This is a genomic window from Pseudoduganella sp. GW821-FHT12E03, from assembly GCF_058807115.1.
This window is the reverse complement of record NZ_JBXAQJ010000010.1, coordinates 283,114-330,020: the sequence shown is the minus strand read 5'-3', so window position 1 is coordinate 330,020 and position 46,907 is coordinate 283,114. Positions and strand designations below refer to the sequence as shown.

Genomic DNA, 46,907 nt, shown 5'->3' with positions numbered 1-46,907 from the left:
AGTTGACGAAGCGTTTTGTTCGTCAGCAGCAGAGAAGCGAGATTATCTAGTGTTTCGTGATTCTCGTCAACCCCTTGATTCGCTTCGCTGTTTTGCTTGAGGCATCTCAGCGCTGCGGGGACAGAACTATAGCAAAGCCTGCCCTCCCCCGCAAGCCCTGCCGGATTACAGTCCTTCGAAGTTCGGCGCGCGCTTTTCCAGGAACGCATGCATGCCTTCGCGCTGGGCCGGCGTGCCGAATCCCGCCTGGAACAGGCGGCGCTCATAATTCACCCCTTCGGTCAGCGTAGTTTCAAAGGCGCGGTTCACGGCATCCTTGATTTGCATGGCCACCGACACCGACATCGATGCGATTTGCGTCGCCACCGCCAGGGTTTCTTCAATCAGCTTGTCGGCCGGCACCACGCGCGACACCAGGCCAATGCGCTCGGCCTCCGCCGAATCGATCATGCGCGCCGTCAGCAGCAAGTCCATGGCTTTCGATTTGCCGATCGCGCGCGGCAGGCGCTGCGTGCCGCCGGCGCCCGGGGTCACGCCGACCTTGATTTCCGGCTGGCCGAATTTCGCGCTGTCCGCCGCAATCAGGAAGTCGCACATCATGGCCAGTTCGCAGCCGCCACCCAGTGCAAAGCCCGCCACCGCGCCGATCACCGGCTTGCGCACTTTCAGGATGTGTTCCCAGTTGCGGGTGATGTAGTTGTCGCGGTAGGTGTCCTGGTACGTGTAATTCGCCATGGCGGCAATATCCGCCCCTGCCGCAAACGCTTTTTCACTGCCCGTCAGGATGAAGCAGCCAATCGCCGGGTCAGCGTCCAGCTTGGCAAAGGCATCGCCCAGTTCATTCATCATGCGGTCATTCAGCGCATTCATCGCCTTCGGACGGTTCAGTCGGATCAGGGCCACACGGCCGTGGGTTTCTACGATCAGGTCTTCATATTGCATGGACGACTCCTCTATATGTGGAAAGCGATACCGGGCGATTTTAGCGGTTCTTGAAGTTGCACTGTTATTATTCCCGTCTAAATGATTACTGTTATACAACGCTACCTTGCCGCCACGTTGCGCGCCGATCCCCTACTGCGCAACGCCGCCTTCCTGCGCTACTGGTTCTCCAGCGCCCTCAACAGTTTCGGCGCGCAAGTCAGTTCGCTGGCCATCCCGCTGTGCTCGGCCATCCTGCTGGACGCCACCCCGGGCCAAATGAGCCTCGTCGCCACCTGCCAGGCCTTGCCCGCCCTGCTGTTCGCGCTGCCGGCCGGCGTCTGGCTGGACCGCCGCCGCAAATTGCCCATCTTGCTGACGTGCGAAATCGTGCAGGGGCTGACCTTGGCCAGCATTCCCCTGGCCTGGTGGCTGGGCCTCCTGTCGATGCCATGGCTGTATGCGACCACGCTGATCTTTCATACCTGCAGCGTGATTGGCGGCGGCGCCGAACAGATTTTTGTCTTGCTGATTGTCGGCCGCGACCGGCTGATTGATGCGCAATCGAAATTCACGATGACCGATTCCGCATCGCGCCTGATCGCACCGGGCCTGGCCGGCTTACTGATCCAGTGGCTGACGGCGCCGTACGCGATCCTGGCCAATGCCGCCAGCTTCCTGCTGTCCGCCTGGAACTTGCGCCAGACAAAGCTGGAAGAACCGGCGCCACAGCCTTCGGAAAAACACCCGCTGCGCGAACTGCGCGAAGGCTTTGCCTTTATCTGGAACACGCCGCTGCTGCGGACCTTTGCCTGGGGCGTCGGCATCTGGCACATGCTGTTTTACGGTTTTTCATCGCTGCAAATCCTGCTGGCCACCCGCGAACTGGGCATGACACCAGGCTGGCTCGGTATTACGCAAATGCTGGGCGGACTGGGCATGCTGGCCAGTTCCGTCCTGGTCAAACCCATGACGCGCCGCATCGGTCCCGGCAAGACCATGCTGGCGGGCATTTGCCTGACGGTGCTGGCAGGCTTCGTGCTCATCCCCGTCATTCCCGCCAACTGGTTCGGCACGCCGCTGGCCAGCGCCGCCGCGTTTGCCGGACTGGTGTTTATCTATGACTGCGGCGTGATGCTGTTCTTTATTTCCTATTCGACCATGCGCGCGCATGCGACGCCGGATGCCTATATGGGCCGCATCATTTCCACCATGCGCTTCTTGACGATCGCCACCGCGCCGCTGGGTGCGCTGGCGGCTGGCGCCATTGCCGACCAGTATGGCGTGCGCGCCGGCATCGGCAGCGTCGGCGCGGCCGGCGTTGCCCTGGCGATGGCACTGATTGCTTCGCCGCACATCCGTAGCGTGCGCCCGGCGTAAAAGCTTCGCGCCTACACTGGGGCCAGGTACGTGTCCCAGGAGTTGGCCATGTTTAACAACATTTTATTTCCCACTGATGGCTCGGACTTGTCCGATAAAGCCACCGCCACCGTCATCGAACTGGCCCGCAAGCATGGCGGCAAGATTGTCGCTGTCAGCGTGTTGCAGCCGTATCCCTTCATCCCGCTGGGCGATAGCGGGATCGCCGTGCCGGACATGGGGACCTATGAAACCCGCATGATGGACATCACCCGGGACAACGTGGACAAAGTCGCGGTGGCGGCCCGCGCGGCCGGCGTGGCGTGCGAGACGGTGACGTCGATGGCGGCCAGCCCGTATGAAGCCATCGTCGAGACAGCGGAGAAGCACGGCTGCGACGCCATTGTGATGGCGTCGCATGGGCGGAAGGGGTTGAACAAATTATTCCTGGGTAGCGAGACCCAGAAGGTGCTGGCGCATACGACGCTGCCGGTGCTGGTGCTGCGCTAGCCGCGGTGCCTTATTGACCAGGAACTTCTTTCGGCATCAGCACCCATACATTGCCTTTTTGCTTCATCCGGCCCGCGTTTTCCGCCGCTTCGGTGCCGAAGCCAAAGAAGTAATCCACCCGGATCGCGCCACGGATCGCGCCGCCCGTATCTTGCGCCATGACCAGGCGCTGCAACGGAATATCACTGTTGGCATGCGTCGTCGACAGGAACACCGGCGCGCCCAGCGGTAATTGCGTGGCATCGATGGCGACCGAGCGCTGCGGCGTCAGCGGCACGCCCAGCGAACCTTTCGGACCGATTTTCGGGTCCGGCAGCTTTTCTTCGCGGAAGAACACATACGACGGGTTCGCGTTGAACAGTTCCGCCATGCGCGTCGGGTGGCCGGCAATCCACGCCTTGATGCCCTGCGCGGAAGCCTGGTCCGCCGTGAGTTCGCCTTTTTCCACCAGGTAGCGGCCTATCGACTTGTACGGATGGCCATTCTGGTCGGCATACGCCACCCGCACGGTTTCATCGCCCAGCTGCACCCTTCCCGAACCCTGCACCTGCAGGAAGAACGCTTCAACCGGATCATCCACCCACAGCAACTCCTTGCCCGTGAAATCCGCACGCTCGATCTGCTCGCGGGTGGCATACGGCACCAGTTTCTTGCCCTGCAGGCGGCCACGCAGGCGCATGCCCTTCAATTCCGGATAGACGCTGGCCAGGTCCACGGTAATCATATCGTCCGGTACTTTATAAAGCGCCGTCTGGAATGGGCCACCTTTCTTGCGCGAGCCACGCAGCAGCGGTTCGTAGTACCCCGTGACCAGCCCCGTGTCGGCGCCGTCCGGCGCGATCACCTGGCGCGGCTCGAAGAAGCTTTCAAAGAACAGGCGGATCGCCTTGTCGTCATTGCCGTTGACCTGGCGCGCGATGGAGCACGGTTCCTTCCATTCCGCGCGCTTGACCAGTACCGAACACGACGACATGAACGCCGGCCACGCGGCGCGCACATCGTCCCGCTCCCAGCCGGGCAGCGCGGCAAACGTGGCCGGCACGAACTGGATCGCGCCCGGCTTGGCGGGCTCCGCCGGCTTTTGTGGCGGCTGCTGCACGGGCGGTTGCTGGACAGGAGGCTGCGGCTGGGCTGGCTGTGCGGGCGGTTGCGGCGCCTGCGTTACGCAACCGGCCAGGGCCAGCGCGACGGCAGTGAGGGAAATGGTTAAACTACGGCGTGTCGAAAACATGGAGTCGGTATGTGGGTCTTGTATCTGGAAGCATTCGTGGCGCTGTTCCTGCTGGTATTCATCGTCTGGTGGACCTTGCCATCCAAGAAAAAACCGGCGGCAAAGCCATTGCCACCAAAGCAGGAACTGGGTGAACAGCGCAGCGAGGAGCGCGGCAAAGACGAAGTTTAATATGAAGGCGCCCGGCCTGAAGGCCCGGCACCGTTGACTTAATGTAGCGTGCGCGGCAGCGACAACACGAACTCGGGGATCTTGGCTTCGAACTGGTGACCGTCTTCCGCCACGCAGAAGTATTCGCCCAGCATCGAGCCTTGCGGCGTGGCCAGCTGGGTGCCGCTGGTATATTCAAATTGCTCGCCCGGCTGCAGCAGCGGCTGGTGCCCGACAACGCCAAGGCCGCGCACTTCCTGCGTGTGGTTGTTGGCGTCCGTGATCACCCAATGCCGTGAAATCAGCTGCGCAGCCACTGTTCCCGTATTTTTTATCGTGATCGAGTAGGTGAACACGAAATTGGTGCGTTCGGGATCGGACTGTTCCGGCAGGTATTGCGTCCTGACCGTCACAGTGAATTCATAAGAAGCCATGGAATTTCCTTGTTCATGTTTCCTCGCCAGCAAGGATGGCGAATTGTTATCGTGTATCTGCCATTGCACCCCAAATCGGACGCACATGCAAGGCTCAGCGTAAAATACCGCATCTTTATTTCAACCTGGGTGCCGGGCCTTCAGGCCGGGCATCCCACATATCAGCCCATTCAGCCATGACCACCTTCCGCATCGCTCCCAGCATCCTGTCCGCCGATTTCGCCCGCCTGGGTGAAGAAGTGCGCAACGTTGTCGCTTCCGGCGCCGACATTATCCACTTCGACGTGATGGATAACCATTACGTGCCCAACCTGACCATCGGCCCACTGGTATGCCAGGCGATCCGCCCGCACGTGCAAGTGCCGATCGACGTGCACCTGATGGTCAAGCCAGTTGACCGCATCATTCCCGACTTCGCCAAAGCCGGCGCCAATATCATCACCTTCCACCCGGAAGCGTCCGACCACATCGACCGTTCGCTGCAACTGATCCGCGATCACGGCTGCAAAGCCGGCCTGGTCTTCAACCCGGCCACCCCGCTGAGCTACCTGGACCACGTGATGGACAAGATCGACATGATCCTGATTATGTCGGTCAACCCGGGCTTCGGCGGCCAGTCGTTCATCCCGCGCGCGCTGGAAAAAATTGCAGACGCCCGCCGCCGCATCGATGAATCCGGCCGCGACATCTTGCTGGAAGTCGATGGCGGTATCAAGATCGACAACATCGCCGCGGCCGCCAAAGCCGGCGCCGACACCTTCGTGGCCGGCTCCGCCATCTTTGGCCAGCCCGACTACAAGGCCGTGATCGACGCCATGCGCGAACAGCTGAAAGGCGTATAACACTATGGCGGTCCTTACTCCCCTGCGCGGCGTAAAGGCCGCCATCGTTGACTTGGACGGCACCATGCTCGACACGGTGCTCGACATCCACGCCGCCATCAACATGATGCGCGCCGACCTGGAACTGGGCCCCATGCCCGTCATGCAGATCCGCGACATGATCGGCAAGGGTTCTGAAAAGCTGGTGCGCGACGTGCTGGCCATCGACTACGACGACGCCGGCGTGGAACAGCGCTTCCAGGCGGCTTTCGACGCTTATCAGCGTCACTATGAAACCATCAACGGCAACCACTCCACGCACTACCCGGACGTGGCGAACGGCCTGCAGGCCTTGCAGGACGATGGTTTACGCTTGGCGTGCGTGACCAACAAACCGATCGGCCTGGCCCGTCCGCTGCTGGAACAAAAGGGCCTGGCGCGGTTTTTTGATGTGATTTATGGCGGCGATTCGCTGCCGAAGAAAAAGCCCCACCCGATGCCACTGTTGCAAGTGTGTGAAGATTTCGCGCTGGCGCCGCGCGAAGTGGTGGCGATCGGCGATTCGTCCAACGATGCGCAGGCGGCCCGCGCCGCCGGTTGCCCCGTGCTGACGGTCCCGTACGGCTATAACCATGGCGAGTCTATACACGAAACGGATTCCGATGGTATAGTTGACACGCTGCTGCATGCGGCAAAGTTGATTCGCTTGCATAATCCCGTCGCAAACTGAACACCGATCTGTATCAAAAACACAGCATGTTTCTCAACAAAAGACACAATGTTACCCACCGGGGCTCGATTGAGGCCTGGCTGTGGCGACGCTGGCAATCCTGGGCAAACTGACCCGTACCGATTGCTGTCCCTGCACACCCCTACGCAGTGCGACAGGTTTTTTGAACCAATACCGCCATACCCATATCTATGTCCATAGTGGACCCGGGGCGGCCTGGAGAGAAGCATGACTGAACTCGAATTCAAATCGCTGGCCACGCAAGGCTACAACCGTATTCCATTGATCGCCGAAGCCTTCGCCGATCTCGAAACCCCGCTGACCCTGTACCTGAAGCTGGCCCAGAGCCAGAACAATGGCAAGAACACGTTCTTGCTGGAGTCGGTGGTCGGCGGCGAACGCTTTGGCCGCTATTCGTTCATCGGCCTGCCGGCCACCACCTTGCTGCGCAACCGCGGCAAGCTGACCGAAGTGCTGAAAAACGGCCAGGTGATCGAGTCCCACGAAGGCAATCCGCTTGAATTCATCGAGCAATACCAGGCCCGCTTCAAGGTCGCGCTGCGTCCCGGCATGCCCCGCTTCTGCGGAGGCCTGGCTGGCTACTTCGGCTACGACACGGTGCGCCACATTGAAAAAACGCTGGCCGACACCACGCCCAAGGATGACCTGAACCTGCCGGACATCCAGCTGATGGTGACGGAAGAGCTGGCGGTGATCGACAACATCACGGGCAAGCTGTACCTGATCGTGTATGCCGACACCACGCAGCCGGAAGCATATTCGAAAGCGCGCCAGCGCCTGAAAGACTTGCGCGCGCTGCTGCGCCGCGGCGTCGACGCGCCAGTGACGTCCGCGTCGGTGCGCACGGAAACCATCCGCGACTTCGCGAAGGAAGATTACCTGAAGGCCGTCAAGGTCGCGCACGAATACGTGCTGGCGGGCGACCTGATGCAAGTGCAGATCGGCCAGCGGCTGCGCAAGCCGTATGTCGATGCGCCGCTGTCGCTGTACCGCGCGCTGCGTTCACTGAATCCGTCGCCGTACATGTACTTCTATAACTTCGGCGACATGCAGATTGTCGGCGCGTCGCCGGAAATCCTGGTGCGCAACGAAACCAATCCGGATGGCGGCAAGACCGTCACCCTGCGCCCGATCGCCGGCACCCGCCCGCGCGGCGCCACACCGGAACGCGATACGGAACTGGCCAAGGAATTGCTGGCCGATCCGAAAGAAATCGCCGAACACGTGATGCTGATCGACCTGGCGCGCAATGACCTGGGCCGCATTTCCGAAATCGGCTCCGTCAAGGTCACCGACAAGATGGTGATTGAAAAGTATTCGCACGTGCAGCACATCGTGTCGAACGTCGAAGGCCAGCTGAAAGACGGCATGTCCAACCTGGACGTACTGCGCGCCACCTTCCCGGCCGGCACCCTGACCGGTGCACCAAAGGTGCGGGCGATGGAAATCATCGATGAACTGGAAATTTCCAAGCGCGGCATTTATGGCGGCGCCTGCGGCTACCTGTCGTTCGGCGGTGAAATGGACGTGGCGATCGCGATCCGCACCGGTGTGATCAAGGATGGCATGCTGTATGTGCAGGCCGCCGCCGGCATCGTGGCCGACTCGATACCGGAAATGGAATGGCTGGAAACCGAACACAAGGCGCGCGCCGTGCTGCGCGCCGCCGAGCAAGTGCAAGATGGCCTGGATGGGGAGTTCTGAGATGCTGCTGATGATCGACAACTATGACTCCTTCACCTACAACATCGTGCAGTATTTTGGCGAGTTGGGCGAAGAGGTGCGTACGCACCGCAACGACGAAATCACCATCGCGGAAATCGAAGCGATGAATCCGGACCGCATCTGCATTTCGCCCGGTCCGAAGGATCCGGCGCAGGCCGGTATTTCCATCGAAGTGCTGAAACACTTCGCCGGCAAGAAACCCATCCTGGGCGTTTGCCTTGGCCACCAGGCCATCGGCGAAGCCTTTGGCGGGAAAGTCATCCGCGCCAAGCAAGTCATGCATGGCAAGACTTCGGTCATTGCGCATACGGGTGTGGGCGTGTTCAAGGATTTGCCCAGCCCCTTCACGGTCATCCGCTACCACTCGCTGGCCATCGAGCGTTCGTCGCTGCCTTCCTGCCTGGAAGTCACGGCGTGGACCGATGATGGCGAGATCATGGGTGTGCGTCACAAGGACTACGATATCGAGGGTGTGCAATTCCACCCTGAATCGATCCTGTCCGAACATGGACACGCCCTGTTGAAGAACTTCCTGGACCGGGTTTGATGCCCCGCGCGTTCACATGACGCGCGCCTACAAACCAGACCCCGATCCGCTTTCATCATACGAATGACGAAGGAATAGCCATGCCTGCGACCCAGAAAACCACGCATCAAATCACGCCACAGGAAGCCCTGCTGCGCTGCATCGAACACCGTGAAATTTTCCACGACGAGATGCTGCACCTGTTCCGCCAGATCATGTCCGGCGAAATGTCACCCGTGATGATCTCCGCCCTGATCATGGGCTTGCGCGTGAAAAAGGAAACCATCGGTGAAATCGCCGCCGCCGCCACGGTGATGCGCGAATTCGCCACCAAAGTGCCGATGGCCGACACCACCAACCTGCTCGACATCGTCGGCACCGGCGGCGACGGCGCGCACACGTTCAATATCTCGACCACCGCCATGTTCGTGGCCGCAGCCGCCGGCGCGCGCGTGGCGAAACACGGCGGCCGCAGCGTGTCGTCATCGTCCGGCTCGGCCGACGTGATCGAATCGCTGGGCGCCTCCATCAGCCTGAAGCCGGAACAGATCGCGCAATCGATCGCGCAAACCGGCATCGGCTTCATGTTTGCACCGAACCACCATACGGCCATGAAACATGTGGCGCCGGTGCGCCGCGAACTGGGCGTGCGTTCGATCTTCAATATCCTGGGACCGCTGACCAATCCGGCCGGCGCGCCCAATATCCTGATGGGCGTGTTCCACCAGGATCTGGTCGGCATCCAGGTGCGCGTGCTGCAGCGCCTCGGCGCGCAACACGCGGTGGTGGTGTACGGCAAGGACAACATGGATGAAGTATCGCTGGGCGCCGCCACCATGGTCGGCGAACTGGTGAACGGTGAAATCCGCGAATATGAAATCCACCCGGAAGACTTCGGCCTGCCGATGATCGCCAGCCGCAACCTGAAGGTGGCTGACGCCGCCGAATCGAAGGCGAAAATGTTCGAAGCGCTGCGCGGCGAACCGGGTCCGGCCTACGATATCGTGGCGCTGAACGCGGGCACGGCGCTGTATGCGGCTGGCGTGGCTTCCTCGATCGAAGACGGCCTGGTCCAAGCCCGCGCCGCCATCACGTCGGGCGCGGCGCTGGCCAAGGTTGAGCAATTCGTCACCATCACGCAAAAGCTGGCCGCGGAAGCGGCATAAAGGAGCGGCATCATGTACGGCATCCATGACCTGACCTTGTTTATCGTTTCAGGCCTGCTGCTGAACATCATGCCGGGCCCGGATTCGCTGCTGATCATGGCGCGCAGCGCGACGCAGGGCTGGCGCGCCGGATGCGCGGCAGCCCTCGGTGTTGGCGCCGGCACCATGGTGCACGTGACGGCGGCTGCGGTCGGCATTTCCGCGCTGCTGGCGGCGTCCAGCACCGCGTTCCATGCCGTCAAATGGATCGGCGCCGCGTACATTGTCTGGATGGGCATCGGCATGTTGCGCGCGAAGCTGAAAGGCGAACCGGCCCCGCTGGCTCCGGCTGCCGCGCCGGCGCCATACCGCCGCATCTTTGCGCAGGGCTTTCTCACCAATGTGCTGAACCCGAAGGTGGCGCTGTTTTTCCTGGCCTTTGTGCCGCAATTCATTTCGGCGGACTCCCCCAACAAGGCGGCCGCGTTTTTCATCCTGGGCTGCATCTTCAACTTCAACGGCATGTTGTGGTGTAACGGCCTGGCCCTGTTCACGGCATTTGCCAGCGCGCGCCTGAAGGTCAAGCCGCTGGCGGCGCTGTGGCTGAACCGTATTACGGGCGGCCTGTTCCTCGCGCTGGGCGCGCGGCTGGCTTTGTCCGAACAACACTGAGCATGCAATAACTATGTCCGATATCCTCAATAAAATCCTGGCCACCAAGGCCGATGAAGTTGCCGCCGCCAAGAAATACCGCAGCTACGCCAGCCTGCGCGCCGACGTGGAAAGCAATGCGGAATTGCGCGCCGGCCTGCGTGGCTTCGAAGCGTCGATGCGCGGCAAGATCGCGGCGGGCCAGCCTGCCGTGATCGCGGAAGTCAAGAAAGCATCGCCATCGAAAGGCGTGATCCGCGCCGATTTCCGTCCTGCGGAGATTGCCGCCAGCTATGCCAGCCATGGCGCGGCCTGCCTGTCGGTGCTGACCGACGCCCAGTATTTCCAGGGTTCCGAAGACTACCTGAAACAAGCCCGCGCCGCCTGCGACATCCCGGTGCTGCGCAAGGATTTCATGGTCGACCTGTACCAGATCTATGAAGCGCGCGCGATGGGCGCCGACTGCATCTTGCTGATCGTGGCCGCGCTGGACCATGGCTTGATGGCGGAAATGGAAGCCTGCGCGCAGGAACTGGGCATGGATGTGCTGATTGAATCGCACGATGGCGAAGAACTCGATGCGGCATTGAAGCTCAAGAGCAACCTGATCGGCATTAACAACCGCAACTTGCGCACGTTTGAAGTCACGCTGGACACGACTTTGAACCTGCTGCCGCGCATTCCATCGAACCGCATGGTGATTACGGAATCGGCAATCCTGGCGCCGGCGGATGTGCAACGCATGCGCGATGCCGACGTGCACAGTTTCCTGGTCGGTGAAGCGTTTATGCGCGCCGCCGATCCGGGGGCGGAGCTGCAGCGGCTGTTTGCCTGAGATGTCAACGCCGTGGCCGCTCGCATGCGCCGCATTGGCGCATGCATGGCGGCCTCGCAGAGTCCGCCCTACGGAATCAAGCCGCCAATTCTATGCGGTCGCGGCCATTTTGCTTGGCGCGGTATAAGGCCGCATCGGTCCTGGCCAGCAGTGCATCGAGCGACTCTTCATCCGATGCATGGCAGCCAATGCCGATGCTGACCGTCACCAGCGGCAACTGCATATCGGCAAACCGCCGCAAGGTGTCGCGGATCCGTTCCGCCGCCAGTACCGCCTGGTGTTCATCCGCATCCGGCAGCAGCACAATAAATTCTTCACCGCCGAAGCGCGCCACATCATCGGTTTCGCGCAATGCCTGGCCGATGGCGCGCGCCACGTGCACCAGCACTTTATCCCCCACCATATGGCCATAGCGGTCGTTGACAGACTTGAACAGGTCGAGGTCGATCGCCATCAAGGTCATGCGCTTGCCCGCGCGGCGCATTTGCAGGCGCTGGTGTTCATAAAACAGCGCAAAGCCGCGCCGGTTCAATACCCCGGTCAGCGGGTCGTGGGTGGAACGCTGTTCCAGGATGGTTTGCAGGCGGCGCGTGGCCATCGTCATGAACGCGACGGTCAGCATCAGGGCCATAAAGTTGGCCACGCCAAGGTAAATGTTGGCCATCGCATTGTCGCGGGTCAGGTCGATATCGGTCACCACCGCGCGCAACGCCATGCCGCCGCGCACCAGCACCACCAGCGACTGGATCGTGATCAGGACGCCAAAGAACCGCGTGGAAAAATGCGGCGCACCATGGCGCCAAACCAGCCGCGCCTGTTCCCCGTAAAAACAAAACACGAGGAAAGAAAAAATCGTCACGCGGGTTTCAAAGTCCGGGTCGATCACCAGGAACCAGCTGACCAGGGCAAAGCCGCCACCCACGATGGTCCAGAACAGGCGCCATGACGGCGCCTTGCCGAAGAATTCCTGGGTACCGATCATCGACAGGCCGATGCCGGTAAACAGGCAGGCATTGGTGGCCAGCAGCAGTGGCGTCGGCGGCAAATGTTCGCGCAACATGAAGGCCACGCCGCCGCCCACCAGCGCCAGCAATCCCATGGCCCAGCGGTCCAGCCCTTTGACGTCCTTGCCAAAGTTGCCGTGCGCGGAGTGCATCACGATGGACATGGCGACGCTCATCAAGGTCGTCATGAACAGCACGGTCTTCGGGTCGAGCGCTATCACCTTGTACTACAGCTCCCGCTCAGCGCTTAACGGTCGGCGCTGGGGCGCAGCGGACCGGTGGATTTCTTGCCGGCCGGGTCCAGCGACAAGGTCACGGCAGGAATGCGCTCGCCTTGCAACGTCACGCTGAAGACCTGCAACTCATCGCGGCGGAAAGCATGCACTTCCAGCGTGTCCCCGACCGCATACCGCGACAGCAAGCCATCGACATTGCCCGGCGTCGCCCTCAATCCATCGATGGCGACCAGCAGGTCGCCCGCCGACAGGCCGGCCAGGTGCGCCGCGCCGCCCTCGTGCACGGCAGACAGCTTGCAATCGGCGCCATCGCGGCCCAGGTTGGCGTCCAGGCTGGGCTTGTCCGCCTTGCGCTGGTCGCTAACCTTGACGCCGAACGGCGCCAGCAATTTCGCCAGCGGCAAGTCTTCGGTACCGCGCACATAGCGGTCAAAGAACGGTTTCAGCTTGGCGCCGCTGATGTCGTCGGCCAGCGCTTCCACCTCCGCCGGCGTCACGCCCCGTCCTGCTGCCGCGCCTTCATAGAAATCGCGGCCATAGCGCTGCCACAGCGCCTGCATCATGTGGTCCAGCGATTTCTTGCCATTGGTCTTGGCGCGGATCGTCAAATCCAGCGCCATGCACACCAGCGAACCCTTGGTGTAATAGCTGACGATGGAATTCGGCGCATTTTCATCCTGGCGGTAGTACTTGCCCCAGGCATCGAAGCTGGAATCGGCCACGCTTTGCTTCAAGCGGCCCGCGCCGCGCAGCACGCCGCCCACGGTCTTGCCCAGCATCTTGAAGTACGCCGCTTCCGTGATGATGCCGGCGCGGACCAGCATCAAATCGTCGTAATAACTGGTGCCGCCTTCGAACAGCCACAGCAGCGGCGTGTAATTTTCCACGTTGAGGTCATACGGCGCGAACACCGCCGGCTTGATGCGCTTGACGTTCCACGTGTGGAAGTACTCATGGCTGCACAGGCCGAGGAACTTGATGTAGCCCTCGCTGAGTTCTTTTTCCTTGCCACCCGCTTTCGCGCTGGTGGTCGGCAAATCCGCGCGCGCGCACACCAGCGCGGTCGAGGCCCGGTGTTCCAGGCCGCCATAGCCATCGCCCACCACCATGGTCATGAATACATAGCGGTCCATCGGCGCTTTTTTGGTCTTCGGCTCGAAGAACGTGATCTGCGTTTCGCAAATGGCTTTCAAGTCAGTGCACAGCCGGGCCAGGTCCAGGTTTGGTACTTTGCCGGTGAACACGATATCGTGCGGCACGCCGTGCGCCTTGAACGTGGCCAGTTGGAAGTCGCCCATCTCCACCGGGTGGTCGACCAGGTCATCGTAATTGGCCGCGACGTACGTGCCGAAGCCGTAGCGCTTGGCCTTCAGTTCCGGCAGGGAGGTCGCCACGCGCCAGGTTTTTGCCGCTGCATCCTGCGGGCGCAAGATATCGACAATGTGCGGCGCATCTTCCTGTCCCGCCACGCGCAGGAACACGCTGGTGCCGTTATAAAACGCATGCGTGCGGTCCATGTGCGCGGCGCGCACCGACAAGTCCCACGCATAGACTTCGTACTCGACCACCAGCTCGCCCTTGACGGGTGCGGCGCGCCACGTGTGCTTGTCGACCTTGGCCAGCTTGACGGCCTGGCCGCCCGACTGGGCGCGGATTTGCACGATGTTGCGCGAAAATTCGCGGATCATGTAACTGCCGGGTATCCAGGCCGGCAGCGCCAGCACCTGCCCTTGCGGGTCGGGTTCCTGCACGGTCAACGTCACCTGGAAAATGTGGCCCGGCAAATCCTTGCCGACGATGGCGTAGCTGACGCCTGGTTTGAGTACGGTCTTCTTCATGGTTGTCCTTGTTGGTGCAAGTCTGCCGGGGTGTCGATATCTTGCAGGATGCCCGCATCGTCCACCGCCACTTCGTGCACCGGATATTGCTTGAGGATGCCGCGCGCGCCCTGGTCGCCTTGCAGCGCCAGCAACTGCGGCAAATACTGGCGGCTGAACCCGACGGGGTTGCCGCGTTTGCCCCGGTACATGGGCGCGGCAATGCCGGCGCCTTGTTCCAGTGCGTATTGTAACGAGAGCAGGGTTTGCTGGCGCACCCGGGGCATATCGCCCAGCGCGACGATCCAGCCTTGCGCCCCGCTAGCCTGGCCCAGTGCACAGACCAGCGAAGCGGCCATGCCGGTGTCGGCCTGGTCGCAGGTGACGACTTCACAGCCGAGGCTTTTTAATTCATTGGCGACGGCGTCGGCGCCGGGGCGGACCACGGCAATGACGCGTGGTAACACGTTCAGCAGGTTGGATGCGCTGGTGGCGACCACCGAGCGCACGGGCGGCATCGCATCGGCAGGGCCGGCGGCCTGGCGCGGGATGCCGGCGCTTGACGCCGCCGGCAATACTTGCAGCAACTTGTTTTGCGCGCCCGAAGGATCAAAACGGCTGCCCCGGCCCGCAGCCAGCAAGATACCGACGATGCCTTCGGACGCTCCCATGCCTTACGCTTTCACCGTGGCGGCCAGGTCGAACGGCAGCTTGCGCAAGCGCTTGCCCGTCAGCTTGGCGATGGCATTGGCAAACGCCGGCGCCAGCGGCGGCAAGCCGGGTTCCCCCATGCCGGTTGGCGGCTCCGTCGATGGAACGATGTGCACCGTGATTTCCGGCATGTCCGGCATGCGCGCCACCGTGTAGTCGCCAAAGTTTTGCTGGTCCACCACGCCATCCTTCAGCGTGACGGCGGCGCCCGGCAAGGTCATGCCCAGCCCCATCAGCGCGGCGCCCTGCACTTGCGCCGCCACCGTCAGCGGATTGACCGCGGTATTGCAATGCACGCCCGCCGTCACCGTGTGCAGCTTCGGCGTTTTGCCATTCATGGACGCCGTCACCACGTACGCCACCACGGTGTTGAACGATTCGTGCACGGCCACGCCCCACGCCTGCCCTTTCGGCAGTTTTTTCTTGCCATAGCCGGAATGCGCAACCGCCAGGTCCAGCGCCGCATGCACGCGCGTGTGCTTGGGATCGATCAGTTTTTTACGGTATGCGACCGGGTCCATCTTGGCGATCTGCGCGGCTTCATCGATCAGGGTTTCCATCACGAAGGCGGTGTGGGTGGAACCCACCGAGCGCCACCACAGCACCGGCACATTGGCCTTGACGTTATGCACGGTCAAATTCATCGGCACGTCATACGGCTCCCCCATGCCTTCCACCATGGTCGAATCAACGCCATTCTTGACCATGAATTGCTCGAACGGCGTGCCGACGATAATCGGCTGGCCCACGATGGTGTGGTCCCACGCGATGATATTGCCCTTGGCGTCGAGGCCGAGTTCCGCGCGGTGCACGTGCGACGGGCGGTAATAACCGCCCTTGATATCGTCTTCGCGGCTCCAGATGACTTTCAGCGGACCGGATTTGCCGGCCGCCTTGTATGCCACCGCCAGGCCGGCCGCTTCCACCAGGTAGTCCGAGCTCGGCACGGCGCGCCGGCCAAAGCCGCCGCCCGCCATCATCGTGTGCAAGGTCACCTGGTCCGGCTTCATGCCCACCGTGCGCGCCACGGCCATCTGGTCCAGCGTCTGGAATTGCGAACCGGCCCACACTTCACAGCTGTCCGCGCGCAAGTCAATCACGCAATTGAGCGGCTCCATCGGCGCGTGCGCCAGGTACGGGAACTCATACACGGCCGAGATCTTGCGGGCCGCGCCTTTCAGCTTCGAGATGTCGGCCGTCTTCGCGGGCAAGCCGGGCTTTTGCGCCAGCGCGCGGAATTCCGCCATTTGTTTTTGCGTGTCGACCTTGTCGACGCCGGAGGTATCCCACTGCACGTTGAGCGCATCGCGGCCCTGCTTGGCCGCCCAGTAACCGGTGCCGATCACCGCCACGCCACGGCCGCCACGGTCCGTCACCACTTCCAGCACATCGGTCACGCCGGGAATCGCCCTGGCCTTCGACGCATCGAGCTTGGCCACCTTGGCGCCGAACACGGGCGGACGGGCCACCACGGCGACCTTGGCGCCGGCCGGCTTGAAGTCCATGCCGAATTGCTGGGCGCCGTTGGATTTGACGCGCGCATCGAGGCGCGGCACCGGTTTGCCGATGAAAACAAAATCTTTCGGATCCTTGAGCTTGACGGTTTCCGGCATCGGCAGCTTCATCGCGGCATCGGCCATCGCGCCATAGGTGGCCCGCTGCCCCGAAGGGCCGGTCAGGACGCCTTTCGATGCCTTCACCTGGTCCGGACTGACTTTCCATGCATCGGCCGCCGCCGCCACCAGCATGGCGCGGGCGCGCGCGCCGATTTCGCGGTATTGCTGCCACGAGCTGCGCATGGTGTTCGAACCGCCCGTCATCTGGATGCCGAAGCCCGGGTCTTTATACGCGTCGCCGGCCGGCGCCAGTTCGCCGCGCATTTGCGGCCAGTCCGCGTCCAGCTCTTCCGCGATCAGGATCGGCAGCGCCGTCTGCACGCCCTGGCCGAATTCCAGCCGGTTCACCTGCACCGTGACCGTGTTGTCCGGCGCAATGCGCAGGAAGGCATTGGGCTGGTAGACCGGCTTTTGCGGCTGCTGCGCCTGCGCAAACCTGCCCCCGCCACTGACGAAGAAACCCAGCACCAGGCCACTGCCTGCCGCCGCCTTCATGAAGCCGCGGCGCGACACGCCAGCGGATCCGCCATTGTCTTTCGCTGCCACCGCATCGGCCACTGACGCCAATGCGCCGCCCGCATTCACCGCCGCATCTTCATTGATCCATTCTTTACGCATGGTAGTGCTCCCGTGGTGGTGGTTCAGGCGATGGTTTTGGCGGCGTCCTTGATGGCGGCGCGGATGCGCTGGTAAGTGCCGCATCGGCAGATATTGCCGCTCATGGCATTGTCAATGTCGGCGTCGGAGGGGGCTTTATTGGTGCGCAGCAGCGCGGTGGCGCTCATCACCTGGCCGCTCTGGCAGTAGCCGCATTGCGGCACGTCGTGTTTGACCCACGCATCCTGCACGGCCTTGCCGATGCGATCCGCTTCCATCGCTTCGATGGTGGTGATTTTCTGGCCGGCCGTGATGGCGGACACCGGCGTGATACAAGAACGGATCGGCGCGCCGTCCAGGTGCACGGTACAGGCGCCGCACAGCGCCGCGCCGCAACCGAACTTGGTGCCGGTCATATTCAGGTTGTCACGCAGCGCCCACAGGATGGGCGTGGATGGATCGGCATCCAACTGCATGTCGCGTCCATTGATATTCAGAGTGATCATCGGCTATCTCCCTCGTGGTGAATACAATACGGGCCGCGTGGATGCGGCCCTCTGGTAACGCTGAACTGCTGTACTTAAGCTTAACTGTTGCTTATTGCTTGACCGTCGCCAGCTTGGCTTCCAGCGATTTCAAATCAATCGCGCCCGGCACGCGGCTGCCATCGACGAAGAAGATATTCGGGGTGCCGTTGATGCGCAATTTCTGGCCCAGCGCCAGCACTTCATCGTTCGGCGTGTTGCAGCTTGCCGGCGCGGCCGACGGCACCTTGTTCGACAACATCCAGTCATCCCATGCCTTGTTGCGATCCGCCGCGCACCAGATGTTTTTCGACTTGGTGAACGAGTCCGGCGACAGGATGTTGTACATGAAGGTGTAGATCGTGATGTTGTCCACTTCCTTCAGCGTGTTCTGGCGGAAGCGCTTGCAATAGCCGCAGTTCGGATCTTCGAAAATCGCGATGACGCGCTTGCCGTTGCCCTTGACGGTCTTCAGCGCCATTTCCAGCGGCAGGTCGGAGAACTTGATCTTGTTGAGTTCATCGATGCGTTCCTGCGTCACATTGGCCTGGGTTTTCAGGTTGATGATCTGCCCCATGAACAGGTACGTGCCGGTCTTGTCGGTGTAATGCACGTCGCCGCCGATGCGCACTTCATACAGGCCGCCATACGGGGTTTCCTTGACACCGTCGACTTTCACGCCATTGCCCAGGCGCGGTTCGATGTTCTTCTTGATGGTGGCTTCGACTGAGGTCTCGGCGCCGACACAGGCCGCCACCAGGGCCGATGCGACTAATACTGCGGTCTTGCTGAGTTTCATGGGTTCTCCGGTTTACAGCTTTTTACAGCTTACCTAGGGCGTGGGAAATCAGCCGGCGTTTCAATACCGGCAATTTGTCCAACAAGTTTAATCCTAAATTACGTGCCACGCGTACCGGCTCGAAGCCAATACCAAACAGGCGTTCCAGGCCATCGGTGGCCAGTTGCATCAACAGCACATCTTCCTTGCGCGCGCGCGCATAGCGGGCCAGCACACGTTCATCGCCGATCCCCCGGTGCGGTTCGCGTTCACCAAGGATACGCACCAGGTCGGACACATCGCCAAAGCCCAGGTTCATGCCGTGCCCGGCCAGCGGGTGCACCACGTGGGCCGCATCGCCCACCAGCGCCACGCGGTTGGCCACCATTGAATGGGGGCGCATCAGGCGCAGCGGGAAGGCGCGCACCAGTTCCGGCTGCACCGGCGTCAGTTTGCCCAGCTTGTCGTGCGCATACTGGGACAGGCGCTCGGCCAGCACCGATGCCGGCTTGCCGGCCAGCGATTCGGCCAGCATCTCGGGCGCCGACCACACCAGCGACACCATATTGCCCGGCAGCGGCAACAGCGCCACGATCCCTTCGTCGCCCGTGAACCACTGGTGCGCCACACCGTGGTGCGGGTGCTGGCAATGGAAGTTGGTGACAATGGCGCGCTGGCCATATGAACGGTAATCCATGCCGATATCGCACTGGCCGCGCACCCACGATTCCGCGCCATCCGCGCCAATCACGAGTTCCGCTTCAATGGCGGAACCGTCGGCCAGCACCACGCTGGCGGTGTCCAGCCCGCAGTGCAGCTCGGCCGCCTGGCCCGTCACCTGGGTGACGTTGCTGGCAAACCGCAGCGCCGCATCGAGGGCCTGGTTCAGGTTACTGTCTTCAACGATCCATGCCAAGGTGCCGGTATGGGCGCCAAAGGCGTCGAAATTCAGGCCGCCCGCCTGGGCGCCATCGCCAAACACCTGCATCGCATCGACCGGCGCCACGCGGGCCGCATCGAGCGCGCCCCACACTTTCAGGGACGTCAGCAAGTGGTATGCCGTGTGGTTCAGTGCATAGACGCGCACGTCCCAGTTGCCATTGGCGGCTGGCGGCGGGGTGGAAGCCGGCGGACTGAGCAGGGTGACGCTCTGCCCGGCCTGGGCGAATCCGAGCGCCGCCGCCTTGGCGACCGCGCCATTGCCGACGATGCAAATGCCGCTGCGCTGACGCCGGGTGGAGGTGGAGGGATTATTCATCCCGGCATTATATAGGCGGCCACCCCGCGCGCGGGCAGAGGGCCTGCGCTACGGTCGGGATTGTGTCTTTAGCGGGGCCTGGCGTAGCAATCCCGCCTCAATCCTGCATGCGTCCCTGCCCCCAAGGACAATTGACAGTCCCATCACCCCGCCTATAGATTGGCCGGCACCATCCACTCCATTACGGTGCCGCCCATGAAAAAACTGCTGCTTGCAGCCCTGCTGTCCGCCGCCTCCCTGGCCCACGCGGGCGCCCTGCCCCTGCGCGAACAGGCCCGCGTCATCGATGAACTGACGGCCGAGCGCTTTGACACGGTGCTGCCCGGGCTGATGCAGCAAAGCGGGATCGACATGTGGATCATCGTCTCGCGTGAATACAATGAAGACCCGGTGCTGAAAACCATGCTGCCGGCGGAATGGATGAGCGCGCGCCGCCGCACCATCCTGGTGTTCGTGCGGGATGCCGCCAGCGGCAAGGTCGACAAGCTGGCCATTGCCCGCTATGGCGTGGGCAGCGCGATCAAGGCCGCCTGGGACATGGCGCGCCATCCCAACCAGTGGGACGCGCTGGCGGAACTGGTCCGGACCCGCAAACCGGCGCGGATCGGCATTAACACCTCCGTTGACTTCGCCCATGCGGACGGGCTGGACCACACGGAATACACGGAACTGCTGCAAAAGCTGCCGGCCGAGTACAGGAACAAGCTGGTTTCGGCGGAAAAACTGGCAGTGGGCTGGTTGGAGACGCGCACCGCGCGCGAAATGCAAATCTACCCGCAGCTGGTCAATGAAACGCACAAGATCATCGCGCAAGGCTTTTCCGGGCAAGTGATCACGCCCGGCCTGACCAGCACGGAAGACGTGGAATGGTGGTTCCGCCAGAAAATCCGCGACGAAGGCTACGACACCTGGTTCCATCCCACCGTCTCGATCCAGCGCGCCGACACGCAGGCATTCGACCACCTGGCCAGCTTTTCCGGCCGCCCGAAGAACAACATCATCCAGCCCGGCGACCTGCTGCACGTGGACATCGGCATCACCTACCTGCGCCTGAACACGGACGTGCAACAGCATGCGTATGTGCTGCACCCCGGCGAGACCGCCGCGCCGGCCGGCCTGCTGGCCGCGTTCGCCAAAGCCAACCGTCTGCAAGACATCCTCACCGGCCAGTTCCGCACCGGCCGCAGCGGCAACGCCATGCTGGCCGCCGCGCTGGCGCAGGCCAAACAGGAAGGCATCGCGCCCGTGATTTATTCACATCCGATCGGCTACCACGGCCATGCGGCAGGACCGGCCATCGGCATGTGGGACATGCAAGGCGGCGTGCCCGGCAGCGGCGACGCCGCAGTGCATCCCGCCACCGCATACTCAATCGAGCTCAATGCGGAGTCCGCAGTGCCGGAATGGAAAAAAACAGTGCGCATCATGCTGGAGGAAGACGGCTATTACGGCGCCGACGGCTTCCGCTACATCAGCGGCCGCCAGCAGACGCCGCACCTGATTCCCCGCCCAGCCGAAAAATAGTCCTTGTATCTTTCTAAAAGGTCGCTATAATAGCGGTCTCTTGGCCTGGTAGCTCAGTTGGTAGAGCAGAGGATTGAAAATCCTTGTGTCGGTGGTTCGATTCCGCCCCGGGCCACCAAGAATTCAGAAAACGCCACCTCCGGGTGGCGTTTTTGTTTTCCCGTTTCCCTTCCCTTCCCCGCCAGATCAACCACAGCAGGTCTGCAGTAAAGCAACACCGGCTAGCCAAGTGGAAGTCGACATGCGGAATCAACGCATGCTACAGTTGGTCGATATCTTTCCAATACCCAATTTCCCAGGCCGATACGATGCGGGCAATCATCAAAGGGTTGTGGTGGGGCTGGCTGCTGACGCTGCTATGGGGATCTTGCGGGATGGCGTGGGCCGCGCCAACGCTCGATGAATCGCTGGCCGGCCTGCGCGACGACGCGCGCTTCGTGCCGGACAAGGCGCTGGTCCGTTTACAACAGCTGGAGCCGGCCGCGCGGGCGGCGCCCGTGCCGACCAAAGCTGAATTTCTGTGGCTGCTCGGTTTCACACGCTTGAAACTGGGGCAAAAAGACGCCGCCATGCAGTTGGCCGAGGAGTTGCTGGCCTACGGCCGCGCACAAAACCATCCGGCGGCGCTGGCCAAAGGCATGCTGGCCAAAGCCTATGTCCTCAAAACCGCGGGCGACGGCAAGGCGGCCCATGAATTGATGTTCGAGGCGGAGAAGGTCGCCAATGGCAGCGACGATATGGCGCTGCGCGTGCTGGTGGCGGTCAGGTCCGGCCAGGCCCATGCCGAAAGGGGCAATTTCCCGGTGGCCTTGCAAAAGCTGCAGTCGGCCGTCGACCAGGCCCGCGCGCTGCCGGATTTGCTGTCCCTGGCGGTGGCGCTCGATGCGCTGGCCTTGCTGCATGACCAGACCGGGGAGTCTGACAAGGGGGTGGTGGTCCACGAAGAATCGATACGGGTCGCTGAAAAGCTTAATTCTCCGGGTCGCATGGTCATCGCCAAGGGGCAGACTGAATATATCCTGGCCCACAAATTGGGGCAGCCGAAACGGGCGCGCGCCGCACTGCTGGCCGCGCTCGAGATTGCCCGGAAAATGGAGGCCAAATCACTGATTGCCCCGGTGCTGGTCAATCTGTCCGACGGTTATCTGAAGGAACACGATTACGCGCGCGTCATCCCCTATGCCAACGATTCGCTTGCGCTGGCCATGGAAATCGGCGATGAGTCGATGGCGGCGACGGCGCGCAGCAATCTCGGCCAGGCGTATGTGGGCCTGGGCCGGCTGGCCGAGGGCAAGAAATACATCGATCAATGCCTGGCCTATTACGAGAAGAGCGACAGTAAGCCGGCCCAGCAAGCGGTATTACTGGAATTCGGCCAGTCGCTCGAGCGCGCCGGCGATTTTCAGGGCGCCATCGCCGCCTACCACCGGGAACGCAAGCTGACTGCCGAGCTGTTCGAGCAAGGACGCCGCAAGGCCGTGCTGGAATTGCAGGAAAAATACGAGTCGGAGAAAAAGCAGGGCCAGATCGATCACCTGCGCCAGGAATTCCAGGCAAAATCCGCCGAACTGGCATTGCGCACGCAACAGCAGCGGCTGTGGTGGATGCTGCTGGCCGTCGCCGTGGCGGCCTCCGCCACCATCGGCTGGCTGTACTGGCATGTGCGGCGCGCGCGCGACGCGGCGGAAAACGCGACCCGCATGAAGTCGGCCTTCCTGGCCAACATGTCGCACGAAATTCGTACCCCGATGAACGCCATCATCGGCATGAGCCACCTGGCGCTGAAGACCGACCTGAGCGAACGCCAGCGCGACTACCTGTTAAAGGTGCAGCAATCCGGCCAGCATTTGCTGGGGGTGATCAACGATATCCTGGATTTTTCCAAGATCGAGGCGGGCAAGCTGGAAATCGAGCAGACCGAATTCAGCCTGGAAGACATGTTGGGCGGCGTGGCCAACCTGGTCGCGCACAAAGCCGGCGCCAAGGGCCTGGAATTGATTTTTGATGTGGCGCGCGATGTGCCGGGGCATCTGGTGGGCGATGCGCTGCGCTTGTCGCAGGTATTAATCAATTACGCCAACAACGCGGTCAAATTTACGGAACGGGGCGAAGTTGGCATCGAAGTGCGGGTACGCGAACGGGACGAGCGCGGCGCCCTGCTGTATTTCGCCGTGCGCGACACCGGCATCGGGCTGGAGCGGGAACAAATCGATCAATTGTTCCAGGGTTTTCAGCAAGCGGACGTGTCGATCACGCGCCGTTACGGCGGCACGGGACTGGGCCTGGCCATTTCCAAAAAACTGGCCAGGCTGATGGGCGGTACGGTGGGCGTGGACAGTACGCCCGGCAAGGGTTCGACCTTTTGGTTCACCGCCAGGCTGGGGCTGGCCAATAGCGCGCCGCGCGCCCTGCTGCCGCAACCGGACCTGCGCGGCCGCCGCGTGCTGGTGGTGGACGACTGCGGGCAGGCCCGGACCGTGTTGCAGGACATGTTGGCCGGCATGAGCTTCCGTGCCGACGTGGCAGCCGATGGCCTGGCCGCCCTCGCGGCGCTGCAAACAGCATCGGCGGCGGACGACCCTTACGCGGTGGCGCTGCTGGACTGGCAAATGCCGGGCATGGACGGCATCGCGCTGGCGCGCCGGGTGCGGGAATTGGCGCTGCCCGCGCCGCCGCAACTGGCGCTGTTGACCGCATTCAGCCGCGAAGATGTGGGCGCGCTGGCCGCGCAGGCTGGTATCGGCACCGTGCTGTACAAGCCGGTGGGGCCGTCGCTGCTGTTCGACACCTTGATTGAATTGCTTGGCGGCGAGCCCCGCCGGTTTGACCCCGTGACGGCCGGCGCGGCGCTGCCGCCGCCGACGCTGGCAGTCATTGAAGGCGCGCGCGTGTTGCTGGTGGAAGATAACGCGCTCAATCAGCAAGTCGCCTGCGAATTGCTGGAGGACGCGGGCTTGCTGGTGGACACGGCGGATAACGGTGAAATCGCGCTCGAAATGGCCGCCGCGCAAGCCTACGACCTGGTGTTGATGGACATGCAAATGCCCGTCATGGATGGGCTGGAGGCAACGCGGTTAATCCATGACAACCCGACGCTGGCACAACTGCCGGTGGTGGCGATGACGGCGAACGCCATGGAAACGGACCGCGCACGCTGCCTGGCGGCCGGCATGGTCGATTTCATCGCCAAGCCGATCGAGCCGGACCTGTTGTTCGCGGCGCTGTTGCGCTGGATCCCCGCCAACGGCGACCGCGCCGCCCGTGCACAGGCGGAACGCGGGCGCACCCGGCGCGCCCGCGCGCAGGCCCCGGACGACTTGCCGGACGCCATTGACGGACTGGACATGGCGGCCGGCCTGCGCCGCGTGCTGGGCAAGCGCGCCAGCTACCGGGCCATGTTGCGCGGTTTTGCCGACAGCGAGGCGGCCACGGCCAGGAGCATCGCCGACGCGCTCACGCGCGGCGATCGGCAAGATGCCGAACGGCGCGCGCACACGCTGCGCGGATTGGCCGGCAATATCGGCGCCTCGGCATTGCAGGCGCTGGCGGAGGAACTTGAGCAGGCGCTGCGCCATGGCGCGGATGGCGCCGCTACCGCGCTGCCCCCGTTGCAAAGTGAGCTGGATCGGCTGGTGGCGGCCATCGACATGGCGCTGCCAGCGTCGGCAATGGCGCCGGCCGCCCAAGTCGATCCCGCCCAGCTGAAGGCGGTGTGCCGTCAACTGGCGGACTTGTTCGCCAACGACGATGGGCACGCGGAGCGGGTACTGGCCGAATATGCCCCCATGCTGAAGACCGCGTTCGCTGCCCGCTACAGCGCGCTGGCCGATGCGGTGGGGCAGTTCGATAGCGAACGGGCGGCGACCGAACTGGCCTCTGCGCTGGAAGAGTGGCAAGACAACCGGAGCGGCAGCCATGCACAGTAACAGCCTCCAACTCCCCTGCCAATCCACCGTGCTGGTGGTGGACGACACGCCGCAAAACCTGGCCCTGATGCGCGATTTGCTGGATCAGGACTACACGGTGAAACTGGCGCCCAGCGGCGCGCGGGCCTTAAAGATCGCCACAGCCACGCCGCCGCCCGATTTGATCTTGCTCGACATCATGATGCCGGACATGGATGGCTACGAGGTGTGCCGGCGATTGAAGGCCGACCCGGCTACCCGCGACATTCCGATTATTTTCCTGACCGCGCGCAGCGAAGCGGAAGATGAGCAGCAAGGTTTCGACCTGGGTGCGGTCGATTACATCACCAAGCCGGTTTGTCCGCCCGTGGTGCAGTCGCGCGTGCGCTGCCAGTTGATGCTGAAGGCGGCCGCCGACGTGCTGCGCGATCAAAAGACGATGCTGGAAACGGAAGTGGCGCGGCGCACCGAGCAGCTGCGCGAGTTACAGGACGTGACCATCATCACCATGGCGTCGCTGGCGGAGACCCGCGACAACGAAACCGGCAACCACATTTTGCGCACGCAATACTATGTGAAAGCGCTGGCCGAGCATTTACGCGGCCATCCGCGCTTCGCCGCGTTTTTGACGCCGGAGCATATCGACTTGCTGTTCAAGTCGGCGCCGCTGCACGACATCGGTAAAGTCGGCATCCCGGACCGCATCCTACTCAAGCCGGGCCGCTTCGAGCCGCACGAGATGGAGATCATGAAAACCCATACCACGCTGGGGCGCGACACCATCGTCGCGGCCGAGCGGCGGCTGGGGCGCACGGTGCCGTTTTTTGTGTTCGCCAAGGAAATCGCCTATTCGCACCAGGAAAAATGGGATGGCAGCGGCTATCCGCAGGGATTGGCGGGCGAGGCGATTCCCATTTCCGCCCGGTTGATGGCGGTGGCGGACGTGTATGACGCCTTGATTTGCCGCCGGGTGTATAAAGCCGGCATGCCGCACGAACAGGCGCGCGCCATCATGCTGGAAGGAAAGGGACGGCATTTCGATCCGGATATCGTGGACGCGTTTCTCGCGCTGGAAGACGTTTTTCAAGCCATCGCGGCGCGCTATGCCGATACCGACGAGGATTTGGCGCAGGCGGACCGTCCCGCGTGACAAGCCCTTCAGCCCAGCCCCACCTCTTCCAGCGCCGGCGGCGCCCCCACCCGGTATTTCACGGTATTGACCATGGAGTCGGCCAATAGCGCCAAAATGCACTGATTGTTGTACCCGTACAACCCGCATGCATCATCGTTGCCACGGATTAATCCTGTGACTATAGTGAACGACACAGCAAGAACTCGTTCAGCACCCTCCTGCCCCGGGCGCATGCCCTCGTTCCATTCGCACCATTGCGGAAGGAAATCACATGGCACACAGAATCCCATTCAAGGCTGCCCAGTTGGCGGTACTGCAGGCGCTGGCCACCTGCGTCGGCGCACAGGAAGTACATGACAGCGGGCAGGTGGTGACGATCTTCGGCGCCGGCCAGACGCGCCAGGTACAAAACATCACGCGCGACGATCTGGCCAAGGTATTACCCGGAACCAACCCATTGAAGGCGCTGGAAAAACTGCCGGGTGTGCATTTTGAATCGGCAGATCCCTTTGGCACCTACGAATGGTCAACCACGTTCGGCATGCGTGGTTTCGCGCAAAACCAGATGGGCTATACGCTCGATGGCGTGCCGCTGGGGGACATGGGCTACGCCAACAGCAGCGGCCTGCATATCAGTCGCGCCATCGCGGCCGAGAATATCGGGCGCGTGACTGTGTCGCAAGGCGCCGGCGCCGTCGGCACGGCGTCGGTGAGCAATCTTGGCGGCACCGTGCAGTTTTTTTCCGCGGAGCCAAACGACGTGTTCGGCATCAGTGGCGCGCAAACGATCGGCAGCAGCCATACCTATCGCACCTTCGCCCGGCTCGATTCAGGCGTGATGGGGAGCGGGACCAAGGTCACTGCCAGCGTGGTACGCCAGCGCGCCGACAAATGGAAAGGCGATCATGGCCGGCAAGACCTGGACCAGTTCAACGCCAGGCTGGTCCACCACGCTGGCGCCTACCTGTTCAGCGCCTTCTACAACTTTTCCGACCGCGATGAAACCGACTACCAGGACATGTCGCTGGAAATGACGCCGCGGCTTGGCTGGGATTGGGACAACTATGCGCCCGACTGGCAACGCGCCGTCAACGCCGCCAGGGGAAACTTCAGCGGCGCCGTCACCACGCTGGACGACGCCTACTACCTCGGGCGAGGTTTGCGCCGCGACACGCTCACCGGCGCCAGGCTGGAATCCCGGGTCAGCGCGGCGTTGACGCTCCAGGGCACCGTCTATCATCACTCCAACCAGGGCCAGGGGCATTGGTACACGCCATACACGCCAACTTCGGCCAGCCATCCGATCTCGATCCGCACCTCGGAATATGGCATCAGCCGTAATGGCGGTGTCTTCAACGTCCTGTGGGATGCCGGGGACCATGCCATCGACGCGGGCGTCTGGATCGAGCGCAACAATCACGTGTTGACGCGTAACTTCTATGCCGCCGACGGCACCGAGGACTCGGACCGCTTCCTGAGTAATCCCCTCAGCACTGGCTTCATCCAGGTATTCGCGACCAGGACCCGCCAATTTCACCTGCAGGATACGATCACGCTGCAGGGCGGCGCGCTGAACGTCAATCTTGGCGTCAAGTCGCCCAAGGTGGCCATTGATACCGTGGCGCCGGTCGGCACCCGCGCGGCCGGTTCGCTCACGTCGTCCAAGTCTTTCCTGCCGCAGGCTGGCTTGCAGTACGACATCGACAAGAATCGGGAAGTGTTTGTGTCACTGGCCAACAATATGCGCGCCTTCAATCCCGGTGCGGGCGGCCCGTTCTCACAGAATCAGGCGGCGTTCAATGTGAGCGCGCCAGTGCTCAAGCCTGAGACATCGACCTCGTTTGACCTTGGCTACCGCTTCCAGCATGGCGCCATCGCCGGTTCGGTCGCTGCCTACGCCGTGCGCTTCAAGGACCGCCTGGCCACGGTGGCGAACTGCAGCGGCATCCTGGGCTGCCCCTCCACGTTCGTCAATGTCGGCAAGGTCAATACCAATGGCGTCGAGACCGCCGCAGCCTGGACGCTGGCGCCACACTGGACCTGGTTCAACGCCCTCACCTATAGCGACTCGAAGTACAAGTCGGACTATGTGGACGGCACCACCCTGGTCGGCACCAAGGGCAAGCAGGTCGTCGACGCACCCAAGTCCATGTTAACCAGCGAGTTGTCTTTCGACGACGGCCGCTGGTCCGCGCGCGCCCTGGGCAAGTTCACCAGCAAACGCTACTACACGTTCCTGAACGATGCCCATGTACCGGCGTACTGGGTCTTGAACTTGTCGGCGGGATATCACGCGAAATCATTCGGCGGGTTCAAGGATGTGACGCTACAGATCAGCGCCACCAATGTGCTGGGCAAACGCTACTACAGTACGGTCGGCACCAATGGCTTCCTTGCCGCCGATCCCGGCGGCACTTTCCAGACCTTGCTGGTGGGGGCGCCGCGACTATGGTTCGTGACGCTCAGTGCCAAGATCTGAGCAGCTTGCCTTACCGCTCCGCCCGTAAATTGCGGTCAGCCTGTCCCCAGCTTCGTTCCAGTTCACCATTGACAGCCCGGGCCTCCGCCGCCCTGCCCTGCGCCGCCAGCGCTTTATTCAACCCCTGCAACGCCCAGCCACTGGCCGGATGCGCCGCCAGGTCCGCGCGATAAGTGCGCTCCGCGTCGGCATGGCGTTTCAACTGCATTTGCATCGCGCCCAAACGGTGGCGCGGGGCGCTGGCCAGCATCGGCGGTTCCATCATGTCATCGGCATCGACCGCGGCGGAAATCGCCTGCGCCTGCAACGCCAGCGCCGCGTCGTCCTGCTGCGCCGCCAGCGCGATTTCCGCGCGCAGTTGCAACTGCGCCGTGCCGGTCAGGCTGCGCACCGCCTTATGACTGCGATCCTGCGTGGCGAATTTCTTCAGCAAGGGCTCGGCCGCCCTCTCCAGGCGGGCCAGGGATGCCCTGGCGTCATCGATGCGGCCGTTACGGGCCAGCGCGATGCCACGCGCCATTTCTCCCATCACTGTCGCCATTCCACGTTCGCCATGGGGCATCGGTTCACTCAACAGCGCATCCCAGCGCTGCAAGCGCAGCAGGGTCAGCATCGGTATGCTGCGCACGTATTCGCCGAATTCATGGTCGCCCTTGCTGCGCCCGGCCAGCGTGCGCGCAGTTTCCAGCGCCAGTTCCGAGCGCCCTTCCATCAGCGCGGCATACCACTGGAAGTGCAAGTTATGGCCGCGCCAATCTTTGGTGTACGCAAAGTTCTGGCGTTTTAATTCCTGCTCCAGGGCGGCATCGGCCGCCACCGCCAACTGGTTGGCGCGGGTCGCATCGGCATAGCGGCCCAGCAAACCAAAGGTGTGCGACGGCATGTGCAGCAAATGGGGCGATTTCGGCGCCAGCACGCCGAGGCGGTCGGCGGCCGCTTCCGCGCGGCGCGCCACCGGCAAGGCATCGACCGCATGAATCATGAAGTGATTCAGGCCCACGTGCGTAGGGTGCTGTTCCAGTGCGGCCTGGATCTGGTCGGCCAGTTCGCCAATGCGGCCGGCCGGCTTGCCGGTGACAGGGTCCCACCAGGTTTCATGGGTGGCCACCATTTCCGCTTCGGCATAGATCGACAGCACATCGGGATCGCCGGGGTAGCGCCGCGCCAGTTCGCGCATGCGGTCGGCATAGGCGATGTCCAGCGGATCGGCCCGGTCACCACCGGCGCCACCGCACAGTTCCGCCGTCAACGGCGCAGTTTCGCGCGCCGTGCTGCTGTGGGCGTAGCGCAGCGCCAGCGATGCAATCAACGCCTGGTCGCGCGCCGATGCGCCATCGCTGTGCCGCAGCGCATAGTCAACGTAACGCTTTGCTTCGGCCAGGTCGCCCCGCTTGGGACGGTTGATGTCCGGCCCCAACTGGTACGCGACGCCCCACGCGCACAGGCCGCAGTCCGGGTCTTGCGCCAGGGCGGCCTTGAAGGCGCGGATCGCTTCGGCGTTATTGAATGCATAAACTTGCGCCATGCCTTGCGCAAACAGCGTGCGCGCGGCATCGTTGGCGCGGGCAGGCTGTAAGGTGCTGGCGCCGAAGCCATCGATGACGGGGGCGGCCGCCTTGCTGTCGATCTGCAAAGGCGCCAGGCTGCACGCACCGATCAGCGATAGGGACAGGGCGACGGCGGTCAGGCGGCGGGTACGGCAAGCAAGGCGAAGGCGCATCGTAACATCCTGATGAAAGAGCAATTTCGCCATGATGCCACAGTCTCCGCATTTAATTATCAAATTCTTAACAAGCTAAAGGTCCGTTTTACAGGTCCCGTCTTACGATCAAATGAAGTTGGCCGGATGCGCCTCGAACAGGCGCTTGTGGGCTTCCATGCAGAAATAATAGCTTCGCTTGCGGTAAGTGGCGGACGCCGAGGACGCCTTGTCCACGTCCATCTCACAGACCGGGCAAAGCGGATGCTGGTCGGTTGATTTACGCGCCTTGGCATAGATGCTGTTGGATTGCGGGTCCAGCCAGCCCTGGCCCTGGTATTCCATGACGTAGGCCGTGTTGCTTGCCACGGCACGGCCGAAGTAACGCTCCACCACGCGCAGGGCCAGGTCAATGCCGGAGGACAGTCCGCCGGCGGTGGCGATGTTCCCCTCTTCGACAAAACGCGCACCGCGCTTGAGCGCAACGCCGGGGAACTTCATGGCGAATTCCTTGAACGCGCCGTGGTGGGTGGTGGCCGACTTCCCGGCCAGCAGTCCGGCATGGGCCAGGATAAAGGCGCCGGTGCAGACCGACATGGTCAGGTCCGCATTGCGCGCCGCGGCACGGAGCCAGTCCAGCACCGCGGGATCGCCCACGGTTTGGGCCGGGACAACGATCACCTTGGGCGCCGGCGCATTGGCGATGGTGTAGTTCGGCACGATTTTCATGCCCCCGTATGCCGTGATCGGCGCCTCCGTCGCTGCCACGGTGTACAGCTGGAATACCGGCCCTTCCGGCCGTCCCGGTATGCTGACGTTGGCGAATACTTCCCAAGGGCCGCCGAAATCGATGACAACGGCGTTATCGGACAGCAGGAAAGCCACCGGGATGCTGTCCGCCGCCGGCGGCTTCAATGGCGCCGCCGGCGCGCCTGCGGCCGGCGCCTTGGCGTGGGCCGGCGCCGGCAGTATGGCGCCCAGGCCCATTGCGGTGGAAATGTGGAACAGGTCTCGTCGTTTCATGGTCTCGCCTCGATGGATGGGAAAGGCTGGTAGTTTCCCATCGCCCTCCACGGTTGCGCGATGCGGCTTGCTGCAGCCGGCTGTGGTTTCGCTGCAAAGCATCGCCCGCCGCGGCGAATTCCCCTATCATTGCGGCCATGACCGCGTTCGCCCCCTTCTTCGCCTGGCTGGCACTGGCCTTGTTCGACGCCACCCAGACGGTGGTGTCGATGCAGGCCATGGGTATGCAACACGCATGGTGGACGCTGTTCTTCGTCACCATGGCTTCCTGGGCCGTATGGGCCTGTGCAACGCCACTTGCGCTGGCACTGCTACGGCGCTTTCCCCTGCCCTCGCGCGCGGCGCGCAACTGGGCGGTGCATGTGCTGGCCGGCCTGGCAATCGGCGCGGCATGGACCGCCTGGGCCGCCACGCTGGAACATGCGACCAATCCTTTCGCCTATCCCAAAGGCCCCGATCCCTTCATACCTCTGTGGAAGGCCAAGTTCATCGGCAACCTGGTCGGCGACGTGATCCTGTATGGCGCGATCACGGCACTGAGCGTCACGTTCGCCACGCGCGAGCGCCTGTCGCAGCAGCGCGAATTGCTGGCGCAGGCGCAACTGGCCGCGCTGCGGCTGCAGCTTGAACCGCATTTCATCTTCAATGCGCTCAATGCAGTCACCGGTTTAATCCGCGAAAAGAGGGACAATGAGGCGATCACCACCATCGCGGCGCTTGGCGATTTGCTGCGCCGTGTAACGGACCGCTCGGATCGCCAGTTGGTAACGCTGGAGAGCGAAGCCGATTTCCTGCGCAAATACCTGGAAATCCAGCAAGTGCGCTTCGCCGAGCGCCTGCGCTGGCAATTCGATATCCCCATCGGGATGGCAGGCGCACTGGTACCCGACCTGGTCCTGCAACCGCTGGTGGAAAACGCCATCAAACACGGCATCGCCAGGCGCGCCAGGGGTGGCATGCTGCACGTAACGGCCGCGCGCGAAGGCGATGTACTGACGCTGTCGGTCAGCAACGACGGCCCGGCACTGGCGCCGGACCGGAAGGACGGCGTGGGCTTGTCCAACACGCGCCAGCGCCTGCAGGCGCTGTATGGCGGGCGGCAGTCGCTGGCGCTACACGACACGGCGCAAGGCGTGCAGGCCACCCTCACCCTGCCCTACCGGGAGCAATGATGCTGCGCGCGCTGATCGTCGACGACGAACCGCTGGCACGCAGCAATGTCGCCCTGCTGCTGGCGCGCGACCAGGCAGTTACCGTGGTCGGCCAGTGCGGCTCGGCGGAAGAGGCGCTGGCCGCGCTGCCGGCGGCCCGGCCCGACCTGGTCTTCCTCGATGTTGAAATGCCGGAATGCGACGGCTTTGAGCTGCTGGACCGCCTCGGCACCGCGCCACCGTTTGTCATCGTCTTCGTCACCGCCCATCACCAGTTCGCCCTGCGCGCATTCGAAGTTGGCGCGCTCGACTACCTGCTCAAACCCTTCGATGACCAGCGCTTCGAGCGCGTACTGGAACGGGTGAAAGAGCGGCTGCGGCTGCCCGGCGAAACGCGCCGCTTCATCATCAGGAACGGCAATATGCTGGACGTGGTGAAGTTCGCCGAGATTGACTGGGTCGAAGCCAGCGACTACTACGCCACTCTGCATGCGGGTGGCCGCGCGCACATGTTGCGCCGCAGCCTGTCCGAACTGGAGGGCGAATTGGCGCCGCATGGTTTCCAGCGCATCCACCGCTCCGCCATCGTCAACCTCGAACGCGTGCGGTCGCTGGAACTGCGTGAAGACGGCGAATACGAGGTCGTGCTGCAATCGGCGCAGCGCCTGCGCATAAGCCGTAGTTACCGCAAGGCAGTACTGGATACCTTGTCGCCAAAATAAACCTGAGGCAAGCGGTCAATGGAGGCGTAAGATACCTGCTCGGTAGTGACTTTGTCGCGGAGGCCGCCATGGCACGCATGACCCGTTTCACCGCTACACTCCTGCTGCTGGCCGCCTGGCTGGCAACGCCCGCCGCGTTTGCCGGCAAATCTTACCAATATTTTGCCGTCGGCGACCCCACCAATGTCGACATGGCCAGGCCGGTCTATCCCACGCTGGCGCTGATGGGGGGTGGACCGGACGTGGACGCGGCGTTTGCCTGGATGATCGGGAAGTCCGGCGGCGGCAATTTCGTCGTGATCCGCAGCCGCGGCACGGATGCCTACAACCCTTACATTTTCGCGATGGGCGGCGTGCAGTCGGTGGAAACCATCGTCATCCCCAGCCGCGCGGCGGCCAACGATCCATTTGTCCTGCAGCGCATCCGCAGTGCGGAAGCCCTGTTCATCGGCGGCGGCGACCAGTCCGACTACATCAATTTCTGGCAGGGCACACCGGTGCAGACGGCATTGCAGGAACTGGCCGGACGCAATATCCCGATCGGCGGCACCAGTGCCGGCATAGCCCTGTTGGGCAAGTTCGGTTTTTCCGCCCTGAACGGCGGCATCACCTCGCCCGAGGCGCTGGCCAATCCTTTCGACAAGCGCGTGACCCTGGCGCGCGATTTCATCACCCTGCCGGTTATGGCCGGCGTCATCACCGATCCCCATCTTGAGGCGCGCGACCGCATGGGCCGCCTGATCACCTTCATGGCGCGCATCGTCAACGATGGCTGGGCGGGCCTGGCGCGCGGGATCGGGGTGGACGTGGAAACCGCTCTGCTGATCGAAGGCAACCAGGCGCGGAAGGAAGGCCAGGGTTCCGTCTATTTCCTGCAAACGATCGGCCAGCCGCAAGTCTGCAAACCACGCACGCCGCTCACTTACCGCAACATCGACACCCAGCGCCTGTCCGGCAGCGGTTATTTCGACTTGGGCAACTGGGCTGGTTATGGTGGCGCCACGATGCGTTATTCCATCTCGGCGGACAAGGGTGTGCTCAGCTCAAGCCAGGCGAACGGCGCGATTTACTAGTGTCGCGTTGCACGATTGGGCCAGGCGCTGTTCAGCCCTGGTCCACCTCTTTCAACGCCAGCAGCGCCATCGCATGCGCCCCCTGGTACGACTTGGCTGACGCGATAAACCGGCCGTTATGGCAAAACCCCGCATCCGGCACACCGGTCACGGCCGCCAGCTCCGCATCGCGCAAGCCGGCCCACGCCTCGGGCAAGTCGGCCCGCGCATCGAAACTCTCGGTGTTCAGCGGGACGGTGTGCAGCATGTACCGCTGCTCGGCAATGCTGTGGCTGATGACAAACAGCACCTTCGGCATTTCCTTGCGGACCAGTTGGCTCCAGGGCAGCGCGCCATTCTCCAGGAACAGCAATCTACCGCCCTCCAGCACCTGCGCTTTGCGCACCTGCTCCACCGCCAGCATTGCACCAACCCGGTATTTCACGGCATTGACCATGCTGTCGGCCAACACCGCCATCGCGCGCCGGAATTGCGCCATCCGGTACGTGTCCACCGCCTCGCCATAACCCAGCCGTTGCTCGTCACGCCAGTTCGTGTTGTAACCCGAGACCACGGCGGACAGGCCATAACTGCCTGGCGCACTTTTCGCGACACCCACATCCGACAAGTCCAGGTATTGCACGATATCGGCATCGATGGCATAGGCTATTTCGCGCGCCTTATCCTCCGGCAACTGGTACCCCGCATGCTCGGCGGCCAGGATGCCGACGCAGCGCGCGCCATATTCCCGCCACACCAATCCCGCGCTGGCATAGGGCACGCCGGATTGCCTTGCCCCGTCAAACCCCTTTTGGTGGTGATCGAAGCGGCCGGTGGCCGGCTCCCAGACGCCGCCGACATCGACGGCAAAGTCCGCCGCTTCAATCACGGCAGCGTCGCGCGTCCGGATGATGTCGCATCCGGGAAAGACAATATTCAATACCGCGACCGCCCACGCGTCGTCCGCGTGGAATTTGCCGCTATGTGTCACGATGACCATGGAATTCCTATCCTGATAAGACAGGCTCGATCATACCGGCATTGACGCCACCGGCGCACGTTAATCCAACGGATCGCCATTGCATCGGATGCGCTGGCAACTGCAGGGACTGGCCGGCGGCATTGCAGAGCAACAGATTCAGCCGCCATCGCATTAGCGCAAGCATAATTTAAAAATAAATTCCCTATTATTTTGTCGCACCGCAATGAAGATCCTTTAATATATTTCCATATATTATTAAATGTCACAAAAACCGCCTCAAAACTGATATAGAACAAAATTAAGATGATTTACCAGAGTAGTATTCCGCACTGTGCTAATGACGCATTGCAGCAATTAATCGTCTTTTCACATTTTGCGACAGGGAAAATAATTGATGGGAATCAGTTTTTTTACCTGATCAGCACATTTTGTTTTAATCAAATTTCTATGAGGTATTTATGTATCCCTATTCCAAATCTGTTGCTCCTGCTGTCCGCACCCATTTAGAAGCGCAAACCGCATTTCTGAATGACGTATCAAAATCGTTCTTCCATTCGTTCCAGCAACTGAACAACCTGAACCTGCAACTGGCGCAAACGCTGCTGGAAGAAGCCACCATTGCCACTCAACAACTGCTGACGGCCGACCAGCATACCGACGTGATCAGTGCTGCCGCCTCCCGCGCCCAGCCTTCGGCCGACAAGTTGCGCGCCTACCAGCAGCACCTGTCGCGCTTGGCTGCGGAGACGCAGGTCGAGCTGTCCCGTGTAACCGAAGAGCACGTACAGGAAACCGCGCAGACTGCCAAGGCCTTGGCGGAAGAAGTCGCCCGTACCACGGTGGAAGAGACTGAACGCAACATCCTGAAACAGGAAGAATCGATCCGCCAGTTCAGCGATCCATTCACCAAGGGCGGCGGCAAACGCGGCAACTCCAGCACGGTCGTACGTGGCAGCGCCAGTGTGCAAAGCAGCTCGAGCGGCAACGCCCAGGGCGGCTCGGCAGGCAGCAGCCAAGGCTCCGGCAAACCGGCCTGACCGGCGTCTGAACTGGCTCGTCAACGGTAATAGCCCGGCCAGGTAGACGCACAAGTCGTGCCCCCCATCCAGCCCGCCGCGTTTCCGCGCAGCGGGTTTTTTATTATGGAATGGCCGGCACCTGTCGGCCGGCTGCCTATACTGGAAAAAGCGCCTTCGCGCTCGCAATACCCCGCAAAGGAAAATATATTATGACGCGCAAATTTATTGATTGCCGGGAATTCCCCAGCGACGTCCATTGTTCGGTTGCGATCTCCGCCGACAACGAGGACGAGTTATTACAAATTGCGGTAGAGCATGCGGTCTCGGTCCATCACCATAGCGATACACCCGAGCTTCGCAAGCAATTGCTGCAATTATTCAAGGACGGCATGCCGCCCGAATATCGTCCATCCCGATAAAGCGCGCACTTGCGCATTTTCGCGCGGCATCCCCCAGCCTTGAGCGACAACCGATATCGAATTTGATATGTCACGTTAATAAATTTTCATTGGACCGTTATCGCATCTCGACTTACTGTCGAACCCCGACTTCCCAATGAAAATACAATAATGAAGAGACTACTCCCCGCGCTGTGCCTGGCCGCCAGCGCACAGTTCTGCCTGGCCGCGCCCTCCTCCACCGCACCGGTCCAGCTGACCATCGATGCGGCCCAGGTCAAGGGACCGATGACGCCGATCTGGGCCTGGTTCGGCTACGACGAACCCAATTACACCACCGCCCCCAACGGCAAGAAGCTGCTCGGCGAGATCGCCGCCCTGAGCCCGGTCCCGGTGTACGTGCGCGCGCACAACCTGATGACGTCCGGCGACGGCAGCTACGCGCTGAAATGGGGTTCGACCGGCATGTACAGCGAGGACAAGGATGGCAAGCCGGTATACAACTGGACCATCGTCGACCAGATCTTCGATACGTATGTGGAACGCAAGATGAAGCCGCTGGCGCAGATCGGCTTCATGCCGCAGGCGCTGTCGCAGCGCCCGCAACCCTACCAGCATCAATGGAAACCCGGCACGCCATACCAGGACATCATGACTGGCTGGGCCACGCCGCCCAACGATTACGACAAGTGGGCCGAGCTGATCTACCAATGGGTCAAACACTGCGTGGCGCGCTACGGCCAGCAGGAAGTCGAGAGCTGGTACTGGGAAGTCTGGAATGAACCGGACGGCCATTACCTGATCGCGGCAGACCCCAAACAGGAATACTTCAAGATGTATGACTATGCCGCCGACGCCGTCAAGCGCGCGCTGCCGACCGCGCGCATGGGCGGACCGCACACGGCGGGGGCGGGACGCTTTATGGATGATTTCCTGAAGCACGCTTTGCACGGCAAGAATTTTGCGACCGGCAAGACCGGCTCGCCGCTCGATTTCGTGGCGTTCCACGCCAAGGGTGCGCCCAAGGTCGTCAACGGCAAGGTGCAAATGGGTATGAATACGCATTTCAAGCGGCTCGACGAGGGCTTCGCGCTGGTGGAGAAATACCCGGAACTCAAAGGTGTCCCGGTCATCATCGGCGAATCCGATCCGGAAGGCTGCGCCGCCTGCGGCATGCAGACCAATCCGGAAAACGCTTACCGCAATGGCACCCTGTACTCCAGCTATACGGCGGCCTCGATCGCACGCGAATTCGACCTGGCCGGCAAGCGCGGCGTCAACCTGATCGGCGCGGTGAACTGGTCGTTCGAGTTCGAGGACCAGCCCTGGTTTGCCGGGTTCCGCGACCTGGCGACCAACGGCGTCAACAAGCCGGTGCTGAACGTGTTCCGCATGTTCGGCATGATGCATGGCGACCGGGTGGCGGTGGGCGGCAACCAGGCGTATGACGCGGCCCGCATCATGGCCGAAGGCGTGCGCGGCGCGCGCAACGACATCAATGCGCTTGCCACACGGGGCCAGCACAGCATTGCCGTGATGGTCTGGAATTACCATGACGACGACGTCATCGACGCCGGTTCGCCGGTGGAATTGCAAATCGCCGGCATTCCCGCCAAACAGGTGCAGGTGCGCCACTACCGGGTCGACCAGGACACCAGCAATTCTTACAGCGCGTGGAAACGCATGGGCTCGCCGGCCAACCCGAACGCCGCGCAAATCGCCACGCTGCAGCAAGCCAGCGAACTGGCCCAACTGGGCGCGGCGGAGCCGCTGAAAACACCCGACGGCAAGGCGACGATCCGCATGCAGTTGCCGCGTCAGGCGGTGTCGCTGATCACGCTCAGCTATTAGCAACTTAGAAAGGATTAGGGGTTGAGGTCCATAGCGCGTACACTGGTCTGACAAGTCGATGAGGAGTGCATGATGCAGAATGTCACCTGGTTCCTGGGCTGGAAGATCATCCTGCGGTGCGCGCAGTTCAACTGCCAGGATAAACCGCAGTTTGCGTCGACCGCGATCCTGAAGCATTTACCCCCGCCTTCGGATCACATCGGCATTGAGTTGCTGCATCCTACGATCCGCTCCATTGTCTTTCCCGTGGAAGCGTTCGGCACGCCGGCGGAAGCCAACGGGGATGCGTTGCAACAAGCCAAGCGTCAAATCCTGGAATTGAACGCGGCGGCGAATTGATGAACCCGCCGCTTCCGAAAGTATTTTGTGCGTCGCACAAAATACTGTGTTACACTTCGTTTTGTTGTGAGGTTCTCGAGTGCCTCACTGCTGTAGCACCAGTTACATTGGTCACAGGTTGGCACCTCGCAGATAGCAAGGGTCAACAGCTTCGCACCATGCAGATAGCATGGGCTGGGCCGCGATTGAAAGCATTGGCATTACATTGAAATGAAGCCCGCCTTATGCGGGCTTTTTTTTCGCTCCCCGACCAGGTGGTCCATGACCGCCTCCCAATCGCAGCCTGGCACGTTGCGGCCAACCAGCAGCAGCCTACAAGGACCCCCAATGGCCAAAGAAGAATTGATTGAAATGAATGGCATGGTCGCAGAAGTCTTACCGGACCAGCGCTTTCGCGTGGACCTGGACAACGGCCATAAACTGATCGCCTACGCGGCGGGCAAGATGAAAAAGAATTTCATCCGCATCCTCGCCGGCGATAAAGTCACGCTCGAACTGTCACCGTACGACCTGAGCAAGGGACGTATCGTGTTCCGTCATATTGAAAAACGCAGCCCCGGCAGCTCGCCGCCGCCGATGCGCCGCCGCTAATCAGCAAGGCCATTGCGCAGCCGCCACGGGAGCGGCTGGCAACGGCAACGCCGCCCATGGCAAACCGAGGGATCGAATATGGGAGTCGTCATCAACCCTGCCGAAATCGAGTTCAGCGCCATCCGCGCACAAGGCCCGGGCGGGCAAAACGTCAACAAGGTATCGTGCGCCGTGCATGCGCGCTTCGATATCGCCGCCTCATCGCTGCCGCCCCATGTCAAGGCGCGCCTGCTCGACATGCGCGACGCCCGCATCACGCGGGATGGCGTGCTGGTGCTCAAAGCCCAGCAATCGCGCAGCCTGGAACAAAACAAGGAAGATGTGCTGCGGCGCCTGCAGGCGCTGGCCGACCAGGCCGCCGAAGTGCCGCTGGTGCGCCGTCCCACGAAACCCACGCGCGGCTCGCAACGGCGCCGGATGGATGAGAAATCCCGCAACGGGCAAATCAAGGCGCTGCGGGGCAAGGTCAGCGATTAGACTGCCGTGCTTGACCACGGCCATTTTTCGGCCTATATTAAACCTATTGGTTAATTAATCAATTGGTGAAATTCGATGCAAGACCGCCTCAGCCAAACTTTTTCCGCCCTCGCGGACCCGACCCGGCGCGCCATGCTGGCCCGGCTGTCGCTGGGCGAGGCCAATGTCTCCGACCTGGCCGAACCCTTCCTGGGCGATATGAGCCTGCCCGCCGTGACCAAACATTTGCAGGTGCTGGAAAAGGCCGGCCTCATCACCAAGACCCGCAAGGCGCAATGGCGCTCCTGCAAGATCAACGGCGATGGGCTCAAGGATGCCGCCGATTGGATGGAGCAATACCGCGTGTTCTGGGAAGAGAGTTTCGACCGCCTCGATGCCTACCTGAAAACCGTCACCGCAAAAACCCCACCTCAAGGAGATGAAAATGCCTGAATTCAGTGCCCCGAATGAAATCCGCATTGTCCGCATGTATGACGCGCCCGTGCAGGCCGTGTGGGACGCCTGGACCGACCCGGCCCAGGTGGCGCAATGGTGGGGACCGCGCGGGTTCACCCTGACCACGCACAGCAAGGACTTGCGCGTTGGCGGCAACTGGCGCTACACCATGCACGGGCCGGACGGCACCGATTACCCGAACACCACGCTGTATCACGAGGTGGAACCGTTGCGCAAACTGGTCTACGACCATGGCGGCAGCGATGACCGCCCGCCGATGTTCCGCGTCACGGTGCTGTTCGAGGACGTGGACGGCAAAACCCGCATGGACATGACCATGGGCCTGGCCGACGCGGAAGCCGCCAAGCAAACCCGCCAGTTCATCAAGCTGGCCGGCGGCGAGTCGACCTGGGACCGCCTGGCCGAATTCCTCGGCAAGCGCCTGGCGGACAGCAACACCTTTGTCATCAACCGCAGCTTCGAGGCGCCGCTGGAAGTCGTGTTCGACATGTGGACCAGGCCGGAACACCTGGCGCGCTGGCTGCCGCCGGCCGGCATGGACATGCAGTTCATCCGCGCCGACATCCGCACCGGCGGCGGCTCGCAGTACAGCATGGGCAATGCGGCCTTCACCATGTATGGCCGGGCGCATTACGAGGAAGTGCACCGCCCCGACCGGCTGGTCTACACCCAGCAATTCTGTGACGAGCATGGCAACGTCGCGCGCCATCCAATGGCGCCGCAGTGGCCGGAAACCATGCGCACCACCGCGGTGTTTGCCGCGGAAACGCCCTCCCGCACCCGGGTCACGGTGACCACGGAAGTCATCGGCAACTTCACGCAAGAAGAGCTGGCGGTGTTCCTCGAACACCGCGCCAGCATGACCGGCGGCTGGAGCGGTTCGTTCGACATACTCGACGCGGTACTTGCAGCCTGACCTCGCCGCCTGAACGCAGCTTTCCGCACCACTGCAACAACGCCACCTCCGGGTGGCGTTGTTGTTTCCATGCAGCTTTCTTGTGGAAACTGTTACGCCGTCGTATTATATAGTATACGATTTCAAACGGCGTCCAGTTGACGAAAGTGGTGCTCAATCATGAATCAGCTCACGAATGCAAACGGATGGGACAATCCCGACGCGCTCAAGGAATGGTTTCGCCGCACCGGCGCAACCGAACCGCTGCGTGCCTGCATCGGCCCATTGCCACTGTCGGGCGCTGTCATCGTGCGCTGGTCGGCGGACGGACCGGACAACCAGGTCCGCACCATCGTGCCGCATCCCGACAGCTACCGCGTCGCGATCCAGCTCGAACCCGTGCAATCGGAAATCTGGAAAGACAATGCACCGGTGTGGAATGGTGTGATCGGCGCCAACCGCTTCCGCGTCTGCATGCCCGGCGCCCAGGGACACTGGCACCGCTTGAGCAGCTGCGACATCGTCAACATCTTTATTCCGACCACCACCGTGCACGCCATGGCGGCCAGCTCCGGCCAGGACTTGGCTACACTGGCGAACAACTGGTTTGCCCCCGACCGCGTGGTGATGGACCTGACCCTGAAGCTGCTGGAAGCCGATGCGCTGGCCGGCAGTTGGGCGCCGCAATTCCGCGACCACCTGACCTCCGCCCTGGTGGCGTACCTGCTGCAGCAGCATGCGCAATTGCCGGAAGCATCAAGCGCCAGCAGCCTTGCCGGCTCACGCCTGAAAAAAGTACTGGCGTACATGGCCGAGCGCCTGGGTGAAGAAATCCCCGTGGTGGAACTGGCCGACGCCTGTGCCATGAGCGTTTCCCACTTCTCGCGCGAATTCCATAAATCGGTCGGCATCCCGCCGCACCAGTACCTGATGAAGCTGCGCCTCGAACGCGCGCGCGAAGCGCTGCTCGAAAGCGATGCGCGCATCATCGACGTGGCGGTCGAACTGGGCTTCACCAATCCCAGCCATTTCGCGCGCGCCTTTGCGCGCCGCTATGGCATGGCGCCGGCGGCATTCCGGCAACTGGCGCGCGAGACGCCAATTGAAATGTGCGCAGCATAAGCAACACAAAGCGGTTTTGTGCTCCTTCGGCAGGATTTGACGCGCAGGGTTTCCTTGATCATTTCAAGATGGAACCCAGCAGTTTTTAAAAAGACGTCAAACAGGGAGACACCATGTTGCAAAAGAATCGCATCCACCTCGCCATACTGCTCGCCTTTGGCAGTACCGCCCCAGCGCTGGCGCAGGAGCAGGAACCGAAACAAGACCAGGCCGTGCAGCGCGTTACCGTGACCGGCTCATCGATCAAGCGCATCGATGGCGAATCGGCCTTGCCGGTCACCGTCATGAAGGCCGATGAATTCGTCAGCAAAGGCATGACGACTGTCGAGGAAGTATTGAGCTCGGTGTCCGCCAACCAGCAGGTAACGGTCAGCAGCACCAGCATCGGCTTCGATGGCGGCGGCAAATCGTCGGCCAACCTGCGCGGCCTCGGCGACGATCGCACCCTGGTGCTGCTCAATGGCCGCCGCCTGGCCAACCATCCGTTCGACGGCAGCAGCGTCGACCTCAGTTCGATTCCGCTGGCGGCGCTTGACCGCGTGGAAATCCTGCGCGACGGCGCTTCGCACATCTACGGCACCGATGCGGTGGCCGGCGTGATCAACTTCATCACCAAGCGTGCGTTCAACGGTGTCTCCGCCACGGCCGAAGTCATCATCCCGCAACAGACCGGCGGCCGCGAAAAGCGCGCCAACCTCACGGCAGGTTTCGGCAACCTGGAAAAGGATGGCTACAACATCTTCGGCGTGGTGGATTACCATGACCAGTCGCGCGTGCGCTCGATCGACCGCCCGTACTCGGCGACCGGCATTCAACCTGAATTCGGCATCAACAAGACCAGCGGCACCACCTTCCCCGCCAACTTCTTTTCCGCCAACGGCATCACCGGCAATCCACGCTTCGCGACCGGCTGCTTCGCCCCCGATACGATTCCGCAGGCCGGCAATGGCGCCAAGGACAAGGGCACCTGCCGCCAGGATTACGCGCGCCTGGTCGATGATATTCCCGACACCAAGCAAGCCACGGCCTACGCCAAGGGTTCGCTGCGTTTCGGTGAATATGGCCTGGCATCGCTCGACTACATGCATTCGGAGAGCACGAACATCAGCCGCATCGCACCACCGCCGCTGACCGGCCTGAAAATGCGCGCCAATAACAAATGGTATCCGGGCGGCTCCGGCGGCAATCCCGCCGTGGCCGGCCTCACCGGCGAAGACTTGACCGTCAACTGGCGTCCGCTGGAAGCGGGCCAGCGCACCTCGAAGAACCTCGGCGTGTCGGACCGCCTGGTGCTGAACGTGGAAACCTCGGCCTTCGGCTGGGACCTGGTGGCCGGCGCCAACTATGCCAAAACCAAGGTTACGCAAGACTTCATCGGCGGCTACGTGAAAGATGCGCTGATCCAGCCCGGCATCGATGCCGGCACCCTGAACCCGTTCGGCCAGCAAGACGCCCAAGGCGCGGCTTACCTGAAAAACGCCCTCTTGATCGGCAATGCCCTCGACACCCGCGCGCGCAATGCCGGTGTCGATGTGCGCGCATCGCGTGAACTGATGACCCTGCCGGGCGGCGCACTGGCGCTGGCGATCGGCGCGGAACACCGCACCGAGCATTCGAGCTATACCGTCAACCATCCGGTCGTGGACCAGGCGTCGATCTACCGCGCCACCGGCCTGTTTGGCGTGAAGGATAAAGACACGTCGCGCAACCTGTCGGCAGTGTATGCGGAACTGGTTGCACCGCTTCACAAAACGCTGGAAGTCCAGCTGGCCGGACGCTCCGACCGCTACAGCGATGCCGGCAACACCTTCAATCCGAAAGTCGGCATCCGCTTCCAGCCAATGAAGCAACTGCTGTTCCGCGCCTCGGCAAGCACCGGCTTCCGCGCGCCGTCGCTGTACGAACTGCACTCGCCCATCTTCGATACCAACACCGTGGGCGCTTATGACGATCCGCTGCTGTGCCCTGGCGGTGTGCCAAAGGCCGGCGTCAATCCATTGACCGCATGCCACTCGGTCCAGCCAGGCAAGAGCGGCGGCAATCCCGACCTGAAGCCGGAAAAATCGCGCTCGTTCTCGTATGGCGTGGTGTTCGAACCGGTCAAGGACTTGACCGCGTCGATCGACTACTGGCGCATCCGGGTCACCGACGGCATTGGCTCATCGCTGACCGAAGCCGAGATGTTTGCCGACTTCGACAAGTACCGCGACCGCTTCCGCTACAACGCCAATGGCACCGCGCTGGACTACGTCAACCTGTCGTCGCTGGCCAATCTCGGTATCCGCGAAAGCAGTGGTGTTGACGTGACCATGCAGTACCGCTTCCCGCACACCCCGATCGGCTGGTTCGACACCTGGTTCAACGGCACCTACGTCACCGGCAACGTGTGGCAACCGACGCCGGACAGCGAACCGTTTGAAAGCATCGGCGTCTACAACGGCGCCACGCGCTGGAAGCACAACCTGGCGGTGCGCTGGATGAATGGCGCGTGGAGCGCAACCTTGTCGCAGCGCCATACTTCCGGTTATACCGACCAGAACGCGGTGGCGGCGCAATTCATGCGCGACGTGAAGGCCAATTCCGTGTGGACGCTGTCGGGCGCCTATACCGGCTTTAAAAACATGACCATCACGGCCGGCATCAAGAACTTGCTGAACACCGACCCGCCATTCTCGAACCAGAACGCCAATCCGCAGACCGGCTACGATCCACGCCTGTCCGACCCGATCGGCCGCGCCTACTATGCGCGCGTCACCTACAAGTTCTGATGCAAAGGAGCGATACGTGTTGAAATTCAAACCGGCCACCGCCCTGTGCTTCATGGCGCTCCTCACGGCCTGCGCGCATGTCAGCCCGACGGCGGACAAGGTCATCAAGCCGCCCGCGCGGTATGGCCTCAATCCGTTCTACGCCAAGTATGCCGATGCCGATGGCATTCCGATCACCGGTTCGCAACTGGTGCCGGATACGGCGATCCTGGTGACGCGCGACATCGTGGTGGCGATGCTGGCGCACCGCCCCGACGTGCGCGACGAGCTGGTGCAGCAAGGCGCCCGTATTGGCGTCATGGCCATCACGGAAGCGACGACGGACATGCCGGAACAGCGCGACTGGAAAAAGCCCACGATCGATGATCCCCGGCTGACCAAGTGCGAAGTGCGCGATTATGCCAAGACCATCGGCCAGATGACGGACCGCCAGTATTGGGATGGCCGCGCGCGCGGCATGGGCGGGCTGTTCACCACCGCCGGTGCGGAAAACGTCATGGGGGTGCCAAAGACACGCTACTACGGAGAGAACATCATGGTGCATGAATTTTCACACAACATCATGAATGCGCTGCGCACCATCGACCCGGGCCTGATCGGGCGGTTGCAGGCGGCGTATGCCCAGGCCCGGGAAAAACGCCTGTGGCAAGGCGCCTACATGGCCAATACCATCGAGGAATACTGGGCCGAAGGCACGCAATTCTGGTTCAACTCGAACAAGGCTTACATCACCGACACCCTGACGGTGGTCAATGCCGAGGACTTGCAGGCCCGTGATCCGGACCTGTACGCCATCCTGTCGGAAGTGTATGGCAACAACCACCATATTGCCGCCGACGCGTTCTACAAGCACCCTGCGCGCATGGACAGTCCGAAGGTGACCATCGACAGTTCGGGCAAAGCCAAGGATGACTGTTATTCCTGATAGCCGGCGCCGGCAATGAAAAAAGGCGGGGATCTGATCCCCGCCTTTTTTCAGTTTCTAAACTCCCGCCTTAAATCCTCCAGCGTCGACGCGATATGGTCATGCATCATGCCCGCCACCGCGTTGGCCTTCCCTTCCGACCATAATTCCAGCATCGCCAGGTGTTCCTTGTGCGCGCGGTCGTCACGGCCTGCCGGCTCCAGGTGCTTGCGCACATAGCGTTCTGAAATCACGTTCAGGCGTTCGATGATCTGGATCGTCAGCGGACGGCCCAGCGGCTCGACCAGCGCCATGTGGAAGGCCCGGTTCATGCCGCCCACCTGGTCCTTGTTCGAGACCATGGCTTTATCGAGCGCTTTCAGCGCCAGCCTGGCGGCCGCCTTGTCGGCCAGCGTGGCCACTTTGCACGCCTCGCCCACCGCATCGGGCTCCAGCCGCAGCCGCAGCGCATACACTTCCTCGGCTTCATCCGCGCTCAATGGACGTACAAAGAAACCGCGGTTGGCGTGCGAGATCAGCAAGCCTTCCTGTTCCAGGCGCGCCAGCGCTTCGCGCAGCGGAATCTTGCTGACACCCAGTTCGGCCGCCAGCGCGTCTTGCCGGATCGGCGTTTCCGGCAAGATGCTGCCGGTAATGATGCGGTCACGGACCAGCGTGAAAATTTGCTCGGATAGTGTCTGGACGACGAGACTCATGGCCTGGAATTTCAAATAAGGTATACGAATTAACGCACACCGTACCGGCAAAGGCAAGCCGCCACGGTGCATGTTTGGGCTTTACCAGAAGATCACGCGCTG

43 protein-coding genes and 1 tRNA gene (1 of these 44 running past the window's edge) are annotated in these 46,907 nt (G+C 62.2%); 29 read left to right on the top strand and 15 right to left on the bottom strand.

Annotation, left to right across the window (positions count from 1 at the left end; genetic code table 11):
* Positions 1 to 165: 165 nt before the first annotated feature.
* Positions 166 to 942: an enoyl-CoA hydratase gene (locus tag AC1RRC_RS25200; RefSeq protein ID WP_493058297.1), complete on the bottom strand. Its 777-nt coding sequence runs from the start codon at positions 940 to 942 to the stop codon at positions 166 to 168.
* 81 nt (positions 943 to 1,023) lie between these two features.
* Here AC1RRC_RS25200 and AC1RRC_RS25195 point away from each other — a divergent pair, with 81 nt between their 5' ends.
* The gene (locus AC1RRC_RS25195; RefSeq protein ID WP_493058296.1) at positions 1,024 to 2,301 is read left to right on the top strand and encodes an MFS transporter; all 1,278 of its coding nucleotides are present in this window, start codon (positions 1,024 to 1,026) and stop codon (positions 2,299 to 2,301) included.
* A gap of 48 nt (positions 2,302 to 2,349) precedes the next feature.
* On the top strand, positions 2,350 to 2,790 hold the full coding sequence (locus AC1RRC_RS25190; protein WP_493058295.1) for a universal stress protein: 441 nt from the start codon (positions 2,350 to 2,352) through the stop codon (positions 2,788 to 2,790).
* A 10-nt stretch (positions 2,791 to 2,800) separates the two neighbouring features.
* Here the strand turns inward: AC1RRC_RS25190 and mltA are convergent, their stop codons facing one another.
* Positions 2,801 to 4,021, bottom strand: a complete 1,221-nt coding sequence (gene mltA, locus AC1RRC_RS25185; RefSeq protein ID WP_493058294.1) for a murein transglycosylase A — start codon at positions 4,019 to 4,021, stop codon at positions 2,801 to 2,803.
* Positions 4,022 to 4,030: 9 nt separating this feature from the next.
* Between mltA and AC1RRC_RS25180 the strand changes: the two genes are divergently transcribed.
* Positions 4,031 to 4,192, top strand: a complete 162-nt coding sequence (locus AC1RRC_RS25180) for a hypothetical protein (protein WP_493058293.1) — start codon at positions 4,031 to 4,033, stop codon at positions 4,190 to 4,192.
* Positions 4,193 to 4,230: 38 nt separating this feature from the next.
* Here AC1RRC_RS25180 and apaG read toward each other — a convergent pair whose 3' ends face one another.
* Positions 4,231 to 4,605 (bottom strand): Co2+/Mg2+ efflux protein ApaG, encoded by a 375-nt coding sequence (gene apaG / locus AC1RRC_RS25175; RefSeq protein ID WP_493058292.1) that lies wholly within the window; start codon positions 4,603 to 4,605, stop codon positions 4,231 to 4,233.
* Between the two features lie 176 nt (positions 4,606 to 4,781).
* Between apaG and rpe the strand changes: the two genes are divergently transcribed.
* The 7 genes from rpe (at position 4,782) to trpC (ending at position 11,059) form a co-directional block, all read left to right on the top strand.
* Positions 4,782 to 5,447: a ribulose-phosphate 3-epimerase gene (gene rpe, locus AC1RRC_RS25170; protein ID WP_493058291.1), complete on the top strand. Its 666-nt coding sequence runs from the start codon at positions 4,782 to 4,784 to the stop codon at positions 5,445 to 5,447.
* 4 nt (positions 5,448 to 5,451) lie between these two features.
* Entirely contained in the window at positions 5,452 to 6,156 is a 705-nt protein-coding gene (locus AC1RRC_RS25165) for a phosphoglycolate phosphatase (protein ID WP_493058290.1), read from the top strand.
* Positions 6,157 to 6,384: 228 nt separating this feature from the next.
* On the top strand, positions 6,385 to 7,881 hold the full coding sequence (trpE, locus tag AC1RRC_RS25160; RefSeq protein WP_493058289.1) for an anthranilate synthase component I: 1,497 nt from the start codon (positions 6,385 to 6,387) through the stop codon (positions 7,879 to 7,881).
* A 1-nt stretch (position 7,882) separates the two neighbouring features.
* A complete protein-coding gene (locus tag AC1RRC_RS25155) occupies positions 7,883 to 8,449 on the top strand; it encodes an anthranilate synthase component II (protein ID WP_493058288.1) in 567 nt (188 codons plus the stop codon).
* An 80-nt stretch (positions 8,450 to 8,529) separates the two neighbouring features.
* Positions 8,530 to 9,594: an anthranilate phosphoribosyltransferase gene (trpD, locus tag AC1RRC_RS25150; protein WP_493058287.1), complete on the top strand. Its 1,065-nt coding sequence runs from the start codon at positions 8,530 to 8,532 to the stop codon at positions 9,592 to 9,594.
* Between the two features lie 12 nt (positions 9,595 to 9,606).
* Complete coding sequence (locus AC1RRC_RS25145; RefSeq protein WP_493058286.1) at positions 9,607 to 10,245, top strand: LysE family translocator; 639 nt, start codon at positions 9,607 to 9,609, stop codon at positions 10,243 to 10,245.
* Between the two features lie 13 nt (positions 10,246 to 10,258).
* Positions 10,259 to 11,059, top strand: a complete 801-nt coding sequence (trpC, locus tag AC1RRC_RS25140) for an indole-3-glycerol phosphate synthase TrpC (RefSeq protein WP_493058285.1) — start codon at positions 10,259 to 10,261, stop codon at positions 11,057 to 11,059.
* A 76-nt stretch (positions 11,060 to 11,135) separates the two neighbouring features.
* Here trpC and AC1RRC_RS25135 read toward each other — a convergent pair whose 3' ends face one another.
* From AC1RRC_RS25135 to AC1RRC_RS25105, 7 genes are all read right to left on the bottom strand, one after another.
* Complete coding sequence (locus AC1RRC_RS25135) at positions 11,136 to 12,284, bottom strand: GGDEF domain-containing protein (protein ID WP_493058284.1); 1,149 nt, start codon at positions 12,282 to 12,284, stop codon at positions 11,136 to 11,138.
* A gap of 26 nt (positions 12,285 to 12,310) precedes the next feature.
* Entirely contained in the window at positions 12,311 to 14,137 is a 1,827-nt protein-coding gene (locus tag AC1RRC_RS25130; RefSeq protein ID WP_493058283.1) for a M61 family metallopeptidase, read from the bottom strand.
* The gene (locus AC1RRC_RS25125) at positions 14,134 to 14,787 is read right to left on the bottom strand and encodes a nucleotidyltransferase family protein (protein ID WP_493058282.1); all 654 of its coding nucleotides are present in this window, start codon (positions 14,785 to 14,787) and stop codon (positions 14,134 to 14,136) included. Before AC1RRC_RS25125 ends, AC1RRC_RS25130 begins: the two co-directional genes overlap by 4 nt.
* Positions 14,788 to 14,790: 3 nt before the next feature.
* Positions 14,791 to 17,061, bottom strand: a complete 2,271-nt coding sequence (locus AC1RRC_RS25120) for a xanthine dehydrogenase family protein molybdopterin-binding subunit (protein WP_493058281.1) — start codon at positions 17,059 to 17,061, stop codon at positions 14,791 to 14,793.
* Positions 17,062 to 17,084: 23 nt separating this feature from the next.
* A complete protein-coding gene (locus tag AC1RRC_RS25115) occupies positions 17,085 to 17,546 on the bottom strand; it encodes a (2Fe-2S)-binding protein (protein ID WP_493058280.1) in 462 nt (153 codons plus the stop codon).
* Positions 17,547 to 17,637: 91 nt separating this feature from the next.
* Complete coding sequence (locus tag AC1RRC_RS25110; RefSeq protein ID WP_493058279.1) at positions 17,638 to 18,363, bottom strand: DsbC family protein; 726 nt, start codon at positions 18,361 to 18,363, stop codon at positions 17,638 to 17,640.
* A 22-nt stretch (positions 18,364 to 18,385) separates the two neighbouring features.
* A complete protein-coding gene (locus tag AC1RRC_RS25105; RefSeq protein WP_493058278.1) occupies positions 18,386 to 19,600 on the bottom strand; it encodes an FAD-dependent monooxygenase in 1,215 nt (404 codons plus the stop codon).
* A gap of 195 nt (positions 19,601 to 19,795) precedes the next feature.
* Between AC1RRC_RS25105 and AC1RRC_RS25100 the strand changes: the two genes are divergently transcribed.
* The 5 genes from AC1RRC_RS25100 to AC1RRC_RS25080 all read left to right on the top strand — a co-directional run bounded on the left by AC1RRC_RS25100 (position 19,796) and on the right by AC1RRC_RS25080 (position 28,640).
* Positions 19,796 to 21,124, top strand: coding sequence for a M24 family metallopeptidase (locus AC1RRC_RS25100; protein ID WP_493058277.1), 1,329 nt, complete (start codon positions 19,796 to 19,798; stop codon positions 21,122 to 21,124).
* A 42-nt stretch (positions 21,125 to 21,166) separates the two neighbouring features.
* Positions 21,167 to 21,242: transfer RNA gene (locus AC1RRC_RS25095), tRNA-Phe, on the top strand.
* Between the two features lie 190 nt (positions 21,243 to 21,432).
* Positions 21,433 to 25,050, top strand: coding sequence for a response regulator (locus AC1RRC_RS25090; protein WP_493058276.1), 3,618 nt, complete (start codon positions 21,433 to 21,435; stop codon positions 25,048 to 25,050).
* Positions 25,040 to 26,179: an HD domain-containing phosphohydrolase gene (locus AC1RRC_RS25085; protein ID WP_493058275.1), complete on the top strand. Its 1,140-nt coding sequence runs from the start codon at positions 25,040 to 25,042 to the stop codon at positions 26,177 to 26,179. Before AC1RRC_RS25090 ends, AC1RRC_RS25085 begins: the two co-directional genes overlap by 11 nt.
* A gap of 253 nt (positions 26,180 to 26,432) precedes the next feature.
* Complete coding sequence (locus AC1RRC_RS25080; RefSeq protein ID WP_493058274.1) at positions 26,433 to 28,640, top strand: TonB-dependent receptor; 2,208 nt, start codon at positions 26,433 to 26,435, stop codon at positions 28,638 to 28,640.
* Positions 28,641 to 28,650: 10 nt separating this feature from the next.
* Here AC1RRC_RS25080 and AC1RRC_RS25075 read toward each other — a convergent pair whose 3' ends face one another.
* Complete coding sequence (locus AC1RRC_RS25075) at positions 28,651 to 30,360, bottom strand: hypothetical protein (RefSeq protein ID WP_493058272.1); 1,710 nt, start codon at positions 30,358 to 30,360, stop codon at positions 28,651 to 28,653.
* 108 nt (positions 30,361 to 30,468) lie between these two features.
* The gene (locus tag AC1RRC_RS25070) at positions 30,469 to 31,362 is read right to left on the bottom strand and encodes a DJ-1/PfpI family protein (RefSeq protein ID WP_493058271.1); all 894 of its coding nucleotides are present in this window, start codon (positions 31,360 to 31,362) and stop codon (positions 30,469 to 30,471) included.
* Positions 31,363 to 31,499: 137 nt separating this feature from the next.
* On the opposite strand from AC1RRC_RS25070, the gene AC1RRC_RS25065 reads away from it, so the two are divergent.
* The 3 genes from AC1RRC_RS25065 (at position 31,500) to AC1RRC_RS25055 (ending at position 34,308) form a co-directional block, all read left to right on the top strand.
* Positions 31,500 to 32,534: a sensor histidine kinase gene (locus AC1RRC_RS25065; protein WP_493058270.1), complete on the top strand. Its 1,035-nt coding sequence runs from the start codon at positions 31,500 to 31,502 to the stop codon at positions 32,532 to 32,534.
* Positions 32,531 to 33,235, top strand: coding sequence for a LytR/AlgR family response regulator transcription factor (locus AC1RRC_RS25060; RefSeq protein ID WP_493058269.1), 705 nt, complete (start codon positions 32,531 to 32,533; stop codon positions 33,233 to 33,235). The genes AC1RRC_RS25065 and AC1RRC_RS25060 overlap by 4 nt, the downstream gene beginning before the upstream one ends.
* 68 nt (positions 33,236 to 33,303) lie before the next feature.
* Positions 33,304 to 34,308: a cyanophycinase gene (locus tag AC1RRC_RS25055; RefSeq protein ID WP_493058268.1), complete on the top strand. Its 1,005-nt coding sequence runs from the start codon at positions 33,304 to 33,306 to the stop codon at positions 34,306 to 34,308.
* Between the two features lie 31 nt (positions 34,309 to 34,339).
* Here AC1RRC_RS25055 and AC1RRC_RS25050 read toward each other — a convergent pair whose 3' ends face one another.
* A complete protein-coding gene (locus AC1RRC_RS25050; RefSeq protein WP_493058267.1) occupies positions 34,340 to 35,287 on the bottom strand; it encodes an MYG1 family protein in 948 nt (315 codons plus the stop codon).
* Positions 35,288 to 35,727: 440 nt separating this feature from the next.
* Here AC1RRC_RS25050 and AC1RRC_RS25045 point away from each other — a divergent pair, with 440 nt between their 5' ends.
* The 11 genes from AC1RRC_RS25045 to AC1RRC_RS24995 all read left to right on the top strand — a co-directional run bounded on the left by AC1RRC_RS25045 (position 35,728) and on the right by AC1RRC_RS24995 (position 46,110).
* Positions 35,728 to 36,306, top strand: a complete 579-nt coding sequence (locus tag AC1RRC_RS25045) for a phasin family protein (RefSeq protein ID WP_493058266.1) — start codon at positions 35,728 to 35,730, stop codon at positions 36,304 to 36,306.
* Positions 36,307 to 36,497: 191 nt separating this feature from the next.
* A complete protein-coding gene (locus tag AC1RRC_RS25040) occupies positions 36,498 to 36,707 on the top strand; it encodes a DUF1059 domain-containing protein (RefSeq protein WP_493058265.1) in 210 nt (69 codons plus the stop codon).
* Positions 36,708 to 36,857: 150 nt separating this feature from the next.
* The gene (locus tag AC1RRC_RS25035) at positions 36,858 to 38,537 is read left to right on the top strand and encodes a GH39 family glycosyl hydrolase (protein ID WP_493058264.1); all 1,680 of its coding nucleotides are present in this window, start codon (positions 36,858 to 36,860) and stop codon (positions 38,535 to 38,537) included.
* A gap of 69 nt (positions 38,538 to 38,606) precedes the next feature.
* Positions 38,607 to 38,876, top strand: a complete 270-nt coding sequence (locus AC1RRC_RS25030) for a hypothetical protein (RefSeq protein ID WP_493058263.1) — start codon at positions 38,607 to 38,609, stop codon at positions 38,874 to 38,876.
* A gap of 327 nt (positions 38,877 to 39,203) precedes the next feature.
* The gene (gene infA / locus AC1RRC_RS25025; RefSeq protein WP_493058262.1) at positions 39,204 to 39,467 is read left to right on the top strand and encodes a translation initiation factor IF-1; all 264 of its coding nucleotides are present in this window, start codon (positions 39,204 to 39,206) and stop codon (positions 39,465 to 39,467) included.
* A gap of 78 nt (positions 39,468 to 39,545) precedes the next feature.
* Complete coding sequence (gene arfB, locus AC1RRC_RS25020; RefSeq protein WP_493058261.1) at positions 39,546 to 39,944, top strand: alternative ribosome rescue aminoacyl-tRNA hydrolase ArfB; 399 nt, start codon at positions 39,546 to 39,548, stop codon at positions 39,942 to 39,944.
* A gap of 75 nt (positions 39,945 to 40,019) precedes the next feature.
* On the top strand, positions 40,020 to 40,376 hold the full coding sequence (locus AC1RRC_RS25015; protein ID WP_493058260.1) for an ArsR/SmtB family transcription factor: 357 nt from the start codon (positions 40,020 to 40,022) through the stop codon (positions 40,374 to 40,376).
* The gene (locus AC1RRC_RS25010) at positions 40,369 to 41,316 is read left to right on the top strand and encodes an SRPBCC family protein (protein ID WP_493058259.1); all 948 of its coding nucleotides are present in this window, start codon (positions 40,369 to 40,371) and stop codon (positions 41,314 to 41,316) included. Before AC1RRC_RS25015 ends, AC1RRC_RS25010 begins: the two co-directional genes overlap by 8 nt.
* Positions 41,317 to 41,475: 159 nt before the next feature.
* Positions 41,476 to 42,417, top strand: a complete 942-nt coding sequence (locus AC1RRC_RS25005; protein ID WP_493058258.1) for a helix-turn-helix domain-containing protein — start codon at positions 41,476 to 41,478, stop codon at positions 42,415 to 42,417.
* A gap of 113 nt (positions 42,418 to 42,530) precedes the next feature.
* Entirely contained in the window at positions 42,531 to 45,185 is a 2,655-nt protein-coding gene (locus tag AC1RRC_RS25000) for a TonB-dependent receptor (RefSeq protein ID WP_493058257.1), read from the top strand.
* A 16-nt stretch (positions 45,186 to 45,201) separates the two neighbouring features.
* Positions 45,202 to 46,110, top strand: coding sequence for a hypothetical protein (locus AC1RRC_RS24995; protein WP_493058256.1), 909 nt, complete (start codon positions 45,202 to 45,204; stop codon positions 46,108 to 46,110).
* Positions 46,111 to 46,160: 50 nt separating this feature from the next.
* Here the strand turns inward: AC1RRC_RS24995 and AC1RRC_RS24990 are convergent, their stop codons facing one another.
* Both AC1RRC_RS24990 and AC1RRC_RS24985 read right to left on the bottom strand, forming a co-directional pair.
* Positions 46,161 to 46,805 carry a GntR family transcriptional regulator gene (locus AC1RRC_RS24990; protein WP_493058255.1) on the bottom strand — a complete coding sequence of 215 codons (645 nt, stop codon included), beginning with the start codon at positions 46,803 to 46,805 and terminating at the stop codon, positions 46,161 to 46,163.
* Between the two features lie 81 nt (positions 46,806 to 46,886).
* Positions 46,887 to 46,907: the end of a M13 family metallopeptidase gene (locus AC1RRC_RS24985; protein ID WP_493058254.1), read on the bottom strand. Its footprint extends 1,998 nt past the window's final position; only the last 21 of its 2,019 coding nucleotides appear in the window; its start codon lies off the right edge, out of view; the stop codon is at positions 46,887 to 46,889.

Coding starts and splice junctions, on each gene's coding strand:
- AC1RRC_RS25120 (WP_493058281.1), bottom strand. CDS start 17,061: ATGCGTAAAGAATGGATCAATGAAGATGCGGCGGTGAATGCGGGCGGC.
- AC1RRC_RS25035 (WP_493058264.1), top strand. CDS start 36,858: ATGAAGAGACTACTCCCCGCGCTGTGCCTGGCCGCCAGCGCACAGTTC.
- AC1RRC_RS25145 (WP_493058286.1), top strand. CDS start 9,607: ATGTACGGCATCCATGACCTGACCTTGTTTATCGTTTCAGGCCTGCTG.
- rpe (WP_493058291.1), top strand. CDS start 4,782: ATGACCACCTTCCGCATCGCTCCCAGCATCCTGTCCGCCGATTTCGCC.
- arfB (WP_493058261.1), top strand. CDS start 39,546: ATGGGAGTCGTCATCAACCCTGCCGAAATCGAGTTCAGCGCCATCCGC.
- AC1RRC_RS25070 (WP_493058271.1), bottom strand. CDS start 31,362: ATGAAACGACGAGACCTGTTCCACATTTCCACCGCAATGGGCCTGGGC.
- AC1RRC_RS25165 (WP_493058290.1), top strand. CDS start 5,452: ATGGCGGTCCTTACTCCCCTGCGCGGCGTAAAGGCCGCCATCGTTGAC.
- AC1RRC_RS25030 (WP_493058263.1), top strand. CDS start 38,607: ATGATGCAGAATGTCACCTGGTTCCTGGGCTGGAAGATCATCCTGCGG.
- AC1RRC_RS25080 (WP_493058274.1), top strand. CDS start 26,433: ATGGCACACAGAATCCCATTCAAGGCTGCCCAGTTGGCGGTACTGCAG.
- trpD (WP_493058287.1), top strand. CDS start 8,530: ATGCCTGCGACCCAGAAAACCACGCATCAAATCACGCCACAGGAAGCC.
- infA (WP_493058262.1), top strand. CDS start 39,204: ATGGCCAAAGAAGAATTGATTGAAATGAATGGCATGGTCGCAGAAGTC.
- AC1RRC_RS25040 (WP_493058265.1), top strand. CDS start 36,498: ATGACGCGCAAATTTATTGATTGCCGGGAATTCCCCAGCGACGTCCAT.
- AC1RRC_RS25180 (WP_493058293.1), top strand. CDS start 4,031: ATGTGGGTCTTGTATCTGGAAGCATTCGTGGCGCTGTTCCTGCTGGTA.
- trpC (WP_493058285.1), top strand. CDS start 10,259: ATGTCCGATATCCTCAATAAAATCCTGGCCACCAAGGCCGATGAAGTT.
- AC1RRC_RS25055 (WP_493058268.1), top strand. CDS start 33,304: ATGGCACGCATGACCCGTTTCACCGCTACACTCCTGCTGCTGGCCGCC.
- apaG (WP_493058292.1), bottom strand. CDS start 4,605: ATGGCTTCTTATGAATTCACTGTGACGGTCAGGACGCAATACCTGCCG.
- AC1RRC_RS25075 (WP_493058272.1), bottom strand. CDS start 30,360: ATGCGCCTTCGCCTTGCTTGCCGTACCCGCCGCCTGACCGCCGTCGCC.
- AC1RRC_RS25200 (WP_493058297.1), bottom strand. CDS start 942: ATGCAATATGAAGACCTGATCGTAGAAACCCACGGCCGTGTGGCCCTG.
- AC1RRC_RS25190 (WP_493058295.1), top strand. CDS start 2,350: ATGTTTAACAACATTTTATTTCCCACTGATGGCTCGGACTTGTCCGAT.
- AC1RRC_RS25130 (WP_493058283.1), bottom strand. CDS start 14,137: ATGAAGAAGACCGTACTCAAACCAGGCGTCAGCTACGCCATCGTCGGC.
- AC1RRC_RS25015 (WP_493058260.1), top strand. CDS start 40,020: ATGCAAGACCGCCTCAGCCAAACTTTTTCCGCCCTCGCGGACCCGACC.
- trpE (WP_493058289.1), top strand. CDS start 6,385: ATGACTGAACTCGAATTCAAATCGCTGGCCACGCAAGGCTACAACCGT.
- AC1RRC_RS25085 (WP_493058275.1), top strand. CDS start 25,040: ATGCACAGTAACAGCCTCCAACTCCCCTGCCAATCCACCGTGCTGGTG.
- AC1RRC_RS25060 (WP_493058269.1), top strand. CDS start 32,531: ATGATGCTGCGCGCGCTGATCGTCGACGACGAACCGCTGGCACGCAGC.
- AC1RRC_RS25045 (WP_493058266.1), top strand. CDS start 35,728: ATGTATCCCTATTCCAAATCTGTTGCTCCTGCTGTCCGCACCCATTTA.
- AC1RRC_RS25110 (WP_493058279.1), bottom strand. CDS start 18,363: ATGAAACTCAGCAAGACCGCAGTATTAGTCGCATCGGCCCTGGTGGCG.
- AC1RRC_RS25000 (WP_493058257.1), top strand. CDS start 42,531: ATGTTGCAAAAGAATCGCATCCACCTCGCCATACTGCTCGCCTTTGGC.
- AC1RRC_RS25100 (WP_493058277.1), top strand. CDS start 19,796: ATGAAAAAACTGCTGCTTGCAGCCCTGCTGTCCGCCGCCTCCCTGGCC.
- AC1RRC_RS25065 (WP_493058270.1), top strand. CDS start 31,500: ATGACCGCGTTCGCCCCCTTCTTCGCCTGGCTGGCACTGGCCTTGTTC.
- AC1RRC_RS25050 (WP_493058267.1), bottom strand. CDS start 35,287: ATGGTCATCGTGACACATAGCGGCAAATTCCACGCGGACGACGCGTGG.
- AC1RRC_RS25115 (WP_493058280.1), bottom strand. CDS start 17,546: ATGATCACTCTGAATATCAATGGACGCGACATGCAGTTGGATGCCGAT.
- mltA (WP_493058294.1), bottom strand. CDS start 4,021: ATGTTTTCGACACGCCGTAGTTTAACCATTTCCCTCACTGCCGTCGCG.
- AC1RRC_RS25155 (WP_493058288.1), top strand. CDS start 7,883: ATGCTGCTGATGATCGACAACTATGACTCCTTCACCTACAACATCGTG.
- AC1RRC_RS25195 (WP_493058296.1), top strand. CDS start 1,024: ATGATTACTGTTATACAACGCTACCTTGCCGCCACGTTGCGCGCCGAT.
- AC1RRC_RS25010 (WP_493058259.1), top strand. CDS start 40,369: ATGCCTGAATTCAGTGCCCCGAATGAAATCCGCATTGTCCGCATGTAT.
- AC1RRC_RS25125 (WP_493058282.1), bottom strand. CDS start 14,787: ATGGGAGCGTCCGAAGGCATCGTCGGTATCTTGCTGGCTGCGGGCCGG.
- AC1RRC_RS24990 (WP_493058255.1), bottom strand. CDS start 46,805: ATGAGTCTCGTCGTCCAGACACTATCCGAGCAAATTTTCACGCTGGTC.
- AC1RRC_RS25005 (WP_493058258.1), top strand. CDS start 41,476: ATGAATCAGCTCACGAATGCAAACGGATGGGACAATCCCGACGCGCTC.
- AC1RRC_RS25090 (WP_493058276.1), top strand. CDS start 21,433: ATGCGGGCAATCATCAAAGGGTTGTGGTGGGGCTGGCTGCTGACGCTG.
- AC1RRC_RS25105 (WP_493058278.1), bottom strand. CDS start 19,600: ATGAATAATCCCTCCACCTCCACCCGGCGTCAGCGCAGCGGCATTTGC.